The sequence below is a fragment of the Bacillus sp. FSL R5-0447 genome (assembly GCF_038606125.1).
Classification (GTDB): domain Bacteria; phylum Bacillota; class Bacilli; order Bacillales; family Bacillaceae; genus Bacillus; species Bacillus velezensis.
Window position 1 is genome coordinate 2,138,754 of the sequence record NZ_CP152012.1, and the last position, 57,671, is coordinate 2,196,424.

Consider the following 57,671-nt stretch of genomic DNA (forward strand, 5'->3'; position numbering starts at 1 on the left):
AAGCACAAAACCTTTTTGCTGACTATGGTGAAGTAAGTTTTGATGACATCACTGAGAATACTGCTTTTATGTTTAACAAAACTTTGCTTATGCTAGTGTTGCTCTCTATGCTGATTTTGTTTATTGGTGTCCTTTATTTTGTAATTAAAAATCGCAAACGGCTTCTGCTGCAAAAGTTATGGGGGTATTCCAAAGTTAAAACACTGCTTTCTTACCCAGCAATGTTTTTGAAGCCTCTAATTATAATCATATTTTGCGGCGCAATTATTGTAGCTTTGCTAGCCTTTTCTTTCAGTTTAAATGACTGGTTGGCTGCATATCTTAGAATTTACATTAGAAACGCGGTGATTGGTGCGCTTATCATGATGGTATACACCATCATGGTTACCCTCGTCTTGTATAACAACAGCGACATTAGTGGCTCGATCAAAGGCAGCACACCGATTAAAAAATTCCAATGGTTATCTGTAGGCTTTAAAATTGTTGTCACGATATTGCTTTTCAATATTGTTGCGTTTTCACTTTCTAACGTATTCGATCTCAAACAGCAGCTTGATAATCAATCGTATTGGAAAAAGACACAAAACACTTATAAGACAAGCTTTGCCAATACCGGCATCGACTATGGTGATTTAAAATTAGACAGAGAGAAAAATGTTAGAGTTCGCGCGTTGTATCATCAATTAGAGAAGCATAAAAATGCGTTTGTCATTGATGCACAAAACTATGGTTTACTAAGAAAAGACGGAAAAAAACCTGTTTATTTTTACACCTTAAATACGACAAAGAAAAATGAAATTTATTCCCCTTCTGGACGCAGCATTACAATCAGCCCTAATTATTTAAAGGTAAATCCCATTATCGGCGCTAATGGGGAAGCCATAAGCAGAAAGGAATTAAGGCTTGATTCGAATACATTGAACCTGCTCTTACCACAAAAATATGAAAAATATCAAGAAAACATCATAGAAGCATACAGGGACCATTTCTTCTTTGAAAAAGTTGAATTAGATAATATGTATAACAAGGAGATGAAGCAACCTCTAAACACACTTAAAAAAGATGAATTGAAAATCAACATCATTTATACTAAAAATAGGCAGGAGTATTTCACCTTTAATAGTCAACTTGGTGATGCCGGCAATAAAAATAACATTGTTGATCCAATAGCTGCTGTTTTCACAGATAACGTTGATCCATCTGTTATAGGTGCTTACTCAACCTCATGTTTATTCTTTTCAGATTCTTCAAAAGGCATGGCGTATGATCGCATAGTTCCTTATTTGGAGAAGACCAATACCAGAGATCTAATTGATTCATCAATTTCTGTTTATCAAGAGTTAAGCGACAATATAGCAAGAATTCAGAATCAATTCTTACAGAATTTAATTGGCCTAACAATAACGGTTATCCTGTCCGCAGCCTTTCTTGTCGCTTATATTTGGTCGTATTACAGCGCAAATGCATATCGGCTGTACCTTAAAGAGCTTTTTGGATATTCATATTGGGCCAGAAATAAAAATTTAATCATCTTTTCCCTTTTAACCAATTGCCTTATAGGTTTAGGATGCAGTATTTATTACAAAATCTTTGAATTAACAATTTTTGTTGGGCTGTTTATTGTAATCGAGCTGCTTATTCTTTATTTCCTGAGTGTCTATTTAAACAGGAAAAACATGAATAGGATCTTAAAAGGAGATAGAATATGATTACACTCAACCACATATCAAAGACGTTTGATGAAAAACCTGTTCTTTCGAATTTCTCTCTTCAGATAAAAGAAAATGAATTTGTTTCAATTGTTGGTAAGAGCGGTTCAGGGAAGACTACCCTGCTAAATATCATAGGTCTTCTTGATACTCCACACTCAGGAAATGTTGAAATTTTAGGCTTTCGAAACCCTAAACCTACAGAGGTGATGAAACTAAGGAGAGAAAACTTAGGGTATATCTTTCAAAATTATGTGCTTATGGACAATGAAACAGTATTAACAAATTTACAGCTTTCGACGGCTTATGCAAAAGACTTTAAGAAAGAAAAGTTGACAGAAGCTTTAGAAATGGTTGGTCTGGATAAAAGCTTTTTAAAGAAAAAGGTTTATCAACTGAGTGGCGGAGAGCAACAACGTGTGGCCATCGCAAGAATTATTTTGAAGCCTTGTGATATTATCCTGGCTGATGAACCGACAGGAAACTTAGACGAATATAACAAAAGCATTATTTTGTCTTTATTTCATCAGTTAAAAGGTATGGGGAAAACGATTATTTGTGTTACTCACGATCAAGAAATCGCCAATGGGTCTGACAGAGTTATTAATCTTTCATAAGGAGAGGTTCTAAATGAAACATATTACTTTTGCACTGTCTACAAGTGTCCTGATTATTATTACAGGGGTCGTTCACAGAGTAATCTTTAGAATGTTTGGCTTCCCTTTTGATCAAGCAATAATCTTCTGGGGTGGATTCGTTGTTGTTTATTTTGGGTTAGCTCTGCTTTCTTCTTTACTCTTTAGGAATTTAGGTTCAAACAGCAGAAATTACGAGGCTTAATAAGGGTTCTAGTGCCTTTCTCTGTTTATTGAAGCAACCAAGAGACGTATATGTTATATGGAACAAAAAAACCGGCCAGCGCGCCGGTTTTTTTATGTCAGTTTTTTTATGTCAGTACGTATGCATAGAGGGATTGCTGACATAAGTCCTCGAACAGTTTTAGGTGGTCACGATTACCAGCTATCATAAATAAAAGAAATAATCTGCCTAGAAAGAGTGCAGAGAAGGAATACGTAAAAATTTGTATTTTTTCTGACAATAATCCATCAGTCTGCAAAATATGACAATTTTCCCTTGAGCAAGTAGCAGGCAAACAAATCAAAAGGGGGCAATAAAAATGTTAAAGTAAATTCAAGAAGATAGCAGGAGCTACAGCACTGGTGGGGCCTTGCTAGTATCTGGAGTACAAGCGGCTGATGCAGCAACTAAACCAGGAAATTTAATCCCAATTCGAAACAAACAATTTGATGATAAGGTTGAAGAATACAGATGGCTTGGTAATGATACTGTAAGAATTTTCTTTAGAGACAGTGAAGGAAAATATTATTGGGAAGATTTTGAGTGTGTAACTACAGAAGGCGGAGTTTGTTATGTATATGAATGAAGATGTCTTATTCATAATATACACTGAAGATAAATCGTAATATGTCCTATTTTTCTTATTCTGTCTCAACAACTAAGTATACTTAAGATAACGAGACGGAATTTTCATCAAAGATTTAACTTCCTAGAATATATATTATGTAAACTAGAGATTGTGAAGAGAATATAAAAGTGGATCTATATTCTAAGAGCATCCCCTTTTTATAAGGTAATATTAAAAAACCTCTACGTCCTTAATAAATTAAATTGGTCATAAAGGTTTTTCAGTTTGAGTATTTTAATCGGTTATGTCACTTGTTGCTGGTCTTCTTGATCAAGTCCACGCCATCGTATGCCAGACTTTCCATACTTGCAGCCTTCTGCAGTATGTAATGATCAAAAAAGTTCTTCGTATAGTCTGTAACAAGATTTCGCATCTCCATGGCATCCCGTTCACCTCTAAGTTCCTTATTCACACTGGTAAACACGATGTCGCAGTAATCTAAATGCGCAGCACGATCAACAGAGAAATAATAGGTATCCATGCTATTGTTAGCGCCAATGATCGCATTCATGTTATAGTTCGGTTCAGAAAACAGCAGCAAAAAGGGTTTCTTAATGTCGCTGCCCTGAAGGCCGAACGCTCCGCTATCCAAGCCAATCCCGCAGGCGAACCGGTCGTCGTCCCCGCAAACAATCGCCGTCGTAGGCCCTCCATAAGAATGTCCGACTATGCCCATGCCGATGTCAAGCAACAATCTGCCCTTAAAGATGGAATTCAGCTCTCCAGAATCCAATTTGACAAGATAATCGGCTACATACCTTACATCTTCTGCCTGTAATTCACTATACTCTGTTAACTTGTCAAGTATCGGCAGTGTAAGCACGTTTTGACACATCTCAATGGCAGTTTCATCGTCGGGCCGCATCTCCATCTTACCTGCCAAAGCCAGCATCTCCGGATCTTCAGAAAACGCTATAATGATATCCGAAAAATCCTTTGATACATTAAACAGGCGCCCATCTTTACGCTTATACATCGTGCTATTCTGATGGCCGATGCTTACCACAACATATCCCATACTTGCCAAGTCTGTACAGATCACTGTACCCCATTCTGGAGAACCGCCCCCTTTGTATGATCTGATGCCGTGTACTCAAAATCCATCTGGGTTCGGCCGACAGTATAGCCGCCAATTGGCTCTGGAAATGCGTCATACTTTTTCATTCTCTTGTTCCCCCTTACGTAATAAAAGTGGCGGATGTGAAATACACACATTGCGCTATAAACGCTTTTCAAAACTGTGAAACGATTACATCATATGTTCAGTGAATCATAGCTACTCCTTGGCTTTCTTGAGATTGCTAACAACATTTGTACAGGCCCATATACTGTTTCAGAGTTTCATCCGCCACGTAAACCTCCTTGTATTGCTGTTTAAGATGATAAAAGCGGACATCGTTGCTGATGTCCGCCTAAAGCTTAACTAATTGGGTTCTGTTCCCCAAATCAGTTTTCCTTGATGATATAATGTGATTTTTTTCGTTGTTTTAAACGTATTTGATTGGAAAAAGGAATAATCGCCGCTTTGTGCATAATTGCTCCAGTCATCATTGTGAAGACGAAGCTGAATATTCCCTGTGCTTGCTCCCGGTGACAGCGTTCCTGTTTTAAACCCCAGTTCCAGATAGGTATCTGCACCTTGCTTAGGTTTATGCAGCGTCACAAACTTGTGGGTCAGATTGCCGCATCCCATCTGCGCGTAGTCACAGTCAACGTTTTGGCCTTTGTTTTTCGCGTTATACCAGTAACGGGCAGTGACATCTTTTAAATCAACCGTCGCATTGCCATTATTTTTTATGTGAAGCTGCGGGCGGATTTGATTGCTGTTCACACGCCCATCCCCTGCTTTGTATTGTACAGAAACGCCTTTTTCCTGTGTGGGGTTATCTTGTGCTGGCGTTTCAGGGCCGTCCTTCGTTGAATCTTTAGTACCGCGAATGTTTTCTCTTACGAATGTTCCTGAAGCAGTTAAATCTGTAAGCGGCCAGCCGCCTGTTTTAGATGCTCCCGGCTTTAAAGCCGAAGATGATTCCTGCTTATCAGAAAGATTCCAGTTCACCCAGCTGATGTTCTTGCTGTCGAGATAATTCAGCCATTCCCGCGACTGGTCTAGGAATACACCGCCATTTCCAGACGCATCGCTTGTTCCCCATTCCGTCACGAAAATAGGCGCTCCTTTGCTGAGTGCGTAGTTTGCTTTATCCCGTAAAAATTGCCCGTGTGTGCCGGCATAAAAATGAAGCGCGTACATGACGTTTGCATCTTTTAACTGGTCATCGGCAGCATCATTCACATCCTGGCTCCATGTACCGGTGCCGACAATGATGATGTTGTCTGGATCATTTTTGCGGATAACGGAAATCACTTCTTCCGCATACGGTTTAATATCACGCTTCCAGTTCACGTCACCGTTTGGTTCGTTTGCAATTTCATAAATGACGTTCGGCGTGTTTCCGTAAAGACTTGACATCTCCTTGAAAAATTCTTTTGCCTTCTCTTTATTTTGTTTTGGGTTGCCGTCATTTAAAATATGCCAGTCAATGATGACATATATCCCAAGTTCTTTTGCCGCTTCAACCGCTTCTTTTACTTTATTTTTCACGGACGGGTTGTCAATATAACCGCCATCTGCCGTATACATCGCCGCGCGGAAAACGGTTATGCCCCAATCGTCTCTCAGCCATTTTAAGCTGTCTTTATTGACGAAATCGCCATACCATTGCAATCCATGTGAACTGATCCCTTTCAGTTGTACCGCTTTACCGTCTCGGTTTACGAGCTGTGTACCTTTTATGCTAAGCTGACCATTCTTGGCTACTGGCGTTTTTGTCTCTGCTGCTGATGCCGGCGAAGGCAGCAAGCCGCCCATTGTCAATACCGCAATCAATAAACACGTAATAAAAATAGAAATTGACCGTTTCATATCTGATCTTTTCCTCCTTCGCATCATTTTGGCTCTTTCTTATGAGCTCGAACTCATTGTAAAAATCTTTCTCATGATTGTCTATCAACCTAATTTCTTGTTTTTGGGAGGTGTTAAAGTCTGTCAATTTGCTCTATCTCTATTGAATAAGACACACCTGACACATATAGAACAAAGAAAACCGGGCTGAATCGGGACTTTACACGTCATTTTTCAATCGAATCGAAAAATTAAATGTATTTCCAACGTACACACGCTGATTGCTGTAAGAAGACGAGTCCTTGTTAATTTAAGGTTGATGTAAGGTTCGGATTAATACGGGTTAAGGTTCGAGTTGTACAATAAGGTTGTACTTCAGTGAGGGATTCAGCCAGAAGAATTCCCCCTTTCAATAAATCATAGAGGTGAAAAGGTTTGAGAGAAAATAAAATGTTGTCTTCATTATGTTACTTCAGTATATTTTTTGCGCCGTTTCTGTTTCCGATTATCGTCTATTTCTTAGGCCAGGATGATGTGAAATATCATGCGAAAAAATCTTTGTGGACGCATCTGATTCCTTATTTGATTTTTGGAATTGGCATCATCGCTTCAGGTTTACTTGGTATGAATGACATCAGGCACGCCGGGCCTTTCCTGCTAGCGACGTATGCTGCTACATTCCTTGTGGCGATCTATTTTTTCATTTGGAACATTGTCAAAGGAATCAAAGTGTTTTCGGAACAATAGGAAAAAACGGTTCTGTTATTAATCAGCAGAACCGTTTTTTTGTATAGCCATTATCATAATTGTATATTTATCGTTGTCCCCTCTCCCGCGGTGCTGTGAATGGTGATGTCCCCTCCGTGCTTTTGGATAATATCCTTTGCTATGGCCATTCCAAGACCAGAGCCTGCATGCGTCGTTCCTGTATTTGTCCCCCTGTAATAGCGATCAAACACTTTTTCCAGCTCCTCTTCTTCTATCCCTTTGCCATTGTCCTTAATTGTCACATGGGTCCGTTCTTTTTGTTCAAGCTGTACAACGATCTTCACATCAGGATCATTGTGAACGAGGGCATTTAAAATGAGATTCGTGACCGCTCTCCTAATCAATATCGCATCAAGGTTCAGCATCAGCTTTTCCACGTTCGTTTGAAGTTCAATGGACTTATCCGCATATCTAGAATCGTTTAACATATCAATTAACGTTTCCCGCAGCAGCGATACAAGGTTTACCCGTTCTGTATGTAACATCACATCGTTGTTTTTCAGCCTTGTCGTTAAATTTAAATCTTCCATCACATCTTTCATATAGAGGGATTTACTCTCAATGATCTGGGCGTACTCTCTGACCTGTTCGGCTGTGAGATGGTAATTTGGATCTTTGATGATTTCTGCATAGCCTTGAATAGATGCTAATGGTGTTTTAATGTCATGAGAAATATGACTGATCCACTCTTCACGCATTTGCTCTAATTTATCTTTTTCTTTTTTGCTTGAAGATAGTTGTTCCGATAAATGATTGACATTATAGAAGACATCTTTATAAATGCCTTTAGGTTTCATGTTGATCGTATAATCTCCATTAGCTAACCGCTGGATTCCTTGAATGACACGGCCGAGCGGTTTTGTGAGCTGCCGGCTGAATAGATAGCCAATGACTAACGCGATCAATGCATCTATTGATAATAATATGATGGTTCCTGCATTGAACTTCGTCACAAATTCCTTGGTATCATATGAGAGGACAAATTTTCCGAGAGAGGGATTTTTAAACCCTATAAAGTAACTGTACTCCTTGCCGTTTACTTTTTTTCCGCCGGCGTAAATGGTTGATAATAATTGTTCATCCTTATATTTATGTAAATTTACAATTTCAATAGGCGTATATTTTTTCTTCAGTCCTTTAGGTTCTCTATCATGATAAACATCCTGTCCGTTTTCATCTAATATTTGAATCCATGCATTCTGCTCTTTTAAAGCTTTTTGGCCCTCTTTGTTTACCGTGATACCATTGTTCGATAACGTGACATATTGTCGGAATGATCTTGTGAAAGTTTCCGGTGTACTTTCTTCGTCATGTTGGCTGTTCGCCTGGAAAACGAGCCAAAACATAAAAATAAATAAATTAATGAAGACTGTAATGATGGTCACGATAATGACAGAGACCATATATCTGCCTGTTAATCGCCAATTCATCCTTATGCATCCTTTACAACAAATTTGTAGCCTAACCCTTTCACAGTGACGAGAAAGTCTGGTTTTGACGGGGTGTTTTCTATTTTCTCACGGAGCCTGCGTATATGAACCATCACCGTGTTGTCAGAACCGAAGAAATCTTCTCCCCATACAGCTTGATAGAGTGTTTCTTTACTGATCACCCGATTGGGATGCTGCAGAAAATAGGTCATAAGCATAAGTTCTTTAGGTGTTAACTCAATAGCCGCTCCATTTTTGGTGAGCTCGGCTTGTTGTTGGTTTAATTCAAATGGCCCTTTTTTTATTAGGGTTCCGGTTTGAGAAGGCTGTAAGTAAGAGACCCGTCTCAGCTGCGCTTTGACCCGGTATGCGACTTCTTTAGGGCTGAAAGGTTTTGTAATGTAGTCGTCCCCGCCGATGGCAAGTCCTACAATTTTATCCGTTTCCTCCCCCTTTGCAGACAAAAAGATAATAGGAACGTGTGAAATGTCTCTTATTTGCTTGCAGATATCATAGCCTTCACCGTCTGGCAGCATGATATCCAATATCACAAGATCGGGATTTTCTTGATGAAATTGAGCCAATCCGTCACGGGCAGTCGAAGCGGTCACTACGCGATCAATGCCTTCTCTTATTAATACGGTTTTGATCAGTTCCAAAATTTCTTTTTCATCGTCTATGATTAATACTTTGCTGTGAAGCCGTGACATATATTGATCACTCCTTGAAGTCATTGTCATTATTATACCCAATGTCCGTGTATCGTTAAAAATCAACACTTCTCTCCCACAGAAAATAAGCCAATTTTCTTTATTGAGTAAGAAAATTGGCTTATTGCGATGCTGATGCCTTTAACGCTTTACAACAAATGTTGTCACGCTTTGAGCCGGAAGATGGGCCCAAAAATGATTGTCCGTTACTTTGAGATCCGTTCCAGGTTGAAGATTGCTGCTGCTGCTCGTGATCCATCTGGATACTTGCGAAGCAGTTCCATTCTGCAACACGAAGTTTTGGTTGACCCCTGTGTTATTTTTATTAATGGCAACAATCACGACTTTATTGTCTCCTTTATAGGCTGACACGTAAACATTCGGTTCAGGATTTTTCGTTGCATCAATCCTTACATAGCCTGGGCGCACAAATTTTGAGAAATGAGCCATGTTGTATCCGCGTTTGCTGATCATCCCATCTTCTTTCATAGGGCCGTATGATCTGCGGATGTACCACCACACATAAGCTTGAAAATCTCCCTCTACCATTGAATGATGAATATGCTCTGAAACACCTAAAGCCTCAGGCCAGCGATCCGCTGAATTGTTGTCACTATTCGGATAGTATACCTCCGTCATCCATAGCTCTTTCCCTCCTCCTTTTTGTTTGAAAAGAGGATAAGGAAACTGACTGACCTGAGTGCCGTACAGGTGGGTTCCGAGGATATCCATATTCCTAAGCGCCTGCGGATCATTCAAAATGGGGTCCGATATATTTTTCAGGTATTGAAATGATTCCGGCGCAATCACGCGGGCATTAATGGAACCGGCATTCTCTCTCATGAAACGCAGGATTTCTTGGGGCGTCCACCATGTCCATTCGTGAGCGTAATCAGGCTCGTTTTGCATAGAAATCGCATACAGATTCACACCATTACTCTTCATGAAATTAACGAAATCGTTAAGATGCTGCGCGTATGCGGCGTACTTATCGTATCTCAGCCGCTTAGCTGTTGTGTCACCATTATGATTGAAAGTCTCAACCATATCGTTTGGCGGATTCCAAGGGGAAGCAAAAACGATTGCTCCATGTTTGATCGCACTTTTTGCAGTCTCCACTTCCTTGTACCAATTATTTCTATTTTCATCTACATGAATTCTTAAGACCGAAAAACCTAACTGATTCTGTCCATTGCCAAAAGCGGTCTCCCGTTGAGCCGCAGTCAAATCTCCAATCCAAGCCGGGTGGTTCATTCCTCCAAAACCGCGAATCACTTGTCTATCTGCAGATATATTAACTGTTGCATCATTTGCCGCCAAGACCTCAGCAGCGCCTGGGCCCATTAACATTACTGACAGCGTAGTGAAACATACTAATAATAGACAAATTGTTTTTTTTACGCTCGACATCATTTTTTCCTCTCCTTTATCTGTCTTTTACCGTATTAGAAAAATGTGTTCTGTCCTGCTTTTATATCACAGTACTGATGCTATTTTTGCGTAAACTGCCAATAATCAAAGTTAAACAAGTTTCCTGAACCTGTTCCGGTAAATACAAAGAATACGTTGTGCACACCGGCTGCGCCGCTTACCGCAGTTTCTATTTCTCTCCAAGATTGCGTTCCGCCTGTGGAAGGGACATTCAGTGTTCCCGCAAGCTTACCTGTTGGACTATCGAGACGCACTTCTATTTTTCCGCCAAGAGCGGATGCTACATTTGCTTTAAACGTCCTTGCACCGCCTGACCCGAAGTCTGCATTTCCTACAGCAATCCAGTCTCCGTTATGAATGTTTGTGACATGTTGATTATTGACCGGCCCGCCGGGTGCTGAGGATGCCTCTGTCAAAATCCGTCCGTTCCAGGCAAACGTTTCCGCTTCTACCCGGTGATATGGATTCAAGTTGGATAGCTGTTTGACACCTGCAAAATTTGCCGCTACCTCTTGCAGGGAGCCATCTGGATTATGCACAACCTTATTTATATGGGGAGAACGGTATCCTTTGCCGGCCCCGAACAGAGCGGAGCTGACAGTTTGAGTATGATACACCGTGTACCACTCGTTTTTAAAATTGAAAACGGCATGATGGTTGTTTCCGCCGCCTCCGAAAAATGCACCCGGATTTTTCAGAAAGTGCCCTCTATATGTAAAGGGACCCATGGGACTTGAGCTGGTCATGTAGCCGATCTCACCTGGGGGTTTATCGGCCGGGTGCGCGCCGCTGAAATTGATGCAATAGGAATAGTAATATGTCCCGTTATATTTGTGCATTCCCGAATCTTCAAACATGAAAGGCGCATCGATCGTAGATGCACTTCCGGCAACACTGGTCATATCAGGACCTAATTTTATGACTCTTGCTGTTTTAGGATTGGCCCATTGTCCCTGCGTTGGATTTGAACCGCCCGGAACGCCTCCGCCGGCATACAGGTAACCGGTACCGTCATCATCTACGAATACTGCCGGATCAAAAAGCCATACAACGCCGGACATTCCTGGTGTACTTGGCGTCACCAGCGGTTTTCCGATCGGATCTGTCCATGGGCCGGTCGGGCTGTCTGCGGTGAGAACCCCGATACCTCCGCCGCCGTTTGCGAAATAAAGGAAAAATTTATCCTTACCGTTGATCTTTTTCACCGCGGCTGACGGGGCCCATGATGCTCCTGCCCATTTGGCAATCCCCCGGCCGCCATTCATCCCATTGGCACCCGCTGCTGGAATCGCTCCGTGATCTGTCCAGTTCACCATATCCGCTGAAGATATGACGGATATTTTATTCAAATTGGCAAATGAATTATCCTTAATCGTGCCGTCGCTATTATATTCATAGTCATCGCTTGACATATAGATGTAGACTCTTCCGTTATAGGTCAGCGCAAACGGATCTGCGCCCAGATGATGGTCGATAAGCGGATTTGAATTCCCAACATGTTTTGCAATTGGAGTGCTGGCAGCATACGCAGACTTCCCAGATAAGCAGCTCAATAATAAAACAAGAACCCATAAACATAAGTTACATTTTTTCCTCATTACTTAATATCCTCCTTTTCCTAAAATAGGGGTCCTTTTGGGAATTTGCAGTGTTGGCAGCATACGACGACTTCCCAGTAAAGCAACTCAATCATAAAGCAAGAACCCATAAACATAAGCTACACTTTTTTGTCATGACTGAATATCCTTCTTTTTCCTTAAAATGAGGCTTTTCTTTTAACATTTGATGACAAATGGTCATGGAGAACGCATAACGAGGAAAGCGTTTCAAGCCTATGAGTTTACTCTCTTCTATTTCGTGCAAAATGCCGCTGACTGTCATCCAGCAACATTTTACACTGGATCATTTACATGTTGTCAAACTTCGTATTTCCCGCAAACGATCCCATTGACAGTTGTTCTTCAAGAACAAGTCCGTGATGATGCCGTTCTTCAATCCTTTTAATAATAGATCGAATGGCTTCCGCATTTTCTTCGATATTGTGAGGTTCAAAGATCGTCACGTGATCTCCTTTTAATTTGTACTCAAGATAATGCTGTGCTGTTGATTGTGTCCAGCCCCTATCATCGGTTACATCGCCGCATAGCAAATGATGGATGTTGGCGTTAACGGCGCCGGAATTGATCACTTCATTGTGGTACGCAAGATAGCCTCTGATTTTATCCTTAATCGAAGGAATGGTTAATATTTCTCTGTAATAGTCCGGAATAATGTCCATATTCAGATGGACGATCTCTTCGATTTCCTCTTCCGATAAATGAGTTACAGAAGTGGTTATTTTAGAATCCAGCATAATCACATCAGATACGGTGCGGCCTCGCTTCTCCAAAGCTTTAGCAGCCTCAAAAGCCAAATTCGATCCCGAAGAGTAACCAAGCAAAACAAAAGGCCCTTGTTCCTGAATGCGTATCATGCTTTCTGCATATCGGTCAACGATTTCTTTCTCATGAGACGGCTCTTCTAAGAAATCAGCAGCATAGACGGTGCTGACGCCGTCAAGTCTTTTCGCCATTTCATTATAAACGAGTCCATATCCGATTAAAGGCGGGAAACAGAACACAGGGATTGAATCTTCCTGGTTCAGCTTGACGAATACGTTATGATCCGTCTCGGATTCGAAAACTGCCGCTTGAATGGCGCGTGCCATTGTTTCGATGGTAGGAAAATCGTATACGGCTTGATAATGCATGTTGAGTCCCATACCGGCGTTAATTTGATGAATGAGCTGCAATACTTTAAGTGAATGGCCGCCAACGTCAAAGAAGTGATCTTTAATCCCGGGGTCAGGCAGAGCTAAAATATCCTTCCATATATCGGCCAGCTGCTTTTCAATTAACGTTCCTGGCGCTGTGTATTCGGTTCCGGTAAGCCTATTTCCCTCAGGAGCCGGCAAAGCTTTTCGATCGATTTTTCCATTAGCAGTTATCGGCATCTTCTCTACTTGTACAAAATAAGCCGGAATCATATACGCAGGCAGTTTATTCAGCAAATGACGCTTCAGTTGCGCCGTATTTAATGACTCGTCTCCTGACAAGTAAGCGCACAGCTGCTTTGAGCCCTCTTTTTCAATCGCGATGACGACCGCTTCTTTGACAGCATCGAGTTGTAATAAAGATGCTTCAATCTCGCCGAGTTCTATCCGGTAGCCTCGGATTTTCACTTGATGATCGATTCGTCCCAAATACTCGATATTTCCGTCCGGCAGCCATCTTGCCAAGTCGCCTGTCCGGTACATCCGCTTCCCTGCTTCAAATGGGTGAGCTGCAAACTTCTCAGCTGTCAGCTCCGGACGGTTCAAATAGCCCCGAGCGAGCCCGTCTCCGGCGATACACAGCTCTCCTGCCACACCGAGCGGCTGGAAATATTCCGATCCGGGCTGTACGATGTACAATTGAATGTTGGAAATCGGTTTACCTATCGGAACGGAGTTAAGCGTTTCTCCCGCTTCACATTCAAAATACGATACATCGATCGTCGCTTCGGTCGGTCCGTATAAATTAATGATTTGAGCCTCGCCCGCCGGTGTGATCATGCGATGAAACCCGGCAACGTGCGCAGGCGTCAAAGCCTCGCCGCTTGCAAATACATATTTTAATGACGCCAGCTTTCTCTTTAATTCCTCGTCGGATTTCTGCTCCATGGACTCAAGAAAAGCATGCAGCATCGCAGGCACAAAATGCATAATGGTGACATTTTTCTGCGCAATTGTATCTAAAATGACGTCAGGGTTCTTTTCTCCTCCGTTTGACAGCAATACCGCTTTAGAACCAGTCATCGACCACCAGAACAATTCCCACACCGATACATCAAAGGTGATTGGGGTTTTTTGCAGAATGACATCCTGCTTATCCAGCGGGTAATGTTCCTGCATCCAAACGAGACGGTTGATTACGGATCGGTGTTCCACCATAACCCCTTTCGGTCGGCCTGTTGATCCCGAAGTATAGATAACATAAGCTAAGTGATTCGGTCCGGCCGTCTGTTTCAAGTTTGAAGCATCTTCCAAAGAGAATCGCGGATCTTCCAGGTCAAGCACTTTTCCCGTAAAAGGCACGCTTTTTCTCAAGTGACTCTGTGCTAACAACAGCTTCGTATCCGAATCCTCCAATATATAGTGAATCCGTTCTACCGGATAGCTCGGGTCGATCGGCACATACGCGCCGCCGGCTTTTAAGATTCCGAAGAGTCCTACGATCATTTCCAAGGAACGTTCGGCCATAATCCCGACCGGCTGATCCGGCTGCACGCCTTCTGATTGCAATGTCCGGGCAAGTTGATTCGCTCTTTCATTCAGTTCCCGGTATGTCAGCTGGCTTTCCCCGTATACGACAGCCGTTTGATCAGGCGTACGCTGTGCTTGTTCCTCAAACAATTGATGAAGCGTCTTTTCCTTTGGATAATCTGCTTCCGTATCATTAAATGCCTCTATAAGGAGCGAACGTTCATCTCCCGTAAGTATATCCAAGTCTTGGACGCGAATCGCCTGACTGTTCACCATCTGCTTAATGATTTGCATAAAATGCTCTTCCATCCGCTTGACACTTGCATGATCATAGACGTTGCTATTGTATACAAAATGAATGTCGATTTCTCCAGCCGGCATGACAATGAAATTGAAATCGTAATGGGTATGCTCTTCCATATGGAAATTGATAATGTCCAGCGCGTCACGATTCGGTTTCATATGCTCCATTTGTTTCTCGACCGGATAATTTTCAAATACCATGATATGACTGATCAGCTGCTGCTTATGTTCAGTTTGAGCCTGAATTTCATACAACGGAAATGTATCATACGCCTGAGAAGCCAATGCCTGCTCCTGGCTCATTTTCAACACTTGTTCCACAGTCATTCCAGGCTGAGCGGTAATACGTACGGGAATGGTGTTGATAAATAAGCCGACCATGGATTCAATACCCGGAATTTCTGCCGGGCGTCCGGATACAACCGACCCGAAAACGACATCCTGACTGTTGTTGTATCTTTGCAGCAATAGCCCCCACGCACTTTGAATGAATGTATTCACGGTGACGTGATGCTTGCTTGCAGTCTGTCTGATTTCTTCTGACAGCTGCTTTCCGAGCCGGCATGCAAGCCTTTGTTTTTGATATTTCTTGGCTTGGTTTGAGACAGGTTCTTTCAGTAAAACGGTTTGTCCTTCATAACCGTCCAAATATTTTTGCCAATAGGCCAAAGCGTTCTGATGATCCTGGTCTTCCAGCCATTCGATATATCGGCTGTACGGGGTGACGGCTTCCCGCTCCGGTTTTCTTCTCTCAAGAAGCTCATAATAGGTTTCAAACACTTCTTTCGTAATAAGAGGCAGACACCAGCCATCCATTAAAATATGATGGAAGCTCCATATCAATCGGACTTGGTCGTCCTCTGTACGAAGGATTGATACGCGCATTAACGCATCTTGGGTAAGGTCGAATCCTCTTGCCTTATCTTTTTGTACAAAGCCGGCAATGAACTCGTTTCGTTGTTTATTCTTCATGCTTCGAATATCTTCAACAGTTATTTCGATCGGTTTTTTTCGGAATACGATCTGTAAAGGCTGATCTTTCCATTCCGTATAAAAATGAGTCCGGAGAATCTCGTGTCTTTCCGCCAGCTGCGACAAACTCATTGTAAATGCCTCAATATCCAAGTCGCCTTTGAGGTCAAAAGCGGCTTGTTCAAAGTAAGCTCTGGAAGCCGAATCGATTAAACTATGGAACAGCATACCTTTCTGCATGGGAGTTAAAGGATATATATTTTCAATGTCGCCGATATGCTGTGTTTGCTTAACAAATTGATCTAATTCCTCGATTGTTATGTCCTTCAGCGAAATATCGCTTGGCGTCAGGTGAATGTGTTCTTGAGCTGCGCAATGTTCGATGACTTCTTTTAGGCTTTTCTTTAAGAGAGCTGCACATGTTTCCATTGTTTCTCTTCGATATTGTTTACCGCTGTAACTGATGGCCAATGACAGCCGACCGTCTGAGATCATGCCGTTAATGTCAAGCGTATAGGCAATGGGGTGCCTGTCGCTCGCAATTTTCCCTCCGGAGTAAGGAGATACCTCGATTCCTCCATTTTCGAAATCTTGATCAAATTGTCCGAGGTAATTGAAGTTGATTTCCGGATGTCCGGTCCATTCTGATGCCTTCGGATGATCGGACAAATATTTCATCAGGCCATATCCTATTCCTTTTTGGGGAATCTGACGCAGCTGTTCTTTCACCGTCCTAATCCGCTGGGAGATGTCCCGGTCCGCCTGGATTTGAAGAGAAACCGGGTATTGGGTTGTGAACCAGCCCACCGTACGTGAAATATCAACGTCTTGAAAAACAGATTCCCTGCCGTGTCCTTCCAGATGAACATGAATTTCTTCATGCCCCGTCCAGCGATGAACAGCCATTCCGAGTCCGGTCAGCAATAAATCATTAATGTCAGTCGTATAGGCACGGTTCGATTTTTTTAATAAACGCTCGGTTTCTTCCTCTGTCCATTGGACGATGATCGTTTCCCGGTCTTCGGCCAGACCGGTCTCCTGCTCATTATCCTCTGGCAATTTGTGTTGCGAGATATGTTTCTGCTCAAGCCAATATTGATTTTTCGCTTCAAATTCCGGGCTTTCTGCATAACGTTTCAATCGTTCAGCCCATAACAGATAGGAATCCGTCTTCTTAGGGAGCGTGATCGCTTCTCCGTTTTGGAGCTGCTCATAAGCTGACGTTATATCCTCAAGTAAAATCCTCCACGATACGCCATCTACAACCAGATGATGAATCGCAATCAGCAAATGATCGCCATCCTGACATTGAAACAATCCCAGTTTCATGAGCGGACCATCGGCTAAATGGATGGATTGCTGAATGTCATTGGCTATCATTTCTATCGTTTCGGCAGGGTTGTTTTCTTCGAGTAAAGAGAATACGTCGAGGCTGAATAATTCTCCTTCACTGATCCCGCGGGTTCTGGCTTCGTATTCATGATCTCCCTGAACATAGACCATGCGCAAAGCATCGTGATGCTCGGCAATCTTCTTCATGACTTTCTGAAGCTTCGATTCGTCCAGCCCCTCTTTAAAATAAAGCATGACAGATTGATTATAATGGTGCGGATCAGGGTATTGCCGGGCGAAAAACCAATGCTGAATCGGCGTCAATAAGGTACGGCCTTTGATTTCCCCTTGTTCTGCGATTCGGGTAACGGGCTTAATAAAAGGAGCAAGCCCGGAGATCGTCGGGTGTTTGAACAAGTGTTTGATGTCAAGCTTATACCCGGCTTGATATAAGCTTGAGGTTACCTGAATCGACTTAATCGAATCTCCTCCCAGCTCAAAGAAATGGTCATCGATTCCGACCTGTTCTGCGCCTAATACCGATTCCCACACCCCGGCCAGTATTTTTTCCAGTTCTGTCCGCGGAGCTGTATAAGGATTGCCGGTGAGATTTCCCGTTGGAGCAGGCAGCGCCTGACGATCTATTTTTCCGTTGGAAGTAAGCGGCATCGCTGCCAGCTGTACAAAATAAGCAGGGATCATATAGGACGGAAGCTGCCGGGACAGGTGCTCCCGAATTTCGCCTGCGGTTAAAGAATGCTGTGCGGTATAATAGGCGCACAAGGATGTTTCCCCGTTGGTTTCTTGTGCCGTAACGAGAGCTTCTTGAATCGGCGGTATTTGGAAAAACGCGGATTCGACTTCCCCGATTTCAATGCGGTAACCGCGGATTTTCACCTGGTGGTCGATCCGGCCTAAATATTCGATATTTCCGTCCGGCAGCCGCCTTGCTAAGTCTCCCGTCCGGTACATTTTCACCTCTGGTACAAAGGGGTGCTGCAAAAATCTTTCCGCCGTTAATTCCGCTCTGTTCAAGTATCCTCTGGCGATGCCGTCCCCGCTGATATATATTTCTCCCGGGACGCCGGCCGGCACCGGCTTCATGTTCTTATCCAGCACGAAAATGTTCATGTTGTCCGCGGCGGTTCCTATCGGCACTGATTCCCGTCTGTCGTATTGCGGATCAAAGGAATAAATCATACAGCCGACGACTGTCTCTGTAGGCCCGTATTCGTTAAAAATTTCGATTTTTCCGCCGAATTTCCCGCTGATGCTTCGGGCGAGCCGCGTGCTTAAATTGTCACCGCCGACAATGAATTTCCGAATGGTGCACTCAGCAGGGATATTTATCTCTTTCAATAACTGCAAGTGCGCCGGGGTCAGCTTGATAATATCCGCCCTTGAATCCTGAATAATGGAATCAAGCAAGGCAGCACTGTTTTCTCCTCCGTAGACAATAATGGCATTTCCTGTAATGAGCGGAGTAAAAACAGACGTTATCGTCAGATCAAAAGCGATGGACGAATATAGGGGAAAGTTGGTTTTTTCCCCTTTGACATAGACCCGGCTGGCCCACCAAATATAATTGGTTAAGCCCTGATGCTCAATTGCCACTCCTTTAGGCTTGCCTGTGGAGCCTGACGTATAAATGACATAGGCCAAATCCTTCGTACTGCTGATCGGTTCCAGGTCAGAGCCGTCTTCGTGGTAAGAGCTTTCCTGATCGAGGAAAACCATTGTGCCCGCAAGTTCCAACTGTTTTTGAAGATGGCTCTGCGTCAGGACGATATCAGCTTGGGAGTCTTCTACTATATACTGTATGCGATGCTTCGGATAATCCGGATCAATTGGCACATAGGCCCCTCCCGCTTTTAAAACGGCCAGTATTCCCACGACCAGTTCGATCTCATGTTCGCAGATAATCGCAGTGAGCCGATCCGTCTTTACCCCCTTTTTCCTTAACGTTCGGGCTAATTGATTGGCACGTTCATTGAGCTGACGATATGTGAATTGCTTTTCTCCGTAAATAACGGCTGCTTGATCCGGTGTTCGTTTCATCTGTTCTTCGAATAACTGATAAACCGTCTTATCCCGCGGATATTCAGTTTTCGCAGTTTGATTGTCAACGAGAAGTGAATGTGTCTCCGATTCTGGCAAAATATTCACTTGACCGAGGGGGAGCTCAGGCTGAAATAATATGACAGAAAATAGCCGGTTTAAATGTCCGAGCACCTGCATCATATACTGACGATCATAGACTTGTTCATTAAAACATAACTTTATGTCAATCAAGTCTTCACCCATAGCAAACTGGAATAAAGCATCTGCAGCAGCCGTTTCTATGAAACCATCAGGATGAATTTGCTCTAGTGAAACGACTGTATCGATGATCGGCAAATGATTTGCATTGTAGTTCAGCCTCAGCTGTCCGGCCATTTTATCAAAGGGAACGTCCTGATATAAGATCGCTTCGTCCAGCGTATGTTTCAATTCATGGAAAATTGATTTAAACGTACTGCCGGAATTGATATGCTGTTTGATTAACATGAGCTGGTCTGAACGAAGATCTTCATCAGTTTCGTCTTCAAAGCTTGGAACCCCTGTAATCACGCCTTCTTCCCCCGTGTATTTGTATAAAAGGGATTCAATTCCGATCAGGAGAACCAGGTAGACGGCCATTGGCGTTTGGTTCGTCATGGTCAGGATGCGCCGTGATACATCCGCACTCAATGAACTGTGAATACAGTCAGATCCACTTGTTATATCACGCTTTACTGTTGAGTCGGACATTTGAAACGAAGGGAATGCACTAGGACGGTCTTCCGTGTGAAACATTCGGCCCCAGAACAACTCCTGTTGTTTGAATTCTGACACTCATATCCCTCCAGTTGGTTTCATTCCTGTTTTCGACTGGCGGCAGCCGCGGCATTCATGCCGGGACAGCCGCTGCCCCTGTGATTAGAAATCCAATTCGATTGTGCTTGCGAGATGTTTACTTTTGTTTACTTTTTCGCTTAATTGAATGTCTTTTAAAGGAATGGATGGGTTTCTCATAATCGCCGAAAGGATCATGACGTAATCCTTGGCCAATACAGCAATGGTTTTCTTTTTAAACAGTTTCGTACAGTAATCAAAACTGCCCTGAATCTCATCTTGATCTATTAAGAAGTTCAGCTGTAAATCAAATTTGGCTGCCGTCTCTGTTTGTTCATAAGGCCTGACTGCGAGAGAGTCCACTTCAATATCTGTTTGTTCGGTATTTTGCAGGACAAACATCGTATCAAACAATGGATTGCAGCTTAAGTCCCGTTTCACACCCAGTTTTTCAACTAATTCTTCAAAAGGATACTCTTGATGTTCAAAAGCCTTCAGCATGGTTTCTTTCGTTTCCGTTATATAATCCAAAAATGTCTTTTCCGCCATTGGAGCGGTGCGGATGGCTAATGTATTGACAAACATTCCGATAATGGGTTCCAAATCCGCATGCGGTCTCCCTGCAATAGGTGTACCGACAACGATATCATCCTGACCGCTGTATTTTGCCAGCAGTATGGAATAGGCCGAGAATAGAATCATGTAAGCGGTCGATCCGGTCAATTCTTCCAGCTGCTTTATCCCTTGGGTGACAGTCTTATCGAGCGTAAAATTGTGCCTTTTCCCATCAAAGCTTCTAACCGGCGGTCTCGCAAAATCTTTCGGCAGCTCGAATGACGGGAGCTCTTCATGAAATACACCAAGCCAATACTCTTCCTGGCTCTTGATTCGTTCTCTTTGTTCTTTTTGATGTTTCCATTCCGTAAAGTCTTTGTACTGAATACGGAGCGGAGCTAACTCTTTGCCGTCATACAATTGAATCAGTTCTTCGACAAAAATATTCATGGAGGCGCCGTCCGTGATAATGTGGTGCATGTCAAACATGAAAATATGCAGGTCTTGTTCTAACTCGATGAGTCCGACCCTGAGTAATGGAGCTTGGCTGAGATCGAACGGCCGCACGAAGGCCCGGAAACATTCCTCAACCTCGTCGGCTGTTGCTTTGTATCTTTCCATCGAAAACTCCACTTGCGATTTGATCACCTGCACCGGTTCTCCGCGGACCATTTCAAAACCGGTACGCAGCGATTCATGGCGCTGGATCAGTCTTTGGAAAGCGGTTTGCAAGCGATTCATGTCGAGTTTTCCTTCTAATGTAAGAATTCCCGGCATATTGTAGCTCAGTTCTCCGCCTTCTATTTGTGTTGACAGGTAAACCATCTTCTGCACGGACGATACGGGATAGACATCTTTTGCTTTGGCTTTCGGAATATAGTCCGGTCCGTTGGTTTCAGCTTCTGCAATAGCCTGTGCCATTTCTTCAACTGTCGGACATTGAAAGACTTCTCTTAATGAAATGTTTTTGCTGAATTGCTTATGAATTTTGGCGATGAGCGTCATCCCTCGCAACGAGTGGCCGCCCAAATCGAAAAAGTTATCTTTTACACCTATTTCTTTTACCTTCAAAACGTCTTGCCAGATGCATATCAGCTGCTCTTCCATATTCGTCCGCGGAGCAACGTAGTCAGTCCCCGTTTGCAAACCTGCTTCAGGCATCGGTAATGCTCTTCGATTTACTTTTCCATTGCCGGTTAGCGGCAGTTTCTCCAGCTGGATGAAGTATGAAGGGATCATATATCCCGGTATTTGGCCAGCAAGTTTTTCTTTCAGCTGACTGATCGAGAGTGATTGCTCTGCTGTAAAATAGGCATACAAATCGCTTTGGCCATCGGTATTTTCTTTTGCTAGGACAACTGCTTCCTGTACGTGCTTGAGAAGAGCGGCTTCCACCTCACCGAGTTCAACCCGATAACCGCGGATTTTGACTTGATGGTCCCTCCTTCCCGCATATTCAATGTTTCCCTCGGGAAGGTAACGAGCCAGATCGCCTGTTTTATACATCCGTTGATTCGAGTCATATGGGTGCGGAACAAAAGTTTCGAGCGTCAGAGACTCCCTGTTATGATAGCCTCTGGCCAAGCTCACTCCTGAAATACAAAGTTCACCGACGATTCCGACAGGCTGAAGCGTTCCGGCTTCATTCAAAATGAAAATCTCCGTATTTGAAATCGGTTTTCCGATCGGCTGAAGCTCCTGATCTGTATCAGGATCGACGGTATACATGGTCACAACATGCGTCTCCGACGGACCGTAATGATTATGCAATGTGACTTGGTGTCGTGCCAGCATGTCACGCAGCATCCTTGTTGCGATGAGCTGTTCTCCCGCAGCGATGATGTGATCCACGCACTCGGCAAACGGTTCGAAATAGTGTTTCTCTGAGGCAAGGAGCTTAAGGAACGCTGTCGGGAGAAATGCTGTTTGTATCCCGTGCGTTCTGACAAAATCATTGAGCTGCCGTATGTCACGTTTTGCCTCATTGCCGATGATAAAGAGTGTTCCTCCGCTTGAAAGCGCGGAGAACATTTCTTGATAGCAGACATCAAAGCTCATTGCGGCAAATTGCAGCACTCTGTCAAAGCGAAGCTGCGTATGATCCTGCTCATAAGCGAGCAGATTCGTCATCGTCTTGTGCTCCAGCTGAACGCCTTTCGGCTGCCCTGTTGTGCCTGACGTGTAAATAACATACATTAAATCATTTTCCGAGCAGGAAAGGTTAAGATTGTCTGTTCTGCCTTGATATAGTAACGGATCATCAAGCAGAAGCACTTCTCCTTCAAAGAGCGGCGGAATAGCGTGACCTGCACAAGTCAAAAGCACATCGGCACCGCTGTCTTTTAGCATAAAAGCCCGCCGTTTTTCGGGAAGCTCCGGATCGATAGGGAGAAATGCTGCGCCGGCCTTTAATATGGCTAAAATGCCGATGATCATATGTGCTGAGCGATCCGTGAGAACGGCAACAACCTGATCAGTGCAGGCACCCTTATCTTGAAGAACGCGCGCCAGCTGATTGGAACGTTCATTCAGCTGACGATAAGTCAGCGTCTGATTTCCAAACATGACGGCTTCATGATCCGGGTTACGCTCAACCTGCTGCTCAAAAAGCTGATGAATCGGTGTCGGAATTCGTTTTTCCCCAACTGCAGTATCGTTAAAGAGTTGCTGAATGTCTCTTTCCTCTTCCTTGGTCATCATATTTAAACGAGCCAGCTCGGCCTCAGGCTGTTTAATAATCGAATCAACCAGCTGTTCAAAATGCCCCATCATCCGTTCGATCGTTTCCGGTTTAAACAGAGCCGTCAAGTATTCCATCGTGAACTGAATACCCGCCCCTTCTTCCACAGCAGTTAAAGTTAGATCAAATTTCGCCATCGTATGTCCGTTTGGATATGGTTTGAAAGTGACGTCATTTATCTCTAACTGTTCCTGCTCCGTGTTTTGAAGCACAAACATGGTGTCAAACAATGGATTGCGGCTCAAGTCTCTGGCGATATTCAGTTGATCGATCAGCGCTTCGAACGGATAATCCTGATGTTCATAAGCTTTTAATGCATTCTCCTTCACTTCGGACAGATACTGAGAGAACGTCTTCCCTTTTTCAGGGTAATTTCTCATCGCCAATGTATTGACAAACATTCCGATAATCGGTTCCAAATCGGCGTGCGGTCTTCCCGCTATAGGACTGCCGACAATAATGTCTTCCTGGCCGCTGTATTTTGAAAGCAATAATGTATAAGACGCAAGGAGCACCATATATAAAGTCGATTCAGTTTGGGATGCCAGCTGCTTTAATCCGTCGCTTTTTTGCTTATCAAGCGTAAAATGCATTGTGGCTCCCGCAAAATCCCGTGCCGACGGCCGGATATAATCGGCCGGCAGATGAAGGACAGGAACGTCGCCGCTGTACAGCTCTAACCAATAGGCTTCTTGTTTTTGAATCTGCTGTAATCTCGCTTCGCCGGTCTGCCATACCGCGTAGTCCTTGTACTGGATGCGCAGGGGCGGTAATGTCTCTCCTTCATAAATCCGGATAAATTCTTTGATCAATACGCTCATGGATGTTCCGTCAGAAATAATGTGGTGCATATCAAACATCAGAATTCCGCGGTCAGATTGAAGTTCAATCAGCCCTACGCGAAGCAGCGGCGGCTCATCCAGGTGAAAAGGACGAATAAATTGGCGGATATAAAGGTCCGCATCAACTTCTTCCCCTTGGTACCACTCTGCTTCAAACGCCGCGTGATCCAAGACATACTGAACAGGTTCTCCGTCAGCCATTTTAAAACCGGTGCGCAAAGATTCATGGCGCAAAATCAGCGTGCGGAAGGCTTGCTGCAGCTTGTCACGATCAAGCTTTCCTTCCACAGTCATCAGTCCCAGCATGTTGTAACTGAGTTCTCCGCCTTCCAAGTGATTCAGGATGTACAACCGTTTTTGTGCTGAGGATACCGGATAATAAGGTCTTTTTTCAATTGCAGGAATCGCGGCATACCCGGTCAGCTCCGTCTTCGTGATCGTCCGTGCGAGCTGTTCAATGGTTGGGAAATGGAAGACGTCCCGCAAAGGAATTTGGACATGCATTTGCTTTTGTATTTTTGCAATCAGCGCCGTTGCCCGCAGGGAGTGTCCGCCGATCTCAAAAAAGTGATCTCTGATCCCCACCTGCTCTAGTCCAAGGACATCCTCCCAAATTGCTGTCAGCTGGATTTCTGCCGAAGTTTGCGGCGGGACGTACTCTATGCCGCTATCACGCTTTTTGACCGGAGCCGGCAATAACTGGCGATTCAACTTCCCGTTTGGCGTCAGCGGCATCTTATCCAGCTGCACAAAATGAGCCGGGATCATATATCCGGGTAAATGCCGGGCCATTCTTTCGCGAAGTTCACTGATCTGTATTGTCTTATCTGCTGCAAAGTATCCGCACAAGTAATATTCATCATCTGCATCTTTAAGGGCAGCTGCGGCGGCTTCTTGAATATCAGGAACGTTCAGCATCACCGATTCGATTTCACCGAGTTCAATCCGAAAACCTTGAATTTTCACCTGATGATCAATCCGGCCGATATATTCAATATTTCCATCCGGCAGAAGGCGGGCCAGATCACCGGTTCTGTACATTCGGTCCTCCGGTACAAACGGATCGGCAACAAATTTTTCGTCCGTCAGTTCCGGCAGGTTCAAGTAACCCCGCCCGACACCGTCCCCTGCAATATACAGCTCGCCTTGGACGCCCTTCGGCTGCAGCCGTTTTTTTGAATCAAGAATGTACATTCGGTTTCTGCCTAACGGCTTGCCTATAGGGACATAGTTTTGGCTGCGTGCCCAAGCATCGGAAGAACATTCAATGTTGAACAGAGACGCGTCTACGCAAGTCTCCGTAGGCCCATATACATTAGTAATCCCAGGCGCAGCGCCATGCTCGCCGAATAATTGCTTGAGCTTATTTACCGTCGTTTTGGAAAGAGCCTCTCCTCCGATTAAAAGATGCTGAAGCGTGACTCCCTGCAAATCACCTGCAGCTATCAAAAGCTTTAAGTGGGCAGGTGTTCCGTCAGTGATGTCAATCGAATGCTGCCGATAGTAACGGCATAAGGCAGCACCGTCTGACACTATCTCTTTCGGAACAATAAACAAGGCATGGCCTGACAGCAAGGAAGCATACATTTGCTGAACAGAAGCATCGAAATAATATGGAGCGAGCATGGCTATATTCAGCTCCGCATCATAGGCAGAGTATACTTGGCGGCTCAGCCCTTCTATCAGGTGGATGACCTGGCGATGTTCAATTAACGTGCCTTTAGGCTTGCCTGTCGTGCCGGAAGTATAAATGGCATAGGCCAGTTGACTGGACTGATAAGAGAGTGCAAGACTGCTGTCTTTTTCGTGATAGAAATGTTCCTCCATGAGATCGATACATGTTCCTGAGAAGCCGATGTCATCCTGCAGCTTCCCGCAGTAAAGCAATACGCTGATGCTTGAATCATTTAAAATATAACGGATGCGTTCAGACGGAGAATCAGGATCTATCGGCAAATATGCACCGCCCGCTTTTAAAACTCCCAAGATGCCTACAACCATCTCAAGCGAGCGTTCAGTCATAATGCCGACAAGCTGATCCGCCTGCACTCCTTTTGCCTGCAAGGTTCGAGCAAGCTGATTGGCACGCCGGTTCAGTTCTTCGTAGGTGAATTGTTTACCCTCGAATACAACCGCTGTATTGTCCGGAGTACGATGCGCCTGTTCCTCGAACAACTCATGAATCGTTTTTTTACGCGGGTAATGCATGTCATTAGACTGAAAGCGGCTGAGCAGATATTCTTTTTCTTGCTGAGAGAGAAGCTCCAAATCTTCTATTTTGACAGACGGCTGCCGCAATACTTGCTGCATGAGTTTTTCAAAATGACCTCGGAGCCGCTCCACTTCTGATTTTTCATATTCGTTTTCATTAAAACCGAAATGAACGGCCAGCTGTTTGCCAGGTATGACAACCACATTCAAATCATAGTGGGAGTGTTCCTGCATATGAAAATTCGTAATGTTCAGCTCCGTACCATGATGTCCCGTCTCTTCGACTTGCTGCCCTATCGGATAATTTTCAAAGATCATGATATGATCAATTAAGTTTTGCTTTTGTTCCGTTTGGGCCTGTATTTCGTATAAAGGATAGGTATCGTACGATTGGGAAGCCAGCGCGTTTTGTTGAACCATTTGCATCGTATCAGCAAAAGTGCTGTCCTCATCGCAGCGGATGCGAACCGGAATCGTATTGATGAACAGACCGATCATCTGTTCCACATCAGGAATTTCCGCCGGCCTTCCCGACACGACACTGCCGAAGACAACATCTGCGGACCCGCTGTATTTCTGTAATAAAATTCCCCATAACGTTTGGATCAACGTATTTAACGTAACCTGATACTGATTTGCGATCTGCTGTAATTGTTTTGTCTGTTCGTGATCAAATCGGCAGATCACATTGGCATAGGCGTATTCTTTTTGTTCATGCTGCGCTATTTTATGAAGAAGCGTGGTTTCACCTTTATATCCTTCAAGATACCCGCTCCAGTACCGCTTTGCCGCTCCCTGATCTTGGCGGTCAAGCCACTCGATATAGTCGCTGTAAGGAGCTGCCGATGGCGGTTCTGGTTCCCTTCCTTCCTGTAAGGCGCTATAATGATCAAACACTTCCTTCGTGATAAGAGACAGGCACCAGCCATCCATCACAATATGATGGAAGCTCCAAATCAAATGATATTTGCGGTCTTCCATACGGAAAATCGCTATGCGCATCAGCGGATCCCGAGCCAAGTCAAATCCTTTTGCCTTGTCTTCTCTTTGATAGGCTGCGATTGCATCCTCTCTCAGGTGCTCCTCTCTATCACGCAAATCTGCAAAATGAATTTGCGGTGTTTGCGTTTTATAGACAATTTGTAAAGGAGTATCGTTCCAGCCGCTGTAAAAACGGGTTCTGAGCACGGCGTATGTTTCAAATAATCGTTCAAGGCTTGCTTTAACCCAATCAATCTTTAACTCTCCCTGCAAATCGAACGATGCTTGTTCAAAATAAGAACTTGAGGCCTCGTCCAGCAGGCTGTGAAAGAGCATTCCTTTCTGCATCGGAGTGAGCGGATACACGTTTTCAACCTCACCTGCATGCGGCAGTTGAATGAGGAGCTGATCCAATTCGCCAATGGACATGCCTTTTAACAAAATATCGCTTGGCGTCAGTTCCGATTGTTCTTTATGAACGCAATGCGTAATGATGGTCCGCAGGCGGCTTTGAATCGTTTCCGATAACCGCATGATCGTTTCTTTTGCGTACTGTTTGCTGCTGTAGCTGATCGTAAGCTTCAGCCGGCCCTCGGTGATCATTCCGTTTATATTCAATACATACGGTCTTTCTTGATGTCCGCTTGAGTCTGAACCGCAAGAATAAGAAGATAACTGAACCCCATGCTGCTGTAAATCTTGGTCAAACTGTCCCAGGTAGTTAAAGCTGATCTCAGGATTGAGTTTCGATGGCATTCCGCCGCTTAAGTACCTTGCTATTCCATATCCGATCCCTTTATACGGAATTTGGCGCAATCCTTCTTTGGTCGTCTTGATATAATCAGAGATTTCTTTGCCCGGCTGCGCGTGCAGCACAACCGGATACAGACTTGTAAACCACCCGACCGTGCGGGAGATATCTATATCTTGTATAATATGTTCTCGGCCGTGTCCCTCTAAATGAATCGGAATTTGTTCCAGTCCTGACCAATGCGATATGGAAAGACCCAGAGAAGTTAAAAGCAAATCGTTTATTTCCGTGTGATAAGCGCGATTCGCTTGTTTTAATAAGAGCTCCGTTTCCTCTTTCGTCCATTCCACAGTTGCTGTTTTGCTGTCTTTTGCAGTTGTATGGGTTTCATGAAAATCTTTAGGCAGCGGTTTGACTTCGGTTTGTTCGATTTTTGTCCAATATTCCTGTTCTTGTTTTATGGTTTCACTTTGCGCATATTCTGAGAGTCTCTTAGCCCATAATTGGAAAGAGTCTGTTTTTTGCGGGAACTGGATCGTTTGTCCGCGTTCTGCCTGCTCATATCCGCTTGCAAAATCTTCGAGTAAAATACGCCAGGATACTCCGTCAATCAGCAAATGATGGATGGCAATGAGCAGATGATCTCCATTTGCGCATTGAAACAACCCGGCTTTCATTAACGGCCCATCACTTAAATGCATACTGCTTTGTATCTCATCAGCTTTGGCTTCAATTGTACGTCCCGGATCGGGATCTTCTTTCAGATTCAGGACTTCTAAGCGGTACAGCCCGCTTTGGGCGATTTCTTCATTGTGTGCCTCACAGCCATTTTCTGTAGTCCGGAACGTCATGCGGAGCGCATCGTGATGTTCAGCAAGCTTTTGCAGGGTTTGACGAAGCTGCGTTTCCTGAAGACCTTCCGGCGCATGCAGCATGACGGCTTGATTGTAATAATGCTGATCTGTTGTTATTTGTTCAAAAAACCAATGCTGAATAGGAGTCAGGCTGACTTTTCCTTTGACCTCACCTTGATCGGCTATACGCAGATTCTGCTTGATATGCGGACTCAATTCAGCAATTGTTGCATATTGAAACAAGTCTTTGATTTCCATTTTGTATCCTTGCTGATTTAATCTGGAGGATACTTGAATGGATTTAATGGAATCTCCGCCAAGATCGAAGAAATTATCAAGAATACTGACGTTTTCAGCGCCTAATACCGATTCCCAGGCAGAAACTAATATTTCTTCAGCTTTTGTTCGGGGAGCTTTATACTCTGCTCTGTCCTGCAGCTCGAAATTCGGAGCCGGCAGCCCTTTTCTGTTTATTTTTCCGTTAGAAGTTAAAGGCATTTCATCAAGCTCAATAAAATAAGCCGGAACCATATAACTTGCAAGGGTATGAGACAATTGTTTCCGGAGACGGGCTGCCGTTGTTTGCCCGCCGCTCACGTAATATGCACACAATTGTTTAAATCCGTGGACGTCCTCTCTGGCTGTAACGACAGCTTCCTTGATCGCTTCTTCTTGAAGCAGTGCCGCCTCGATCTCGCCTAATTCGATACGATAGCCTCTGATTTTCACTTGTTCATCTATTCTGCCCGCATATTCAATGTTTCCGTCCGCCAGCCACTTCGCCAAATCTCCGGTCTTATACATCTTCGCTCCGGGTTCAAACGGGTCATCGACAAATTTCTCCGCCGTTAATTCGGGACGGTTCAAATATCCTCTTGCCACACCAGCGCCGCTGATATAGATCTCTCCCGGCACTCCGATCGGTGCGGGTTTCATATTCTCATCAAGAACGTAAATGCTCGTGTTTGCCGCAGCGGTTCCGATCGGTACTGATTCCCGCCTGTCCTTTGCGGGATCATAACGGTAAATCATGCAGCCGACAACGGTTTCCGTCGGTCCGTACTCATTGCATATTTCAATCCGGCCTTCGAACTGTTCATGAATGCTGCGGGCTAACCGGGTGCTTAAGTTTTCCCCGCCCACAATCATTCTTCTGACAGCCGTTTGATCGGCAATGTTCATTTCTTTCAAAACCTGCAAATGGGCCGGGGTCAATTTAATGATATCCACCCTCGGGTCCCGCACAATCGATTCAAGCAGAGCTGTTTTATCCTCTCCGTCATAGACGATGATTGCATTGCCTGTGACAAGCGGCGTGAAAATAGAAGTCACCGTCAGATCAAAAGAAATTGACGAATACAATGGGAAGTTGGCTTTCTCGCCTTTTACATAAACTTCTTTCGCCCACCAAATATAATTGGTCAAGCCTCCGTGCTCGATTAGTACGCCTTTTGGCCGCCCTGTGGAACCTGACGTATAAATGACATATGCCAAATGGCTCACATCATTTATCGGAGCAAGGTCAGAGCCATCATGGTGATAAGAACTTTCATCATCAAGTAAAACCGTGGCGCCTTCATAGGCAAGCTGTTTCCTGACGTCCCGCTGCATTAAAACGATTCCGGCTTGGGAGTCATCCAGCATATACCGGATGCGGTCTTGCGGATATTCCGGATCTATAGGTACATAGGCTCCGCCTGATTTTAAAACGGCAAGGATTCCGACCACCGATTCGATGCTGTTTCTTGTGATGATGGCTACAGGCTGATCCGCCTGCACTCCTTTCGCTCTTAACGTTCGCGCCAGTCGGTTGGCCCGCTTATTGAGCTCTCCGTACGTGAGCTGCCTGTCCTTATCAATGACGGCTGCTTGATCGGGCGTACGCTGCGATTGCTCTTCAAATAATTGATGAACCGGCGTCTGCGGGAACGGCGCGGCCGTGTCGTTAAGCGTCTGCAGAAGGGTTCTTCTTTCGCCTTCCGTTAACAATTCCGCTTGATCCACCCGGATATCCGCATCTGTCACGACTTGATGCAGGATTTGCATGAAATGTTCCCGAACCCGCTCTATGCTTGCCCGCTCATACACATTTGCGTTGTATTCAAAAGAGATGTTCATCTCGTCGCCCGGAATAACAGTCAAATTAAAATCGTAGTTGGTCTGTTCTTCCATTTGTACGTTGGAAATCGTGATGGATGTTCCGTTTTGGCGGCCTATACTTTCCATATACTGATCAACCGGATAATTTTCGAATATCATTAAATGTGTAATTAAATCTTGCTTTTGCGTTGTACGCGCTTGAATATCGTACAGCGGGTGTGTCTCAAATTGTTGAGACGCTACAGCCCTTTCCTGCGCCTCTTTCATAAGCCCGGCAAACGTTGTCCCGGCTTCACATCGGAACCGGACGGGAATGGTGTTAATGAATAAGCCGATCATGGTTTCCACGTTTGGAATTCCAGCAGGTCTTCCGGATACAACACTTCCAAACACAACGTCCCGGCTGCGGTTATATTTCTGCAGCAAAACCGCCCATGCCGTCTGCAGCAGCGTGTTCAGCGTGACATGATGCTTGCCGGCCGTCCGCTTCATTTTCGAAGTGAGATCGGAGCTTATGTCACACGTCACTTTTTCAGGAACGTATCGTCCGTCTTCCGTTGCATGGTGATCCTTAGGAAGGCCGGTTTGCTCCTCATATCCTTCCAAGTACTTATCCCAATAAGCCGCGGCCTCTTTCGCATCTTGCCGGCCGAGCCATTCAATATATTGACTGTACGGAGTAATTGACGATTGTTCAGGCTGCTTTTGCTGAAGCAAAGCAAAGTAATTCTCGAAAATTTCTTTTGTAATGAGCGGCAGACACCAGCCGTCCATCAAAATATGGTGGAAACTCCAGATAAAACGGTATGTCTTTTCATCCGTACGAAGGATGAATAACCGCATTAACGCGCCTTTTTCTAAGTCGAACCCCCGCATCTTATCTTCTCTGGCATACTGCTGAATCATCGCTTCTTTTTGTGATTCCTTCATCTCTCGTAAGTCATTGAATTGAAAACCGATTTTTTTCGTTTTGAATATGATTTGGAGCGGCTGATCCTTCCAGCCTCTGTAAAAATTCGTGCGGAAAATATCATATTTTTGCGATAAGCCGTCCAAGCTTTTTGAAAATGAATCAATTTCCAGATCTCCATGCAGATCAAACATCGTTTGCTGAAAATAAGCACCTGAATTCGGATCAAATAAGCTGTGAAACAGCATGCCCTTCTGCATCGGCGTTAATGGATAAATATTTTCCGCTTCGCCTAATTCACGCGTCTGCTCCAAAAGCTGTTCCAGTTCGTCGATTGAGATGTCTTTTAACAGGATGTCACTTGGTGTGAGAGAAGTCTGCTGCCGGCTTACGCAATGTGCAATGACTTCTTGCAGACTTTCTTTCAACCCCCGGGCAAATTGAGCCATAGTAGATCTTTCGTATTGTTTGCTGCTGTAGCTCAGTGTCAGTGATAATGTCCCTTCGGCAATCATGCCGTTCAAATCAAGCACGGCCGTTCTCTCTTGGTTTTCGTTCATTGATAACCCTGTGGAAAAAGGCGAGATGCGCAAAGCCTGATGCTTCAGGTCTTGGTCAAATTGCCCCAAATAATTAAACGATATCTCCGGATTCAGCTGCAGGCTGTCGGCTTCCGAGTGCCCGGATATATATTTGATGATGCTGTAATTCATTCCTTTGTCAGGGATACGGCGCAGCCCTTCTTTTACGATCTTGATCCGCTGCGATAGGTTTTTTCCGGCTTCCATCCTCAGGACGACAGGGTACTGGCTTGTGAACCATCCTATCGTGCGGGAAATGTCAGCATCCGGAATAATCGGTTCTCTCCCGTGGCCTTCCAAATTCACGACAATGTCTTCCGTGCCTGTCCACTTGTGAACAGCCAGCCCTAACGAAGTCAGCAGCAGATCGTTGATATCCGTGTTGTAGGCGCGGTTCGCTTGTTTTAATAATTGCTCCGTTTCCTCTTTTGTCCATTGAATCGTCACTTCTTCGCTGTCTCTTAATAACGACCCTTCGCTGATAGTGTCCTTAGGCAATGGCTGAGGCTTTATACTTGAAAGCTCGGTCCAATACGCAATCTCCTCTTCCATATCGGTTTCCGCCGCATATTTGGACAATTGATCGGCCCAGGATGGAAACGAGTCTGTTTTTTGCGGGAGCTGGATCGTTTGTCCGCGTTCTGCCTGCTCATATCCGCTTGCAAAATCTTCGAGTAAAATACGCCAGGATACTCCGTCAATCAGCAAATGATGAATTGCAATCAGCAAATGATCTCCGTCCGGACATTGGAACAAACCGAGCTTCATCAATGGCCCTTTGTCTAATACCATGCTGCTTTGAATCTCATTCGCTTTATCGGCAATCGCTTGAGCTGGATCGGTTTCCCCTTTATAATTCATCACTTCCAGATGGTATAGTTCACTTTCATCTGTTCCTGTAATTCGCGGAGCGTATCCATCCGGCGTTTTTTCAAAAATCATCCTCAAGGCATCGTGATGTGACGCGATCCGTTCCATCGTCCGGCGAAGCGGAGCCACTTTAAAGCCTTCCGCCGAATATAACATGACGGCCTGATTGTAATGGTGTGCATGCGGCATTTTTTGCTCAAAAAACCAATGCTGTATCGGGGTCAGCTTGGTTCCGCCATTCACTTCTCCTTGATCAGCCACCCTGCTGACCGGTGCTACAAACTGACTGAGTTCAGCAATCGAGGGGTGTTTAAACAAATGCTTCATATCAACCTTGTATCCGGCTTGATACAATCTGGATGACACCTGAATTGATTTAATCGAATCTCCGCCAAAATCAAAGAAATTATCCAAAATTCCTATACGTTCTGCCCCTAATACTTCTTGCCAGATAGACGCCAGCAGTTCTTCTATTGTGTTCCGCGGGGCTATGTATTCGTTTTCCGCCCGCGTATTTTCGTCAGCAGCAGGCAAAGCTTTCAGATCAATCTTCCCATTGGAAGTGAGCGGAATGCGTTCCAATGGGATAAAGCGGGAGGGAATCATATAATTCGGCAGTTCCCGGGATAATTCTTCTCTGAACTGCGCAGCGGTCAAAGAAGGCTCGCCGACATAATAGGCATACAATTGTTTGGCCCCGTCTGCGTCTTCCCGCGCGACGACTGCGGCTTCACGAACGTTTTCCAGATTGAACATGGCTGCCTCTACCTCGCCGATCTCAATCCGGTAGCCGCGAATTTTCACTTGATGATCAATCCGCCCTAAATATTCGATTCTTCCATCCGGCAGCCATCTGGCGAGATCCCCTGTCTTATACATCTTTTGACCAGGGACATGCAGATGCTCCACAAATTTTTCCTCCGTCAATTCAGGCCGATTGAGGTAGCCGCGGGCCACTCCCGCTCCTCCGACATACAGCTCTCCCGGTACGCCGATCGGCTGAATTTGATGGTGCGCTCCTAAAATATAAGCTTGATGGTTGGCCACCGGGCTGCCGATTGTGATCTGTTCATCAGCGGACTGAACAGGGTGAAATGTAGATACCACGCTGTTTTCTGTCGGTCCGTATTCATTATTGATCCGAATGCGAGGCTGCAGAGAATGCAGCTTCTCAACTGTATCTGTTTCCAGCTGCTCACCGCCCACAACAACATGCTGAACATGGATGAAGTCCTCTCTGTTCATCTGTTCGATCATCGTTTTCAGAAGACGGGGAGAAGTTGAGAAATGGGTAATTTTTTCTTGTTTTATGGCATTTTGAATGGCGAAAGTTTCTTTATTCTCTTCATTAGGCAGAAGGTGCAAAGTTGCTCCTGAGATGAGCGGGCCGAAGAAATTTAAAATGAACGCATCAAAAACATACGGGTACAAGACAAGCACGCGATCCGCCGGAGAATGCTTGAAAAACGACTTCTTCCACTGAAGCGAGTTCACAATGCCGCCGTGTTCAACCATGACCCCTTTCGGCTTTCCTGTTGTACCCGACGTATAAATGACATAGGCTAAATGGCTGTGTTCCGCTACTGGTGATAACAATGAGCAATCGGCATGGTATGATGTTTCATCATTCAAATCAATCACCGGGCCGTCAAAGGCGAGGCTGTTTTTTAAATGATGCTGAACAAGGAGAACGTCTGCATCCGCATCATGAAGCAAATATTGAAGCCGCTCTTTTGGATATTCAGGATCCAGGGGCACATAAGCGCCCCCTGCCTTCCAAACAGCTATAATGGATACGATCATCTCTAATGAACGATCAGCGAGAATGGCGACTAACGTATCGGGTTGAACCCCGCAATTACGCAATGTTCTTGCCAAACGGCTCGCCTTCTCATTCAGTTCCCTGTACGTCAAATGGTCGTTTTTAAACTTGACGGCCGCATGCTCAGGCGTTCTTTCTGCCTGCTCTTCAAATAATTGATAGACTGTTCTGCTCCCGGAGAAATCTCTGACGGTGTCGTTAAAATCAAACAATAGCTTCTGTTTTTCCGCTTCCGGTAAGATCTCTGCCGTATGGATCGCGGCTTGAGGCTGAAACAGGATCACAGACAGCAGCTGATCCAAATGGGATACAATTTGATTGATATAGCGCTCATCGTACAGATTGCCGTTATAAAAAAGCTTCAAATGAATCCCGTTGTTCTCCAAATTAAAGTGAAACAGCGTATCGGTTGCAGTATCTTCTTTACATTGCAAGGAATGAATTTCGTTAAGCGAAACGACGGTATGAACCAAAGGCATATGCTCGTCATTGTATTGCACGCTCAGATGCCGGGCCATTTTTCTAAACGGCAGGTTTTGATTTTTCAGAGAATCATTAACGGCTTCTTTCAGCTGCCCGAATACGGTTTTAAATGTGCTCTCGTTTGAAAGCGTATTTTTTAAGAGGACAATGTTGTTAACGGCTGACTGGCCGGCTTTTTGCTTCGATACCGTTGGAATGCCAAGAATCAGGTTCGTTCGATCCGTATATTTATATAACAAGCATTCAATACCCGCCAATAAAATCAGATAGGCCGCCATATCGGAATGATTCGCCATTGTCATGATTCTTTGAGATACTTCCGGAGATAAGGAACGGCAGATGCATTTTTCCTGGTAGCCGGTACGGGCCAACGACGCTTTATCCGCTGCTTTAAAGTAAGGGAATGCGCTTAGGCCGTCTTCTTCATCAAACAGGTTTTCCCAGTACGTTTCTTGAGTTTTAAATACCGACATTGGAGCACCTCATTTTATATATTTTAAAGAAATAATGCTTTTCCCTAAAAGTTCAATTGAATAGAATCAAGCGCGTTCTCTTCTTCCTCATTGCTTCCGCTCAATCCGATATGTTCGATTAGAATGCTTGGCTGTTCCAAAATCTCCGATAGGATGTGTAAGTAGTCGTTTGATAAAACCTCGATTCTGCTTTTCTTAAACAGTTTTTTCGAATATTCAAACAGTCCGTGATAGTTGTCGCGGTCCGCCTGAATCGACAAGGTCAAATCGAATTTGGCAACCGGATGATGAAATGGATACGGCTTGAGTTGAAGGGAATCGAAAGTCAATTCAGCATGATCAAGATTTTGCAGCACAAACATCGTATCGAATAAAGGATTGCGGCTTGAATCTTTTGGAAGATGCAGATGCTGAATTAATTCTTCCAATGGATAGTCTTGATTTTTATAGGCGTTCAGCATGTTTTCTTTTACTTCATTTAAGTAGGCATCAAATGTTTTACGGCCCGCCGGGTGATTGCGAATGACTAACGTATTGACGAACATTCCCACGACCGGCTCTACATCCAAATGAGTCCGCCCGGCAGATGGCGTTCCTACGATAATATCTTCTTGTCCGCTGTATTTGGATAAAAGAATCGTATAGGCTGCCAATAAAATCATATACAGTGTTGCTCCTGTGTCTTCTTCCATTTGGCTTAAACGCTGTTTCAAGTGTTCGGGTATAAGAAATTCAAATGATTCGCCTTCGTAATCGCGTATGGCAGGTCGCTCATAATCCGCAGGCATATCCAGTACAGGAATATCACCGTGAAACTGATCCAGCCAATACGCTTCCTGGCTCTTGATGTTCCGTTTCTGAAGGTCCGATTGCTGCCAAACTGCAAAGTCTTTATATTGAATAGAGAGCGGGCCCGGTTTGTTCCCCTCGTAGATTCGGCTTAAATCTTTCATCAGAATATTGACGGACACGCCGTCAGAAATGATATGATGCATATCAACCACAAGCACGTGCCGCGCAGGTTCAATTTCAATCAGTCCGGCCCGCATCAGCGGCGGTTTGGCTAAGTCAAACGCTTTGATGAAATCAAGCACACGGTCTTCCGCTTCTTCTTCGCTTGCTTGAATCCGTTCTATCGTAAAGTCGACGTTCTGATGAATACGCTGTGCCGGCTCGCCTTCATATAAATCAAAGCTGGTCCGCAACGCTTCATGACGCGCGATTAATTTTCGGAAAGCGGCGTTTAACCGTTCGGGATCGATCGTCCCTTCCACATTCATGGCACCCGTCATATTGTAAGTCAGTTCGCCGCCTTCTGTGTGACTTAACAAATACATCCGCCTCTGAGCTGAAGAAACCGGATAATATGGCATTTCCTTTGCAGCCGGAATCGGTACATATCGATTTTTGTCCATGTGTAACGCCTTGTCAGCCAATTGTTCAATGGTAGGAAACTTGAATATGTCTTTGAGAGACAGATTCACATCCAGCTCTTTGTGAATTCTGGCGGCTAAGGCAGCCGCTCGGATGGAGTTGCCTCCGAGATCAAAGAAATTATGTTTGATCCCCGCATGGCTTATTCCGAGCACTTCCTTCCATAAATCTGTCAGTTTGGACTCCGTCTCATTACCCGGCGGAACATATTCAGCTGTCTGCTGCAGACTCGATTCCGGTGCAGGCAGTGCCTTACGGTTTATTTTCCCGTTGGACGTTAACGGCATATGCTCCAGACGGACAAAATAGGACGGAACCATGTAGTCCGGAAGCTTCGATGACAATTGTTCCCTAAGCTGCGCAGCCGCTATAGGCTTGTCGCTTACGTAATACGCGCATAATTGTTTTAAGCCGTCTTTTTCTTCTTTCACTGTAACCGCGGCTTTTTGCACCGCTTCCGCATTATGCATCGCTGCTTCAATTTCACCAAGCTCGATTCGGTGTCCCCTGATTTTGACTTGTTCATCAACGCGCCCAATATATACGAGATTTCCGTCCTTCAATCGCTTAGCCAAATCCCCTGATTTGTACATCTTCGCTCCCGGGACATACGGGTTTTCAACAAATTTCTCTGCCGTTAAACCCGGGCGGTTCCAATACCCTCTGGCAACACCCGGTCCGCTGATATATATTTCGCCGATTACCCCGATCGGAACCAGGTTTCTGCTTGCATTGGCCACATAAATATCCGTGTTGGCAGCCGGAGTGCCGATCGGTACAAATTCCCGCTTGTCCCGTTCTGCGTCGAACTGATAAATCATACATCCGACGACAGCTTCCGTCGGTCCGTATTCATTGAAAATGTCCAGCCGGCCTTTAAACTGCTCGCTGACACTTTTGGCCAGACGGGTGCTTAAATTTTCTCCGCCGACAATCATTTTCCGTATTGCGGTGCCGCCAGCGATATTCATCTCCTTGATGACGTGCAGATGTGCCGGGGTCAATTTGATCATGTCTATTCTTGAGTCCCGCATAATCTCAGAAAGCACAGCGCTTTTATCTTCGCCGTCAAAGACAATGATGGTATTTCCCGTAACCAGCGGTGTAAATATCGAGGTCACAGTCAGATCGAAAGAGATGGAAGAGTATAATGGGAAGTTGGTTTTCTCACCTCTTACATAAACCTCTTTCGCCCACCAAATATAATCAGCCAGTCCCTGATGCTCAATGAGTACACCTTTTGGGTTTCCCGTCGAACCTGACGTATAGATCATATAGGCCAAATCATGCACATCGCTGTCCGATTCAAGATTCGAGTGATCCTCATGGTATGAGTTTTCCTCATCCAAAAGCACAATGTCACCATCATACGGTAATTGATCCAGCAGGCTGCGCTGTGTCAACACAACCTCCGCCCTTGAATCTCTCAGCATATATTGGATCCGATCTTCCGGATATTCAGGATCAATGGGCACGTATGCGCCGCCGGCTTTCAGAACAGCCAAAATTCCGACAATCAGCTCGATCCGATGCGGGCAGATGATGGCAACGAATTGATCCGCTTGTACGCCTTTTGTCCGTAACGTCCGCGCCAATCGGTTCGCCCGTTCATTGAGCTGTCTGTACGTATACCGCTCATTGCCAAAAATAACGGCTTCATGATCGGGACTCTGTTCCGCCTGCATTTCAAACCACCGATATACCGTTTCCTTATGCGGATACGGCGTCTTTGTGCCATTACACTCCGTCAGCAGTTGATGCCGTTCGGTTTCAGACAGCATAGGAACGGAAGACAATGTCATCTCCGGCTGCTCAACAAGGCTGTTTAAAATGGCGGTATAGTGTCTGGTGATCTGTTCAATGGTGTCTTTTGTGAATCGTCCCGGTTTATAATCAAAATGCATCTCTATCTGTTGACCGGCATCTTCGATCGTGAGCATCAAATCATATAAAGAGACCCCTGGATTTCGTTCTTTCACTTTAAAAGTACATTCATTGTGCCGGATTTCATGAAATTCAATGTTTTGAAACACAAACATCGTGTTAAACAGAGACTTTCCGGTTGTTTCCCGCTGCACATTTAATTTCTCCACAAGCCGGTCGAATGGATAGTCTTGGTTTTCGAAAGCGTCAAGCGTCTGCCGCTTTACTTCTTCCAGATAATCCGTAAACGTTCTATTGGCGTGCGGCTTCGTCCGGATTCCGATGGTTTGTATGAAAATACCGATGATTTTTTCGATATCCGGATGATTTCTTCCTGAAGCAGGCGTGCCTACGACAATGTCTTCTTGTCCCGTATATTTATGAAGCAGCACATTATAGGCGGCCAGAAGCACTGTATAGAGAGTCGTTTCCGCCTTTTGCGCCAAGTCTTGAAGCGAACGGATGACATCAGGCTGTAAGGAGCATGTCACACGCTGTCCCTCAGAAGACCGTTCTGCCGCTTTGGAACCGTCTGTCGGAAGGTCAAGGATGGGAATTTCGTCTTGAAATTGTTCCAGCCAATATGTCTCCTGCCGCTTCATGGCATCGTCATTCAGCCGTTGGTTTTGCCATTCTGCGAAATCTTTATATTCAAATTCAATGTCCGGTAATGGTTTCTGATGATATAAAGCCAGCAATTCATTTGTAAGGATGTTGACGGAATAACCGTCCGAAATGATATGATGCATATCGATGAGCAGTTCGGCCTGCTCGTTTTCAATCTTGATCAGCTCCGCACGAATTAACGGAGCTTGATCCAGACGGAACGGTTTTACAAACCGGTCTGAATAGGCATCAAATTCGTCCCGGCTCATTGTCCGGACATGAACGTTAAAATCAACTTCGTTTTCAAGTTTCTGAACGATATCGCCATCTATAATGTCGAAATACGTGCGAAACGCTTCGTGCCGCTGCATCACTTGTTGAAGAGATGAGATCAGGGCCTGCTCATCGTACTTCCCTGTTATTGATATGTGGCCGAACATATTTTGCGCCAGCTGATCCGGTTCCAGTTGGTGCAGGAAATATACTCTTTGCTGTGCCGGCGATGTCGGGTAATACGCTTTTTTCTCGGCAGCCTTCATTGGGAGGTGTACGACTTTCGTTTCGTTCTGAATGAAACGTGCTAATTCCTTAACAGTCTGGTGATTGAAAAATTGTCCGATGGAAACCTTTTGATGAAATGTCTTCTGAACTTTGGAAAGCATAAGCGTCGCCTGGAGTGAGTTTCCTCCCAGAGCCAGAAAGCGATCTGATCTGCCAACCCGTTCAAGGCCGAAAAGTTCCTCCCAAATCCGCGCCAGCTGCCGCTCCGTTTCATTTACCGGCGCCTCATAGGCTTCAGTAAAATTTGCCGTATTGCTTCCTATTGAAGAGACCCGCTTCTGGTGATCGGCGTAAAGTGCTTGTAAAGCATGCTGTTCTTCATCGGAAAACATTATCATGGCGTTAAGAGGGATTGAATCTCCCTCAACCATTTTTTGCAGCAATTTTGTAAAACCCGCTCCCCACTTTTTCATGATTTCCGGACTGATGACGTTCGTATTAAAGTCGAAATCAAGAACATATTCTTGATGCGCGTCTGTTATGTTCAGAAATAAATCGTACAGGGTGCATTTTACCGGGTATGCAACGGGCTCCGCTTCAGCCTTTCCGAAATGCAGTTTTCGAAAAGGCCTGTCTAAATTAAAGATAATACGCATATCCGGCACTTGATCGTGCGGAAGCTCTCTGGCCACCACTGTCATCGGGACGGCTTGGTGCCGCATTGCAAGATTCACGCTTTCTTTCATACTGCCAAGATAACCGGATAAAGTGCTTTCTGAAGAAGACGTGTTCTTCACCGGAATCATATTGACGCAATTTCCAATCAGATCATGCTGTTTCATATGCGATTGACCTGCTGCGGGGACCCCGATCACAAGGCCTGACTGTTTGGTAAGCCGGTGCAGAAAAAGATGAAATGCACCCAGCATCGTCACAAATACGCTATTTTTCATCTGAATGCTTAATGACCTTAAAGCCTCGCTCAATGGCCGTCCAAGCCTGACGGTACACCGGTCTCCCTCATACCCGTTCGGATAACGGACAGAAGCTGTGCTCGGCAGAATTGGCTGCTGTATCGGTTCAGAGAAATGACGCCGCCAATAACGGACCCCTTCTTCATACTGGCCGCTGTCAATCTGTGCCTGCTGCCAGTCTAAGTATTGGCGAAACGAAACATCTGCCTCTTTCGGTGAAATCGGTTTTCCTTGTACGATTGCCGCGTAGTTGCTCTCCAGTTCTTGAACAAAAACGGCGATTGACCATCCATCGGCAATGATGTGATGGAACGTGAGCACAATCAGATGTTCATTGTGAGCCGATGTAAGCACATGGATCCTAAACAAAGGCTTTTGTTCATGGAAATGAAACGGCCGCTTGGCATCTTCTGTCAGCCATTTTTGGATTTCCGGCTCCCGATGTTCATGCGGGAGACCGGTAAAATCAATGACAGGTATATCTATATTCATCCGTTCCTGCACTTGCTGCACCTCGTCATCGGGATGAATCACCGTACGTAAAGCTTCATGACGGTCAACGATATGCCGGACGGCTTGTTTTAATGGTGTATGCTGCAGTTCGCCCTTCACTTTCAGCATAATGGACTGGTTTAAAGCGGCGGAAGCTTCATTCCCGTAATGGGATGCCATAACCAACTGCTTTTGTTCAGGTGAAAGCTCGCGCGTCCCGGACTTTTTACGGCCTCCGCCATCAGGGGAATCCGGGCCTTCCGGAATAAATCCGCCTCGGCGAAGATCCTCCACCGTGTCTTTCACCGCTTGAATAATATTTTCGATATCATCCGCGGTATGCGCCGAAGACAAGAAGCAGTTGCGTCCCTCCCATACATAGACCCCTTTATAGTTGAGATGGTAAAAGAACAAGTCATTATCAAGCGATGAGACAAACCGGAATAAAGAACCGAATCGAACCATGCGGATAGGCACTTGCGCTTGTTCGAAGCAGCGATTCAGCTCATCGACCAGGTAGGCTGTTTTTTGATTAAGCTGCTCATACAGATGTTCTCCTTCGGTTTGTAAATGGCGAAGGACGGCTAATGACATCCTCATGGTAAGCGGGTGAGTATTGAAGGTGCCGGCCACAAACGTGCGTTTCGCCTCGTCTTGCGGGTAGGAATCGTCCCCATACTGCCAGGTACCCCCGTCGATCGCATTCATGAACTCAGCTTTTCCGGCAACTACCCCTAACGGCTGTCCGCCGCCGATGATTTTTCCGTAGGTCACTAAATCAGCCTGAATGCCGAACCATTCCTGTGCGCCGCCGAGACCGATCCGAAATCCGGTAATAATTTCATCCATAATCAGAGCTGTTCCGGATTGCTGCGTGATCGCCCGCAATTCTTTCAAAAATGCCTGCGGCTGCAAATCCGGTCTGCGGCTTTGTACCGGCTCCACCAGTACGGCTGCCAATTCATCACCAAGACTGCGGATCACGTCCAGCGAATCGGGATTGTTGTAATGTAAAATAATCAAATCATCCATAAAGCTCTGCGGTATGCCCGGAGCCAGCGGATTCGCAGACGCAGCCCCGCCTTTTGTGCCGGCTACCCCTAATACGCCGTCAAACGTGCCGTGATAAGATCCCGAGAACGCCACAACTTTCTTTCTTCCTGTTGCCGCCCGCGCCAAACGCAGGGCAACCATGACGGCCTCTGTTCCGGAATTATAGAAAGCGACCCTTTCCACTCCGGTACATGTGCGGATCCGGTCGGCAACTTCACCGGCGACATCTGACATCGGGCCGAGCGGAGGCAATGATGAACGGGTTGAATCATCGATAACCTGTGTAATAAAGGAAGGATGATGCCCGAACAGGTTAACCCCGAATCCCATGGTGATATCGATATATTCATTTCCGTCAATATCCCACATTTTAGAACCGTCAGAACGTTCGGCGATAATCGGGTATACGATTTCCTTCCAATACGAACGGAAGCTGGACAAATTGCGGTTGTTTGCATGAGCAAGTCGGGTGTTGTCCGTATATTGTTTGGAACCTTTCGTTTTATCTGCGTATTTCTTGATGAAGTCTTCTAAGTATTGTTTTTGCCGTGCGGTATAGTGTCCCTGATCATTCAGGTTCTGAGGCTGGAAAGGAACATAGGGTTTCGCTTCTTGAGCCGCTTTCTGTTCTGCAGTGACGGTCGGAGGCCCCTGCTTGACAGAAGGAATTGATTTCTCTCGCGCTTTAGCATATTCTTTCTCATCGGAATGATGTCCGCTGTTTCTCAACAAATTAAAGCTATTTAATTGAGCTTGCAAGGTATCCTGAATTAATTGATTCTGAGAAGCGATTATTTTTTCGAGCATATGCTCTTGATGACCTTCTCTGCGATCCGATTCAGGCTGTGCTTCTGAAATGACCTGTATTTCCTGCGCCGGAACATTCTCTTGAGGGGGAGCGGATGCAAAGGACGATGGAACGGTCTCAGCCAAGTAATCTATGACACTTTGAAGGTTGTTCATCGTATCAAAAAAACGATCCATCGGGATGTCTACCCCAAATTCGTCCGCAATGGCTTTTTTGACCTGTGACAGCATGATAGAATCCATTCCGAGCCCGATAAAATGAGCATTCAGATCGAGTTCCTCCACTCTGATCCCTGAAGCGTTGCTGATTACAGTTTTCAGGAAGGATTCAATGTGCGCTTTCAATTGATTGATATTCAATGCTGCTCCTCCTTTCTTTTCGCTCTCGTTTAAGCGCAATTGGTCAGCTTCAGCCCAGCATCGGTTCCGTTCAAACGGATACAGGGGCAATGGCGTCTTTTGTACAGTTTCACCGGAATAAAGCGCGCGCCAATCGATAACGGCTCCTTGCACAAATAATTCGGCTGCGCGATGCAGCCATGTGATCCGTTCATCTTGCGTACGTAAACGCTGCTTAATCAGAGCGGCTGCTTGTTGATTCAGCTCTTCTTTATGAGCAGGCAGCATTTCCTTCATATTCTTGTAACCGATGTATACACCGGGAAGGTTTCTGTCTCCCTGAATCAGGCGGGTTAGCTTATCCGATAGTTCTTGTTTACCGGATACAATCATGGCAATGCCATGATCCAAATGAGCCCTGCCCGTACTTGCTGTATAGCAAATGGACTTTAATGAAGCTTGGCTGTCACCCGATACATATTGCAAGTACTGCTGTGCGAGTTCATAGAGTGATTTTTCAGTATGAGCGGATAAAACAAACAGGTGCGGCCCATGTTCATCCTCGGGTGCATACTCACTTTGAGAAATATATTCTTCCAATACCACATGAGCGTTTGTTCCGCTAAAACCAAATGAGCTGACTCCGCCTCGCAGCGGCTCATCACCGGATGTGAACGCTGCAGCTTCCTGGTTTACGTAAAATGGTGAAGAGTGAAAATGAATGAGCGGATTAGGTTCATTAAAGTGCGCTAACGGCGGATTTTTCTTGTGATTCAGCATGAGGACAGATTTGATCAGCCCGACGATGCCTGCCGCTTCAAACAAATGACCGATGTTCGATTTAACAGAACCAATCGCACAAAATTGTTTTTTTGCCGTATACTTTTCAAACGCTTTACAAAGCCCATTAAATTCAACCGGATCGCCGAGCTTCGTTCCGGTGCCATGCGCTTCAATGAAAGACAGTGTTTCAGGAGCAATGCCCGCGTCTTTCCAAGCCGTCTCAATGACTTCAGTCTGAGCTGCCGGATTCGGTGCTGTAATCCCGGCGGTTGTTCCGTCTTGATTCAGCGCGCTTCCCTTGATTACGCCGTAAATATGGTCTCCGTCGCGAACAGCATCCTGCAAAGGTTTTAGCAAGACTGCGGCCGCGCCTTCACCTGTGCCCGTGCCGTCTGAATCTTTGCTGAACGTTTTCGTGTACCCGTCCGAAGATTCCATATCAAGCCCGATACAGATCGGCAAGAGCGATGTCCGGATACCGCCGGCAAGAGCCATTTCACAATCGCCGGATATTAAAGATTTGCATGCCATATGAACAGCGGCAAGCGATGAGGAGCATGCCGTATCCACTGTGACCGACGGCCCTTTTAAATTTAAGAAATAAGCGATTCGGCTGGCTAACACGGAAGGAAGATTGCCCACGATATATTGATGAAGCTCCTCCGGATAATTCGCAGAAAGAAGACGTTCATAATCGTAGCCCACCTTCGAGTACCCTGCATATACCCCGACACGGCTCCCGTTCATGCTGCCGCCGGCATAGCCCGCATCTTCAATCGCATGCCATGCAGACTGCAAAAACAGTCTTTGGTTAGGGTCCATAAACTGAGCCGCTTTAGGAGCTAAACCGAAGAACGAATAATCAAAGCGGTCGATTTCATCTAAATAGCCGCCCTTCACAAACTGACTCTCATTGAACTCGCTTTGGATGGATTTTAAATAATCCGCCGCATCTTTCAGCCGGGATTCGGGGTATTCTCGAATGCTGTGCTCACCTTTTTCAAGCAGATTCCAAAAATCACTTTTCGTTGATGCTCCCGGGACATTGAGCGACATCCCGATAATGGCGATATCTTTCGGTGTCACATGGCTTGGTTTCGCTGCCGCGTCCTGCTTGATTTCAGCCCGGCTTTCAGACAGATATGCCGCTAAATCAGTGATAGAAGGATACGTAAAGAGATCTGAAACGGCAAGCTCGCGTCCGAATTTCTGTTCTATGCGCTCGGCAATCTGCGATAACTGTAATGAATTTGCTCCCATATCAAAATAACTGTCAGCGAGGTGAACCTTTTTCCCGTTGAGCACATCGGAAAAGATAGACAGCAATTCCGTTTCTATCTCATGAATGGGTGTCTGTCCGGATGTTTCCGGACTGCTCTCCAAACATTCATTGATGGCGGCAGACTCTGTTGAAAAATTCCCTGCCTCATACTGTCTGGCAAGTTCGTAGCGTTTAACCTTTCCGCTGGTTGTTTTAGGGAGTTTTCGGATCGGAAGGACTTCTTTTATGCTCCAGCCGCCCCGCTTGTACAAATGCTTTTTTATCTCTTTGACAAGCGGTGCGAATTTTTCAGGTGATTTTTTGTAAACAACAAAGAGCACAATTTCTCCGCTTTGCGTCTTTTGATCATATACACCGCAGGCGGCAACCCTTCCTAAGTCAACCTCTTCCATTTCAATCGCGACCCGTTCAATATCGTGCGGGTAGATATTTTTTCCGTTCACGAAAATAATGTCCTTTTCTCTTCCGGTTACGACTAAGTTACCACTTTCACTAATGAATCCGAGGTCTCCCGTTTTTACCCAGCCGTCAGAAGTCAGCGCTTTTTCCGTACTCTCTGGGTTGTTATAATACCCTTGCGTTACATTGTCTCCTTTGATCTGGATATGGCCGATGATTCCGTCTTCTACTCTTTCATTTGTTTCATCGGAGATCCGAAGCTGACAATAGTCAATAGGTTGTCCCACCTCGACGAATGAAGCGCAATTTTGGTCCTCTTTGCTGACTTTTACAGCTCTTTCACCAAGATTTAAATAGTCACGATGCAAATAAACGGGAACGAATTCTTCACCTAATTTAGAGAATGCTGCGCCGACCGACGCTTCCGCTAAACCGTAAACATTCAAAATGGCGGATCTTTTCAGATTGAATGCTGCGCATCTTTTCAAAAATTCGTCACAGAGCTCCGGCAATATCGGTTCTGCACCGTTTGCGATGACCTTGATGTGGGATAAATCCCAGTCTGGTTCGTTTTTCAGAAATTTAAGGAAGTAGTTGTATCCGAAATTAGGAGAGGATAGAATACTGGCTTTATGTTCATGAGCTTTTTTCATCCAAAGAATAGGTCTGCGAATAAATAACTCTGTAGGCATCAGATTTTGATTGATTCCGGTTATGAAGGGAACAAGGTGGCAGGCGATGAGCCCCATATCATGCGTTAAGGGCATCCATGATAAGAAAGAGTCTTTCGAATGAACGTGTAGGGCAGTCCCAATGGCACACGTGTTATGTATTAAGTTGTGATGCGTTAACATGACTCCTTTTGGATCTCCTGTCGATCCGGAAGAAAATTGGATAAAGGCGAGTTCATCCGCATCAGGTTCATAAAATGAAGCGGGGTAATCGTAGGTTTGATCTTGAATGACGTCAGATTTTTCGTTTAATTGATGATGGAAATCCTGTAAATCGTGTTCTGCAGCGTATTTCTTTATTTTGTCCAATACTTTTTCAGAGGCAATCAGAAAGGGATGATTTAATATATTCCAAATGCGCCAGACCTTCAGTTTATGGTCATCATCTTCTCCGATACTGACCGGAACCGGGATCATTCCTCCTAATATACAAGCCCAAAAAGCAACGACAAATGATTTGTTTTCTTGGATTTGAAATACAATTTCCTGCTTCGGCTTAATGCCGAGATGCTGTAAATAGCCAAGATACCCTTGCGCCTCTTCAAACAATTGGCGATAAGAGACAACCGTCTCGTTTTTATCGGATTCGATAAAACGGATCCCGCGATCAGAGATATTGCTTCTTTCCCGAATGACATCTACTAAGGTTTGGAATTGACTGGTATACATAGGTCCCCTCCTGGGCGCTTTATTTTAAAATCCGCAATTCTTCCCAATCCGGAAGCTGTTTAGCCTCGCAAATTAATTTGCATAAATGGATCGAATGTTCGAGTTCTTGTTCTGAAAGCACGTCTTCATGCCTTTTCATTCTCTCTTTCAGCTCTTGGATTTGCGTAAATAATGACGTCGTCATATTGGAATAAGCCGCTGAATCCTTGTTGTAATTTCGCGCAATGACGGATTGAATCATCAATTTATTCAGTTGTTTTTTGCGTAAACGGACAATATGTTTCTTTCTTTCCGCTGAATTGGAAAGCAAGTGAACATCAGATGTCTGTCCTAAGGGATAAGGTACAATGTGATTCGTTGTTTTTCTCAGCAGACCGGCTAAGACATTGTTCGGACCCATTTCGATAACTTCTGTGACTCCATGTAAAAGCAAATAATGCATCGATTCTGTCCATCTAACCGGCATCGTCATGTGCTGCTTGAGATGTTCGCTGATCGAATTTCCGCTGCTGTAAGGGCGCGCGGTGACATTTGAAATGATCGGCCATGCGGCATCCCGGAAAGAATACCGGTGTAAAACAGTCTGGAATTGTTCGGAGGCTGATCGTATCATCGAACTGTGAAAAGGCGCACTGACATTCAAATAAGTGTATGCCGCACCCTTTTCCTCCGCCATCTTGATGACACGTTCCACAGCTTGCCGGTGTCCGGAAATCACATGCTGCTGTTCTGAATTCATGCAGGCTACACCTGCCGGAAAGTCTTCCGTCGATACTTTCGAACATATTTCCTGCAACGTTTGGAGAGAGAGCTGTGTCACGGCGGCCATCGTCCCCTGCTGATGGGGATCCGCATTTTGCATAAGAATTCCCCGCTCCCTTACAAGTGTAACGGCATCCTGAAAAGAAAGGGCGCCGGCACAGACAAGCGCTGAATATTCGCCTAAGCTATGGCCTGCCAGGAAGCGGGGCTCCACCCCTATTTCCTGCATATACACTTGAAAAGCAATCACACTGACCGTTAAAATAGCGGGCTGCGCGTTCATTGTCTTTGTCAATTCATTCATATCTCCGTTAAAACACAGTTTTTTTACATCCAAGGAGATCGCATCGCTCGCTTCTTCAAACAATCTCTTTGCGAGCACAAAATCATTCCAAAATTGTTTGCCCATTCCTACAAATTGAGACCCTTGTCCAGGAAATAAAAAGGCAAGATTGTTCATGAGATTCCTCCGATCATATTGAGCAAAAATACAATATCCTACAAATTATCCCTTTATCTAACATCCTAGCATGATTATAACAAATGTGTATAGAATACTTTCGGAGGAGTTATTGTTCGTTTTCACAAACGAATTAGATATATTTATTCATAAAATAAAACATGGGGATTTCACCGAAAATCAGTCTTAAAGAGAGATGATGAAAGCCGGGGTGGAGCCTGTTACCGGCTCTTCTTCACTTAGGTCGCGCTCTTCATGTTTCATATGTTTTAGGGCTATTGGCATTATTGTGTCAGAAATTACATATTTTCTGTTTATTGTAAAAATCCATTTGTATATCTGTGAAGGATTGTAAACTGATGGCGCTTGATTATAAATGCGGTGCAAGAGATGGATCTGGATGGGGAAAATCCGCAAGGACGAAATACGCCGCAGAACATGCGAATGACCCTGCCCGGATACCGATTGACGCAGTAAATTGGCCTTTTGACTGAACAAGGTTTTCAGGCATAAAAAAACAGCCGTTCAGAGCGGCTGTTTTTAAAAAAATATAAGAACTATTGAGCGGTATACCCGCCATCCATGACTACGGCCTGACCTGTGACCCCTTTTGCTTTGTCGCTGGCCAAAAATACGGCGTAATCAGCGATTTCTTTCACTGACAGCAGCCGTTGTTGGGGAACGAGCGGAAAGATGACGTCCTCAAGCACCCGTTCGTACGGTACATTCCTTGTTGCGGAAATGTCCTTTAACTGATTGCGGACAAGCTGAGTGTCCACATATCCCGGACAAAGCGCATTGACGGTAATGCCGTCAGCCGCGCCTTCAAGTGCGCCGACTTTCGTTAAACCGATGACGCCGTGCTTGGCGCTGTTATATGCCGCTTTCCCGTGAAAACCGATCAGCCCGTTGACAGACGCCATATTAATGATTCGACCGAATTGCTGTTTTTTCATAATGGGGAATGCATGCTTCATTGCGATAAATGGCGCAGTCAGCATGAGACGAATGAGCCGTTCAAACTGTTCGGTGGGAAATTTCTCGATGGGCGCGACATACTGAATGCCCGCATTATTCACAAGGATATCGAGGCGCCCGAATTGTTTCTCGACCGTCTGCAGCATGTCGGCCACTTGCTTTTCATTTGTTACATCGCATGTGATGCTGACTGCTTCACAGCCTTCTTCTTTCAGTCTTGCCGCCGCTTCTTTCCCCGCTTGTTCGTTTATATCAGAGATGATGACGGCTGCTCCTTCACGGGCGAATTCTTTTGCGATTTCAAGCCCGATTCCTCCGGCTGCTCCTGTTACAACGGCTGTTTTTTCAATAAGCAATGAATGCATGACGGCACCTCCTTATTTTGGTCTGACCCCGTTTTTTAACGACTGGCTGACAGTAAAATGACCTTCTGTTTTCTCAAAGACCTCCTCCATTGTTACACCTTCCTGCAGTTCGGTGAGCGTCATACGGCCATCATGAAAATCGAATACAGCCAAATCTGTGATCAGCCGATCGACCACCTGCCTGCCGGTTAAAGGCAGCGTACATTCCGTTCTCACTTTAGATTCCCCATATTTATTAACGTGCTCCATAATGACAATAATCCGTTTTGCTCCGTGGACCAAGTCCATGGCGCCGCCCATTCCTTTGATCATTTTTCCTGGGATCATCCAGTTCGCCAAATCTCCCCGTTCGGACACTTCCATCCCGCCGAGGATCGCTACATCAATGTGGCCGCCGCGAATCATGGCAAAGGATTCGGCACTGTCAAAATACGAGGCTCCCTTTACTTCGGTGATGGTTTCTTTTCCCGCGTTGATCAGATCGGGGTCCTCCGTTCCTTCCGCCGGATAAGGCCCGATCCCGAGCAAGCCGTTTTCAGACTGAAGCAGGACGTTATAATCATTCGGTATCTCATTGGCTACAAGCGTCGGCATCCCTATCCCCAAGTTCACATTCATTCCGTCCTTAATTTCTTTTACAGCCCGTTTGATCATTCGTTTTCTGCTATCTCTCATTCTGTCAGCCTCCTTTATCATGCTTGCCGGACGGTGCGGCGCTCAATCCGTTTTTCATGAATCCCGCCGAGCAGCACGTGCTGCACAAAAATACCCGGCGTATGAATTTGATCCGGATCAAGCTCTCCGGCATCGACGATTTCTTCAGCCTCTGCAATCGTCACTTTGCCTGCCATTGCAGCAAGCGGATTGAAATTTCTCGCCGTCTTTCTGAACATCAGGTTGCCCAGAGGATCGGCTTTCCAGGCCTTTACGATGGCGGCGTTCCCTGTAATCCCCTTCTCCAGAAGATAGGTGCGTCCGTCAAATGTCTTATGTTCTTTTCCCTCGGCTACTGATGTTCCGACGCCCGCAGGTGTGTAAAACGCCGGAATGCCCGCCCCTCCCGCGCGAATTCTTTCTGCGAGCGTTCCTTGGGGCACCAATTCGACTTCCAGCTCTCCGCTTAAAAACTGCCGTTCAAAGGTTTTGTTTTCTCCCACATAGGATGCGACCATTTTTTTGATCTGCCGGTTTGCAAGCAAGAGGCCTAACCCCCAATCATCAACACCGCAGTTATTACTGACAACGGTCAAGTTTTTTACGCCGCTGTCCCTGATCGCGAGAATTAATTGTTCCGGAATGCCGCACAGGCCGAAGCCTCCTGCGATGAGGGTGTCTCCGTCCTTGATCAGTGCAGCAGCATCTTGATAAGAGTCCATCACTTTTCCTTTTCCCATATTCGTTTCCCCTTTCTGTTTTGGCTACACAAGGCCCGTCAGACTGTAAATGGCGATGATGACAAACACAGCGGCTGTTTTAATGACGGTAATGGCAAAGATATCCCTGTAGGATTGGCGGTGGGTCAACCCGGTGACCGCGAGCAGCGTAATGACGGCGCCATTATGCGGAAGAGTGTCCATCCCGCCGGAGGCCATCGAGATCACCCGGTGCATGACCTCCGGCGGGATGTGGAATGTATTGATTGCTTCTGTATACGCTGCTGACATCGTGCTTAAAGCGATGCCCATTCCTCCTGATGCCGATCCTGTAATCCCGGCAAGCGCAGTGGTCGTCACCGCTCCGTTGACGAGCGGATCAGTAAACGTCTGCGATATGCCGCTGCTGACCATTTTAAAGCCGGGAAGCGCCGCAATGATGCCGCCAAATCCGTATTCGGCTCCTGTATTCATTGACGCCAGCAAGGCACCCCCGATGCCCTCATTCAGTCCTTCTTTCAAATTGAAGAGGACTTTTTTCCAATCGAACAAAATCGTGGTCATGATTCCGATGAACAGTGCGAGTTCTACTGACCAGATCGCAGTGACGGAGGAAAGGTCAATCTTCCCGAACGCTTCTAAGCCGAGCGGCGCAAAATCAAATCCGTCAGGGTACCAATGCGGGAGCCACATCGTGAAGCATTTGTTCATGACTCCCACAAGGATAAGCGGAACAAAGGCGAGCACTTGCCGCGCGGGGCTGGGTTGCGGTAAAACAGGCGTATGTGTTTCATTAGCCAGACTTGAGGATTCCTCTGCAGCGGAAACTTCAGATTGAAATCCAGCATAGCCTTCTCCGGCATTGGCCGCTTTTTTGCGCCGGGATTCTAAATAAATCATTCCGGCCGTAAGCACAAATGCTGCACCAATCAGTCCGAGCCAGGGAGCGGCATAAATGTTTGTTTTAAAAAAAGCGGTCGGAATGACATTTTGAATTTGCGGTGTGCCGGGAAGCGCATCCATTGTAAATGTAAAGGCGCCCAATGCAATCGTACCGGGTATCAGACGCTTGGGAATATCAGCTTTAATAAATAGGTTTTTAGCAAACGGATAAATGGCAAACACCGCTACGAAGAGACTGACGCCGCTGTACGTTAAAATCGCACCCATTAAGACGATGGCGAGAATGGCTCTTTTTGCTCCCACAAGCTTGACGATTGTTTTTGCAATCGACTCGGCAAGCCCGGATATTTCAACAACCTTGCCAAAAACGGCCCCTAAAAGAAATACGGGAAAATACAGCTTAATAAATCCTACCATCTTCTCCATAAATATATTCGAGAAGAAAGGAAGTACGAAGCTTGGATCTGTCAGGAGCACGGCAAACAGCGCACAAATCGGGGCGAATAAAATGACTGAAAAGCCCCGGTAAGCCGCAAACATCAGCATGCCTAATGCCAATAAAATAATAACAATGTCCACAAATCCCCCTCTTTTCTGCTCAATATTAGTAAGCGCTTACAAAAAATCGAGAAAATAAAGCAAAAACATGCCGGTTTTGCACAGTTTCTGAGGCTGAAAAAATGTGCATCATGGTGAATGTTCTGTTTTGGCGAAAGAAAGGGAGACTCTTGCTGTATTAGATTGATTGGCTGAGCAGTGAGTTTTTTTAGGGATAGTGAGATGGATCAGAGAGGATTTTTGCTTTATAAATATGTATTCTTTTTTCTTTCATTTATTTCCTGCAAGAGGAACCGATAAAATCCGGCCCTCCTGCATGGTCATTCAGCCAATGACAACCGGGAGCTCTTTGAGCGACCTAAAACCAATGAGCTTGCGGTATTCAAGGCGGTGTGCAGCCAGCCGAAGCTTAGGCATCCGCTCAAACAGTGTGAGAATTGCAATTTGTGCTTCGATGCGCGCTAATGAGGAGCCTATGCAAAAATGGGCGTTCTTTCCGAATGCAAGATGCGGGTTCGGTTTTCTTTGGATATCCATTTTGTGAGGTTGATCGAATATGCTTGGATCGCGATTGGCTGCCCCTAAAAGGATATATACCTGCTCTCCTTTTTTTATGGTCTTCCCATTTATTTCGCAGTCTTCTGAGGCGGTGCGTGCCGTCAGCTGCGTGGGGCTGTCGTAGCGCAGACATTCCTCAACTGCAGTTTCAATAAGCGAGGGGTTTTCTCTCAGTGCGCTAAGCTGTTCAGGGTGTTTCAATAAAGTAAACACACCGTTGCTTATGAGGTTTACCGTCGTCTCGTGTCCGGCTATGACAAGTAAGATACATGTCGCGAGCACTTCCTCTTTTGAAAGCTGCTCCTCCATAATAAACCTGCTGATCAAGTCTTGCTGAGGGTGCGCTTTCCGCTTGTGAATCAAATCTCTGAAATATGACGTCAGCCTGCCTGCGGTGTCGCTTGCTCTGACTAACGTCTTTCTTGATCGGGTAAGATCAATGGCGTGAATGACGTCTGCCGTCCATTGTCTGAATTGATATCTCTCCTCTTTCGGCACTCCGAGTATCTCCGCAATGATAAGGCTTGCCAATGGAAAGGCAAACTCTGAAACAAGGTCCGCGGTTTTTTTGATTTGGACTTGATCCAACAAGTCATGAACCGTTTCTTTTATACAGGGGCGAAGTGATTCCGCCGTCTTTGCGGTAAATTCTTTACCGATAAGCATCCGCATCCGTTTATGGTCTGATTGATTTTTAAATAACAGCATATCGTGCTGGATATGCGATAGATTTTGATATTTCGTTGAAGCTTCCGGAAGAGGAATGCGGTTTTTAAACCGAATGTCTTTCAGAATCGCTGCCGCTTCTTTGTACCCGGTGACATACCAGCCCGGATATTTTAATACGGTTCCTTTATAAACAGGATCACTGGATCGCAGTTTGTCATAAAACGGGTAAGGGTCATTCCAAAAATCCGAATCCGCATGGAGAGACGGATGTGCAATCGATAGGTCCGCCGTCATCTTATACCTCCGTATTGCAGGCGGATTGCAGGCCGGCTTTCATTTCTTCAACGGATTCGACTTCAAAACCTAAATCATGGAGCATTTGATGATCCTCTGTTTCTTGCTGCCCTGCTGTCGTTAAGTAATCTCCGACGAAAATCGAATTTGCGGCGTAAAGTCCCAGCGGCTGCAGCGAACGAAGGTTGACTTCCCGGCCTCCTGAGATACGGATTTCTTTTGACGGATTGATAAAACGGAACAAGGCGAGCACTTTCAGGCAATACACCGGATGTAATTCGCTTACCCCTTCTAACGGAGTTCCGTCAATCGCATGCAGAAAATTAACCGGGATGCTGTCGGCGTTAAGCGCTTTTAAGCTGTTCGCCATATCAATGACGTCCTGTTTCGTCTCTTTCATGCCGACGATGACACCAGAACAAGGTGACATCCCCGATTGTTTCGCCGTTTCCACTGTATTGACCCTGTCGTCATACGTGTGGGAGGTCGTAATGTTTGAGTGATTCCCTTGTGATGTATTGATGTTATGATTGTACCGGTCTACTCCTGCCTGTTTCAGCCGCTCTGCCTGTTCCGGCTTCAGCAGACCGAGACATGCGCAGATTTTTAAACCGTACGTTTCTTTAATTTCTTTGACAGCATCAACAACTTGATCTACTTCTCTGTTTGACGGTCCCCGCCCGCTGGCGACGATACAGTATGTCCCTATATTCAGGTCGTGGGCGCGTTTTGCCCCCTTTAGCAATATATGCTTATCCACCATCCGGTAAGACTCAATCGGCGCTTTTGATATTGAAGATTGTGAACAGTACCCGCAATTTTCCGGACACAGGCCTGATTTGGCATTCATAATCATATTCAGCTTTACTTTTTTTCCGTAAAATCGTTTTCTGATATGAAAAGCGGCATGCATCAGCAATAAAAGATCCTCATCAGGACAATTTAAAATGGCCAGCGCTTCTTGATTCGTTACTTCCGCCCCGTCCAGCACTCTCTCTGCAAGATCCATCCATTGATTCATGTTTATCTCCCCATTTGTGTCAGATTCATGAAAGAGGAAACATCTATATGTTTCTCAATCATGTGTTGAATGTTTTCCGGTGAAACGTGATCCAGCTTCGGTGTGATTCCCAAAATCGGAACTTTGCATAATGTTTCAATCATGCTCGGGTTCGTCTTTTCGTCCAGCCCCGGGTTGCTCTTTACGCCGTTGATAATAATGCCGAGAACCTCTATCCCCATGTTTTTCGCATATTCAACGGTTAAATATGTGTGGTTGATGGTTCCGAGATCAGGCCTGGTGACAATCACCGCCGGCAATTCCATGGCTTTTATCAGATCACTGACTAAGTAATTTTCACCAAGCGGGACGGAAATGCCGCCTGCCCCCTCAACGATGAAACACTCATGACGATTTTTGATCTTACTCCAGTGGGCCATGACATCCGCCATGCTCACGGATTTCCCCTCAAGCATGGCGGCCGTGTACGGGGCAAGCGGCTCTTTCCATTCAAATGGCGTGATTTCTTCATGAGACAGTGCGGTTTGTGACATGTCTTTCAAGAGCGAGGTGTCACTTTCCTGATGAGTCCGCGGCACGCCGCTTAAAAACGGCTTAAACACTCCGATATCCGCCTGTTTCTGCCGGAATGCCGCGGCAAGTCCGCAAGAAACGATGGTTTTTCCGACGCCGGTATCTGTTCCTGTAACAAAAAAACTTCTCATTTGTTTATATTCAGCTCTTTTCTAATGGAATCAAATGCTTCTGTCAGCTCGTCTATATCCTGTAAGCTGCGATCCGCCGTAACGGTCAGCCTGATTCTGCTTTCGCCTTCCGGAACGGCGGGCGGGCGGATGGCCGGGGCGCAGATTCCCTTTTTCTTCAGCAGCGCAGCGGCTGAAACCGCTGTTTTTGCATCACCGATGATCACGGGGATAATCGGTGTATCTCCGCCTCTTACGGTAAAGCCCATATCGGCCAGACGCGTTTTTATCATTTTGACAGACGACTGCAGCTCACGGCGCGTATCGTGCATATCTGATATGATGTCAAATGCCGTATGCGAAGCCACACAAATTGACGGCGGGAGGGCCGTCTGAAAAATAAACGTCCGCGCCTGATTCAGCAAAAAATCAATGAAAATGTTTGATCCCGCGGCAAAACCGCCTTCCGTTCCTACAGCTTTGCTTAATGTGCCGATGACAACATCAGGACAAACACCGAAATAGTCACTGGTTCCCCCGCCGTTTTCCCCGAGTACACCGGTTGCATGCGCGTCATCTGCTATCACAAATGCCTGGTACTGCTTTGCAAGCGCCATTATGCGGTCAAGAGGCGCAATGGTGCCGTCCATGCTGAAGACGCCGTCTGTGACGATAAAGCGGC

22 protein-coding genes and 1 pseudogene (2 of these 23 cut by a window edge) are annotated in these 57,671 nt (G+C 45.4%); 5 read left to right on the forward strand and 18 right to left on the reverse strand.

Going from position 1 to position 57,671, the window contains the following annotated elements:
• The 4 genes from NYE68_RS10875 to NYE68_RS10890 form a co-directional block, all read left to right on the forward strand.
• Positions 1-1,709, forward strand: the 3' portion of a protein-coding gene (locus tag NYE68_RS10875) for a DUF1430 domain-containing protein (RefSeq protein ID WP_324635810.1). The gene continues 457 nt to the left of window position 1, outside the view; only the last 1,709 of its 2,166 coding nucleotides appear in the window; its start codon lies beyond the left edge, outside the window; the stop codon is at positions 1,707-1,709.
• On the forward strand, positions 1,706-2,326 hold the full coding sequence (locus NYE68_RS10880) for an ATP-binding cassette domain-containing protein (RefSeq protein WP_324635809.1): 621 nt from the start codon (positions 1,706-1,708) through the stop codon (positions 2,324-2,326). Before NYE68_RS10875 ends, NYE68_RS10880 begins: the two co-directional genes overlap by 4 nt.
• Before the next feature lie 13 nt (positions 2,327-2,339).
• Positions 2,340-2,549: a bacteriocin-like WGxF protein gene (locus NYE68_RS10885; protein ID WP_063095147.1), complete on the forward strand. Its 210-nt coding sequence runs from the start codon at positions 2,340-2,342 to the stop codon at positions 2,547-2,549.
• Between the two features lie 388 nt (positions 2,550-2,937).
• Positions 2,938-3,153, forward strand: coding sequence for a hypothetical protein (locus NYE68_RS10890; protein WP_080129979.1), 216 nt, complete (start codon positions 2,938-2,940; stop codon positions 3,151-3,153).
• Between the two features lie 289 nt (positions 3,154-3,442).
• On the opposite strand, the pseudogene NYE68_RS10895 reads toward NYE68_RS10890, so the two are convergent.
• Positions 3,443-4,359, reverse strand: a pseudogene (locus NYE68_RS10895) (choline esterase).
• Positions 4,360-4,618: 259 nt separating this feature from the next.
• Complete coding sequence (locus tag NYE68_RS10900) at positions 4,619-6,118, reverse strand: cellulase family glycosylhydrolase (RefSeq protein WP_254003778.1); 1,500 nt, start codon at positions 6,116-6,118, stop codon at positions 4,619-4,621.
• 414 nt (positions 6,119-6,532) lie between these two features.
• On the opposite strand from NYE68_RS10900, the gene NYE68_RS10905 reads away from it, so the two are divergent.
• The gene (locus tag NYE68_RS10905; RefSeq protein WP_033574820.1) at positions 6,533-6,844 is read left to right on the forward strand and encodes a DUF4870 domain-containing protein; all 312 of its coding nucleotides are present in this window, start codon (positions 6,533-6,535) and stop codon (positions 6,842-6,844) included.
• 53 nt (positions 6,845-6,897) lie between these two features.
• Here the strand turns inward: NYE68_RS10905 and NYE68_RS10910 are convergent, their stop codons facing one another.
• From NYE68_RS10910 to bioF, 16 genes are all read right to left on the reverse strand, one after another.
• Complete coding sequence (locus NYE68_RS10910; RefSeq protein WP_324635804.1) at positions 6,898-8,295, reverse strand: HAMP domain-containing sensor histidine kinase; 1,398 nt, start codon at positions 8,293-8,295, stop codon at positions 6,898-6,900.
• A gap of 2 nt (positions 8,296-8,297) precedes the next feature.
• Positions 8,298-9,005 carry a response regulator transcription factor gene (locus NYE68_RS10915; RefSeq protein WP_015417567.1) on the reverse strand — a complete coding sequence of 236 codons (708 nt, stop codon included), beginning with the start codon at positions 9,003-9,005 and terminating at the stop codon, positions 8,298-8,300.
• 141 nt (positions 9,006-9,146) lie between these two features.
• A complete protein-coding gene (locus NYE68_RS10920) occupies positions 9,147-10,418 on the reverse strand; it encodes a glycoside hydrolase family 30 beta sandwich domain-containing protein (protein ID WP_254003779.1) in 1,272 nt (423 codons plus the stop codon).
• A 77-nt stretch (positions 10,419-10,495) separates the two neighbouring features.
• The gene (locus NYE68_RS10925; RefSeq protein ID WP_254003780.1) at positions 10,496-12,034 is read right to left on the reverse strand and encodes a glycoside hydrolase family 43 protein; all 1,539 of its coding nucleotides are present in this window, start codon (positions 12,032-12,034) and stop codon (positions 10,496-10,498) included.
• 308 nt (positions 12,035-12,342) lie between these two features.
• Positions 12,343-20,199, reverse strand: a complete 7,857-nt coding sequence (locus NYE68_RS10930) for a non-ribosomal peptide synthetase (protein WP_324635802.1) — start codon at positions 20,197-20,199, stop codon at positions 12,343-12,345.
• Positions 20,200-20,283: 84 nt separating this feature from the next.
• A complete protein-coding gene (locus tag NYE68_RS10935) occupies positions 20,284-36,372 on the reverse strand; it encodes a non-ribosomal peptide synthase/polyketide synthase (protein WP_324635801.1) in 16,089 nt (5,362 codons plus the stop codon).
• Between the two features lie 44 nt (positions 36,373-36,416).
• Entirely contained in the window at positions 36,417-48,365 is an 11,949-nt protein-coding gene (gene bamA / locus NYE68_RS10940; RefSeq protein WP_324635800.1) for a bacillomycin D hybrid PKS/NRPS BamA, read from the reverse strand.
• Positions 48,366-48,384: 19 nt separating this feature from the next.
• Positions 48,385-49,587 carry a bacillomycin D biosynthesis malonyl-CoA transacylase BamD gene (gene bamD / locus NYE68_RS10945; protein ID WP_254003784.1) on the reverse strand — a complete coding sequence of 401 codons (1,203 nt, stop codon included), beginning with the start codon at positions 49,585-49,587 and terminating at the stop codon, positions 48,385-48,387.
• 557 nt (positions 49,588-50,144) lie between these two features.
• Positions 50,145-50,930, reverse strand: coding sequence for a 3-hydroxybutyrate dehydrogenase (locus tag NYE68_RS10950; RefSeq protein ID WP_229041381.1), 786 nt, complete (start codon positions 50,928-50,930; stop codon positions 50,145-50,147).
• A gap of 12 nt (positions 50,931-50,942) precedes the next feature.
• A complete protein-coding gene (locus tag NYE68_RS10955; protein WP_007410136.1) occupies positions 50,943-51,605 on the reverse strand; it encodes a CoA transferase subunit B in 663 nt (220 codons plus the stop codon).
• A 17-nt stretch (positions 51,606-51,622) separates the two neighbouring features.
• Positions 51,623-52,324: a CoA transferase subunit A gene (locus tag NYE68_RS10960; protein ID WP_007410135.1), complete on the reverse strand. Its 702-nt coding sequence runs from the start codon at positions 52,322-52,324 to the stop codon at positions 51,623-51,625.
• 24 nt (positions 52,325-52,348) lie between these two features.
• The gene (locus NYE68_RS10965) at positions 52,349-53,785 is read right to left on the reverse strand and encodes a GntP family permease (protein WP_039251350.1); all 1,437 of its coding nucleotides are present in this window, start codon (positions 53,783-53,785) and stop codon (positions 52,349-52,351) included.
• 303 nt (positions 53,786-54,088) lie between these two features.
• Positions 54,089-55,285: a cytochrome P450 gene (locus NYE68_RS10970; RefSeq protein WP_064107338.1), complete on the reverse strand. Its 1,197-nt coding sequence runs from the start codon at positions 55,283-55,285 to the stop codon at positions 54,089-54,091.
• 1 nt (position 55,286) lies between these two features.
• The gene (bioB, locus tag NYE68_RS10975; RefSeq protein WP_324635796.1) at positions 55,287-56,306 is read right to left on the reverse strand and encodes a biotin synthase BioB; all 1,020 of its coding nucleotides are present in this window, start codon (positions 56,304-56,306) and stop codon (positions 55,287-55,289) included.
• A 2-nt stretch (positions 56,307-56,308) separates the two neighbouring features.
• On the reverse strand, positions 56,309-57,010 hold the full coding sequence (gene bioD / locus NYE68_RS10980) for a dethiobiotin synthase (RefSeq protein ID WP_032865975.1): 702 nt from the start codon (positions 57,008-57,010) through the stop codon (positions 56,309-56,311).
• A protein-coding gene (gene bioF, locus NYE68_RS10985; protein ID WP_032865973.1) for an 8-amino-7-oxononanoate synthase crosses the window boundary here: on the reverse strand, positions 57,007-57,671 show its 3' portion. The gene runs 496 nt beyond the window's last position; only the last 665 of its 1,161 coding nucleotides appear in the window; the start codon falls outside the window, past its right edge; it ends in the stop codon at positions 57,007-57,009. The genes bioD and bioF overlap by 4 nt, the downstream gene beginning before the upstream one ends.

Coding starts and splice junctions, on each gene's coding strand:
- NYE68_RS10880 (WP_324635809.1), top strand. CDS start 1,706: ATGATTACACTCAACCACATATCAAAGACGTTTGATGAAAAACCTGTT.
- NYE68_RS10885 (WP_063095147.1), top strand. CDS start 2,340: ATGAAACATATTACTTTTGCACTGTCTACAAGTGTCCTGATTATTATT.
- NYE68_RS10900 (WP_254003778.1), bottom strand. CDS start 6,118: ATGAAACGGTCAATTTCTATTTTTATTACGTGTTTATTGATTGCGGTA.
- NYE68_RS10910 (WP_324635804.1), bottom strand. CDS start 8,295: ATGAATTGGCGATTAACAGGCAGATATATGGTCTCTGTCATTATCGTG.
- NYE68_RS10915 (WP_015417567.1), bottom strand. CDS start 9,005: ATGTCACGGCTTCACAGCAAAGTATTAATCATAGACGATGAAAAAGAA.
- NYE68_RS10920 (WP_254003779.1), bottom strand. CDS start 10,418: ATGATGTCGAGCGTAAAAAAAACAATTTGTCTATTATTAGTATGTTTC.
- NYE68_RS10925 (WP_254003780.1), bottom strand. CDS start 12,034: ATGAGGAAAAAATGTAACTTATGTTTATGGGTTCTTGTTTTATTATTG.
- NYE68_RS10935 (WP_324635801.1), bottom strand. CDS start 36,372: ATGTCGGTATTTAAAACTCAAGAAACGTACTGGGAAAACCTGTTTGAT.
- bamA (WP_324635800.1), bottom strand. CDS start 48,365: ATGTATACCAGTCAATTCCAAACCTTAGTAGATGTCATTCGGGAAAGA.
- bamD (WP_254003784.1), bottom strand. CDS start 49,587: ATGAACAATCTTGCCTTTTTATTTCCTGGACAAGGGTCTCAATTTGTA.
- NYE68_RS10950 (WP_229041381.1), bottom strand. CDS start 50,930: ATGCATTCATTGCTTATTGAAAAAACAGCCGTTGTAACAGGAGCAGCC.
- NYE68_RS10955 (WP_007410136.1), bottom strand. CDS start 51,605: ATGAGAGATAGCAGAAAACGAATGATCAAACGGGCTGTAAAAGAAATT.
- NYE68_RS10960 (WP_007410135.1), bottom strand. CDS start 52,324: ATGGGAAAAGGAAAAGTGATGGACTCTTATCAAGATGCTGCTGCACTG.
- NYE68_RS10970 (WP_064107338.1), bottom strand. CDS start 55,285: ATGACGGCGGACCTATCGATTGCACATCCGTCTCTCCATGCGGATTCG.
- bioB (WP_324635796.1), bottom strand. CDS start 56,306: ATGAATCAATGGATGGATCTTGCAGAGAGAGTGCTGGACGGGGCGGAA.
- bioD (WP_032865975.1), bottom strand. CDS start 57,010: ATGAGAAGTTTTTTTGTTACAGGAACAGATACCGGCGTCGGAAAAACC.